Raw genomic sequence first — 57671 nt, 5'->3', positions numbered from 1 at the left:
CTGCGGTTTCTGGAACATGGCGGCGACTGCCTGGGGGCCTACCCGCGCTTTCGCAAGCTGGAGCGCGACGGCGAGGGCGACGCGACACGGCTGCGGGTCAGGCAGGCGCCCATCGCCCGCCTGCATCGCCTCAACATCGGCACGATCACCTCCGACCGGGCCGTGACGGTGCGGTTCGTGCGGGGGGCCGTGCTCGGTCATGTGGAGGAGGCCTTCATCGGCAGGCTGCGGCCAGGGGATGTGTTCTTCTTCGCCGGCCGCCAGCTGGAGTTCGTGCGCCTGCGGGAGATGGTCGCCCACGTGAAGGCCACCCGCCGCCGCAGCAGCGCCGTGCCGGCCTGGGCCGGCGGCCAGATGGCCATCTCGGATCTGCTCAGCCGGCACCTGCGCGACGAGGTGGACCGCTGCGCCCGGGCCCTTGACGGCTCCGGCGCCGGGACCGGCCGCCTCGACACGGCGGAACTGCAGGCGCTTGAACCGCTGCTGCGCCGGCAGGCCGACCTCTCCCACCTGCCCCGCAGCGACCAGTTTCTGGTGGAGGTCTGCCGCAGCCGGGAAGGAAGCCACCTGTTCGCCTATCCCTTCGAGGGGCGCTTCGTGCACGAGGGGATCGGCTTCCTCTGGGCCTGGCGGCTGGCGAGGCACCACCCCTCGACGATCACCGTGTCGGTGAACGACTACGGATTTGAGCTGCTGGCCCCGCAGAACTACCCCTTCGATGAGCTGTTCGCGTGCCATGGGGATGACCTGCTGGAGACGGGCCACCTGGAGGCCGACCTGGAGCAGGCCATCAACCTCTCCGAACTGACCCGGCGGCGCTTCCGCTCCATCGCCCAGATCAGCGGCCTGGTGCTGAACGGGTACCCCGGCCAGGCGAAGCAAGGCGCTCAGCTGCAGATCAGCGCCGCCCTGCTCTTCGACGTGTTCCAGCGGCATGAACCGGCCAACCAGCTGCTGGCCCAGGCCCGGGCCGAGGTGATGGCGGATCAGCTGGAACTGCCGAGGATCGCCACCGCCCTGGAGCGGCTGCTCAGCTGCCGCCTCCTGCTGGTGCGCACCGCCCGGCCGGGCCCCTTCGCCTTTCCCCTTCTTGCCGAGCGACTCAACAACCGGATGAGCAATGAATCGTTGCTGGAGCGACTGACGCGGCTGCGCGAGGAAGCCGAGCGGGTGGAGCACTGCTAGGACTGGACTCCATCGCAGGGAGAGGCCAGCCCATCGCCATGCTGGCAACGGGACCCCATCTCTGGCAGATCAAGCGCCTTTCCGCTGCCGTGCTGGCGACCGGGCTTGTGCTCACCACGGGGGTGGCGGAACTCACCCGCAGGTTCGGCGTGACCGAACACATCCGGATCGAGCAGGGCCTGCTCACCCAGATGACCAAGGCCGTGCGCTCGAAGCTTGATGTCAACATCGCCCTGCTCTCTGCCGTGGTAGGGCTGTTCGACGCCTCCAGCGCGGTCGATCGCCAGGAATTCAGGAGCTTCTACGGTTCCATCGCCAGCCAGGCCGCCCACAGCGGAGAGCTCGCCGGTGTTCAGGGAATCGGCTTTGCACGGCGTCTGCTGCCGCAGGACCTTCCCGGCTTCGTGGCAGAGGTGCAGGGGCAGGGTGACCCATCCTTCAGCGTGCATCCCACGGCCCAGGGTCCTCTGCATGCCGTGGTGGATTTCCTCGAGCCCTTCAACCTGCGCAACCGGCGCACCGTGGGGCTCGACCTCTATGCCGACCCCGACTCCCGGGAGGCCCTGGAACGCTCGGCCCGGACCGGCCAGGCCACCCTGACCGGGCCCGTGGAGCTGCTGGCGGAGCGGGCTCCGGGCGCCCAGAGCGGCGCGGTGCTGGTCCTGCCGGTCTTCTCCCACAGCAGCAGTCCCCCTTCCAGCCCCGCGGAGCTGGAGGGGCCCGAGGGATGGGCCTTCTCGCCGCTCCGGATGGACGAGCTGATCACCAGCGCCCTCAGCGGCATCGCCGATCCGGCCCTGCCCGGTGCCGTGATCCAGGTGCACGACACCACACCGGGACAGCCGAACAGCCTGCTGTTCAGCACGGCCGAGAGCGGCGATCCCGCACGCGCCTCAGCGAGGGGGAGCCGGCAGAACCTTCAGCTGGCCGGGAGGAGCTGGACAATCCAGCTGACGCTCCTTCCGGGTCAGTGGAGCCGGCTGGGGATCACCCCATCCTTCTGGCTGGTGCTGAGCTCCGGCCTGGGCACCACCCTGCTGGCCGCCATGGGGGCTCACCTGCTGGCCCGCAATCAGCTCACCACCCGGAAGGCGCTGGCTCTCAGTGAGGCCGCCTCGCAGGAGCGGGCCCTGGCCAGCACGGTGTTCGATGCCAGCGACCAGGGCATCGTGGTGACGGACCACCAGGGCCGGATCCTGATGGCCAACAACACCTTCACCCAGCTCACCGGCTACAGGCTCTCGGAGATCCAGGCCCAGCACCCCCGTCAGCTCCTGTCCGGGGAGCACAGCGAGGCCTTCTACCGGGACATCGGCGAAACCCTGCTGCAACGGGGTTACTGGCAGGGCGATCTCTGGAACCGGATCCGCAGCGAGGAACTGCGGCGCCTGCACCTGGCCATCTCCACGGTGCGGGATGAGGACCTCTCCCCCCGCTACTACGTGGGGTTCCTGCAGGACATCACCGAACGGCACCGTGCCGAGGAGACCGTCCGCTTCCAGGCCCTGCACGACTCCCTCACGGGCCTGGCCAACCGGGCGTTGATGATGCAGCAGCTGGAACGCGATCTGGCCCTGGCCAAGCGCCACGGACGCTCCGTCGGGCTGCTCTACCTGGATCTCGACGGCTTCAAGCTGGTCAATGACCGCTACGGCCACGCCACCGGTGACCGCGTGCTGCAGGTGATGGGCGAGCGTCTCCAGAACGTGCTGCGGGAAAGCGACCTGCTCTGCCGGCAGGGGGGAGATGAGTTCGTGGTGGTGGTCCCCGACGCCGGCACACCGGATGAACTGGTGACCCTGGCGAGCAAGCTCGTGGCCACCACCCGCGAGCCCGTGGAGGGTCTGGATCCGCGCATCCGGTTGTCGGCCTGCGTGGGGATCGCCCGCTTCCCGGACCATGGTCTCGACACCGATGGACTGATCGGTGCCGCCGACCGGGCCATGTATGCCGCCAAACGGCGGACGGGAATTCACGTTCAGCTGGCGGAGATGCGGCAGCAGGCCCCGCTCTGAACCGTCAGGCCTTTTCCAGTTTCTTCACTATGAACGCCATCAGAGCCAGGGAAGCCGCCAGGGCCACCAACAGGGCAAGGGTCATGGTCGAGGCCAGGAGTCAGCAGGATTATGGCCGCGGCCCGGGAGGCGGCGGCACGGGAGGCTGCCGTACGGGGGGGAGCTGTCGGTGAGCGGGACTGCGGTGTTCGTCTACGGCACGCTCAAGCGGGGCATGCGTGCCCACCACAGGCTCGGGGGGGCGGCGTTCCAGGGGGAGGCCAGCCTGTCGGGGGCCTGGCTCCACGATCTGGGCCCCTTTCCGATGGCCGTTCCGGCACCACCCGAGGAGCCCGAGGCGCAGGTGCACGGCGAACTGTTCAGGGTGGAGCCGGCGACCCTGGCCCAGCTCGATCGGTTCGAAGGGGTGCCGCGGCTGTACCAGCGCCACTGGCTGGAACTCAGCAACCACCAGCGCGCCTGGGTGTACCTGGGCCAGGCCCACCAGGTGCGCTTCTCACCGCGCCTGGCCGATGGCCGCTGGCGCGGAGCAGCGGCGCAGCGATGAGCCAGCCACCAAACGCGGCAGCAGCTGGCATGGGCGTCGCTCTGCTCGGGGCCCTGGCCCTGGCCAGCGCTCTGATGGTGGGCCTGGCGGGGGGTATCCCGGCGTCTGTGGTCCAGCCCTTCCGGCCTCGCGCGGCCCACGCTGCGGAGGGAAACCGGGAACAGTGTCTGCAGTGGGCCCGCAGCCGCGGCCCGGAGCGGGCGACGCTCGCCGACGAGCTCGGCCGGCGCAACGGACTCACCAAGATCCACCGGCTGGCCGAGTCCGATCCAGGCTCAGGGCGCAGCCTCTACACCACCGCGGACATCCTGCGGCTGTGCCGGCGATCGTGAAGGGGGCCTAGCCCACCACCAGCCAGCGCCCGGCGACTGCGAGCGTGAGCACCAGCCCCCCGCCGAGCAGCCGCCCGCGGAGCCCTGGCTGGAGCAGCCGCAGCAGCAGCACAGCGGAACCGAAGGCGCCCACCAGCATGGCCCCCGTCTGGCAGAAGCCCACCACGTGGGGATCGGCACTCCACTGGGCCAGGGGCAGCAGCGGCGCGGCCGGCCACGCTGGCGGCAGGCCGGCGGCACTGACGGGCAACAGCCGGCCGGCTTCGGCCATGCCCACCGGCAGATGGCGCGCCAGCAGCACCGCCCAGAGGAGGGGGAGCAGGGCATAGGTCAGCAGCCGCTGCCGCGGTGCCGGCAGCAGCAGGCCGCCCAGCAGAAAGAGCAATGAAGGCAGCGCCAGCGCCAGCGCCCCGAACGCGCATCGCGGCAGCAGCGGCCCGCTCTGGAGCGCATCCGGTGCCAGGGACCACCACCCCAGCAGCCGCTGCCAGTGGTGCAGGCAGACACCGCCGGCCAGCACCAGGATGAGGCCCAGCTCCCCGGCGGGCGGGTCCATGTCCCGCTGGAGATCCGCGGCCGGAGGCCGCAGCCGCAGCTGCACCGAGCGATGGGGACAGGCCTGGGCGCAGGTGAGACAGAGCACGCAGTTGCGGTTGTCGCTGAGGTGGGCCGGGTGGGTCCCCAGGGGACAGCCGGCCGTGGCCAGCCCTTCGCCGTCGGCGGGGCCACCCTTGAAGCAGGCATAGGTGCTGCAACTGCCGCTGCAGGTGCCGACCTGGGCCCGGAGTTCCAGCACGGAAAGCTTGGCGAACAGCCCGTTCATGCCTCCCACCGGGCAGAGGTAGCGGCACCAGAACCGCTTCTCGTAAACGAGGGAGCCGACGACGGCCCCAGCGGTGATCAGCAGCAGCAGGCAGCTGCTCAACCAGGCCGTGTCCTCGAGGTTCCAGAGCTCCTCCCAGAAAAGAATGGCCGCAAACCCTGCCGCCAGCGCGGGGGCTGCCCAGCGATCGGTGTCCCCCCGCGGCCAGGGGCGGGGTTGCCAGCCCAGCCGACCGGCCAGCCGTTGGACGATCTCACCCCAGACCATGAAGGGGCAGAAGGAACACCAGAGCCGCCCCACCAGCGGGTAGCCCAGCAGGATCAGCGGCCACCACCAGGCCCAGAACAGGTTGAGGGCACCGCTTTGGCCCCGGTCCTGGGGGCCGAGCCACAACCACAGGTTCACCAGCACGAAGAGCCAGCTCACCACACCGAACAGCAGACCGTTCCAGAGGCGGGGCGAACGCATCAGCTCCCGCAGGCGGGGCTTCCAGCGCCACAGGTCGAACCGGAGCCGCAGCCCCCGCGACGGCGTCCAGAAGACATCGTCAGGAAGCAGCCGGGGCCCACCGGCGGCCCGCATCGTCCGCTCGGTTCCCTGGCGCCGCACCTGCTGCAGGGCGCGGTACACCAGCTCATCGAGCTCGCGCAGGTTGTTGGGGAAGTCGTAGCTCTGCAACCGCTTCACCACCGTGTCGCTGACGTCGGGGAAAGGGCTCCAGCCCAGCTTGCGCGCGCGCTGGCGGACCAGATAGCGCAGCCAATCACCCAGGTCCTGGCGCCGCACCCGCAGCGGCGGCACCCGAATCAGCCGGCAGGCCGCATCAAAACGCGGCAGGGAGCACTCCGCAGTGAAGAAGACGCGGCCATGGAACTGGCGCCACGAGCCATCTGCCCCCGGGGAGCGCCAGCGGCCCGTGCTGGCCAGCTCCAGCAGCTGCTGCTGCAGCACAGCCGACACCTGATCGAGCTTGTCGATCAGCAGGGCCCCCTCCTGCAGACAGTCGAGCAGCGAACCCTCCCCATCCGAGCTGGCGCTGCCGAAAAGGGTCCCCCCATCCGCACGCAGGGTGGCGCCATCGACGCGCACCATCAGCTGCCGCCGGGCCGGAGAACCGAAGTGAATCAGGGCGGCGATGTTGTCCTTTTCCAGGCCGGGCTCGCCGCTGATCAGCACGGGCCGGGCCTCGGGGTCGGCGGCAGCGGCCCGGATCTGGTCGCGCAGCCGCTGGGCATAGCGGCTGGTGCCGACAATGCCCCGACGGGAACGCGCCACCAGATGGGGGGCCAGCTTCAGCAGGCAGGCCTGGGAATCAGGGGGCACGGCACACCCGCCACAGCACAGCCGATTCTGAAGGCTGCAGCCCGCGACAGAGCTGCAACAGACAAGCTCTGCGCCGGATCGGCCCGCCGCCAGACCAGCATGGTCTTCAGGCTTCCCAATCTCCGCCATCGGCCTGCACGATTCCCTCGCTCATGGCTCAGCATTCGGCGATGGCTCAGCATTGAGTCTCCATGTCCCGGTGCAGCCTGGGCCTGATGTGCACCGGAGCAAGATCAGCAGCGCCTGATGATCAACAGGACCGTTCTGACGCCTTGCCACTTCACTTCCAGCCGCTCGATCTGGCCGTGATCGCCTTGGGGAGTGGGCGCACCTGATCGCGAATGGCTGCAGCTCTGATCACACCATGGGCGCCTGGGACAGCCCCTCAGCCCATGGCGAAACCGATGGCAAAACCCATGGCGAAACCGCCAAAGCGCCGCGGGTTGGCACCGCAGCATGGCTTCGTGCGCCACGGATGCGCAGCCCCCGTTCAGCCATGAGCGACGCAGTCCCCTTCCAGTGGCAGGGCCATCGCCTGGAGCTGCTGGCCGGGCGGGCGATCTGGGATCCCGATCGCCGCACCCTGCTGCTGGCCGACCTGCACCTGGGCAAGGCCGAGACCTTCCAGGTCCATGGCGTTCCCCTGCCCACGGATGGGGATGCCGCCACCCTCAACGCCCTGCTCGGCCTGGCCGATCGGCTGGGCCCGCGCCAGGTGATCGTGCTCGGGGATCTGATTCACAGCCGCCTGGGATTGACCGCCACCCTGCGCGCCAAGCTGGCGGCCCTGCCGGAGCTGCTGGGCTGTCCGCTGCGGCTGGTGGGCGGCAACCACGAACGCGGCAGCTGGATCGCCGATCTGCCCCAGGAGCCCTCCCAGGCCCTCGGGCCCTGGTGGCTCAGCCACGAGCCCGAGGCCTTGCCAGGCCATCTCAACCTCTGCGGCCATCTCCATCCGGTGGCCGTCGTCGGGAACGGCGCCGACCGGCTGCGCCTGCCCTGTTTCAGTTACTGCCGCCGGCAGGAGAGGCTCGCCCTGCCGGCCTTCGGGCAGCTCACCGGCGGCCATCCGCTGCCGCCCGGGGAGGAACAGTGGCTCGTGGCCGAGGGATCCGTGCTGGCCTGGCCCTGCGCCCCCTCCCTCACCCATCGGCGGCGAGGGCGCGCACCACGTCACCGCGGGTGAGCACCCCCACGGGCCGCCGCGCCTCATCCAGCACGAACAGGCGCTGGGTGCTGGCCTCATGCAGCTGTTTCGCCGCCCCGGGCAGGGGAAGATCGCCCGCGCAGGTGTGGGGATGGCGGCCCATCACCTCCCCCACGGTGCTGCCCAGCACCTGGTGCACCTGCTTGTCCCACTGGAGGGGGTTGCGCAGGTAGATCACCGCATCGAGCAGCATCACGTAGGGGCCCGCATCGAAGCCGCTCTCCCGCACCATCAGGTCCTGCTCGGTCAGCTCCCCCACCAGGCTGCCGTCGGCATCGAGCACGGGCAGGCCGCTGACGTGGTGCTCACTCATCAGCTTCACCGCCTCCTGCAGGGGGGTGTCGACACCCACACTCAGCACCGGGCTGCTCATCACGGCGGAGACGGACTGTTGGACCACGGGCGAGGACGACGGCATGGAGGCATTCTGAGCCTGAGCCTGGGAGGCGCCGTGGGGCCGGAGAGAATGCGACGCCTGGCCGATGGCCTCACCCTGCTGCGGGCCTGGCTGGGGCTGCCCCTGCTGCTCGCCCTGCTGCTTGACCGGGGCGCCCTGGCCTGGCTGCTGCTGCTGCTGGGGGGCCTCAGCGACTGGGCCGATGGGGTGATCGCCCGCCGAGCCGGCGGTGGATCCGTGTGGGGGGCCCGCCTGGATCCCCTCACCGACAAGATCCTGATCAGTGCCCCACTCCTCTGGCTGGGAGCCCAGGGCATCCTGCCGCTGCTGGCGGTCTGGCTTCTCCTGGCCCGGGAGCTGCTGATCTCGGGCTGGCGGAGCGGGCAGGGCAGCGGAGGGCCCGCCTCCCTCGCCGGAAAACTCAAGACCGTCCTCCAGTTCGCCAGCCTGCTGCTGCTGCTCTGGCCCTGGGCGGGAAGGGAGGTGCTGATGCAGCTGGGCTGGTGGCTGTTCTGGCCGTCCCTGGCCCTGGCCCTGGCTTCGGCCTGGGGCTACCTGCGCCAGGCCTGACCAGGTGGCTCAGGCCCCCAGCAGGACCGCATCGGTGCCGAAGTCCGGCGTGGTGGGTGCGCGCAGGGCATAGTCGTGGTCATAGCTGTCCACGAGGGTGGCCTCGAGGTCGAAGGCCGGCTCCCAGGCCAGCTCGCGCCGCACCCGATGGGTGTCGGTGAGGAAATGGGCCATGCGCAGGGGGAAGGCCTTGCGTGCCTTCCGCTCCAGTCCGGCAGGATCGAAGCTGCGGATCTCCACCGCGCCGGGGTCCCGCCCGCAGGCCCGCGCCGCGGCCTCGACCAGCCCCCGGAAGGTCACGCCCTGCGTGCCGGTGCAGTTGTAGATCCGGTTGGCCGCCGCATCCACCTCGATGCAGCGGGCCATGGCCGCGGCCAGATCCCGGACATGGCCCAGCTGGGTGATGGTGGTGCCATCGCCAGGGAGGGGCACCGGTCGGCCGTGCAGGATGCGATCGAAGAACCAGCTCTCCACGGGGTTGTAGTTGCCCGGCCCCACGATGTAGGTCGGCCGGAAGCTGGTGAAGGGGATCCCCTGCTGCTGGAGCCAGGTCTCCGTCTCGGCCTTGCCGGCGTGACGGCTGGCCGGGTCGGTCGGGCTCTCCTCATCCAGGGGCCAGAGCTCGGAATCGGCGTAGACACCGGCCGAGCTCACATACACGAACCGGTGGCTCGGCGGCCCGGTGCGCTCGATCACGGCACGGGAATCCGCCAGGGTGCGGCCCGAACTGTCCACGATCACCTCGAAGGCACGCTCCGCCAGCACCTCCAGATCGGCGGAGCTGCTGCGGTCACCCACCAGGTGCTCCAGGCCGGGGGGAACGGGATGACGCCCCCGGGTGAAGAGCGTGAGGGCATGCCCCGCCGCCTGGAGCTGCTCCACCAGGGGCTTGCCGACGAAGCGGGTCCCCCCCATCACGAGAATTCGCATCGATGCCCCTGACGCCTGCGGCGCCATTCTCAGGGTTCAGGGGCAGCGGACCCGGAGCAGCCGCTGCGCATGGGCTCTCGGGTCCTGGAGCCTCAGGCCGCGCTCGGCGATGACCAGAACGCCTCCAGCTCGGTGATCGGCCGGGGACGACCGAACAGAAAGCCCTGAAGCCTGGAGTAGCCCATCGCGATCAGCAGATCGGCCTGCTCCCTGGTCTCGACCCCCTCGGCGGTGACGGTGAGGTCGCAGGCCTCACCCATCTGGAGCATCACCTGGCAGAGGGCCCGGGAGCGGGGGGCGTGCTCGATGTCGGCCACAAAGGAGCGATCCACCTTCACATGGGAGAAGGGGAAGGAGCGCAGGACCGCAAGGGAGGCATAGCCGGTGCCGAAGTCGTCCAGGGCAAGACGGAAACCACAGTCGGCCAGGTCGTGCAGCAGCCGCAGCAGGTCGGGATCCGCATCCAGCTTGTGGCTTTCGGTGAGTTCCAGGCAGATCGCGTCGCACGGCACCCCCGCCTGACGCACCACCCGGCGCAGCTGGGGCAGCAGATTGGGGGAGCGGAGCTGCAGCACCGAGAGGTTGACGTTGATCGCCAGCTCCCGCTGCCGGATCACGGGGTCGGTCAGCAAGGTGCAGGCGGCCTGGAACATGGCCAGGCCGATGCGGTCGATCCCTCCGGTCTCCTCCGCCAGGGCAATGCATTGATCCGGCCGGATGCCCGAGAGTCCGGCGATGGGGGAGACCCGGAACAGCAACTCGAGGGCGACGATCCGATCGAGCCGGAGATCGACGATCGGCTGGGCATGGGGATTGAGCAGACCCTCGCCCACGATCCCCTTGAGCCGTTGCACCGCCTGCAGGCGAGCCAGGGACGGGGGGACGGGACTGGCCCCGAGGGAGAGGGAGTCCACGCCGCGAAGATGGTCAGCTGCCATGGTGCACGACCCGTCAGGACAGCAGGGCCCAGGGCCCGGGGCCAGGCCGATGGCCTGATCGATGGCGCTCGCTCGCCATGGGGATGCCGGGAGACAAGGCCTTCCAAGCGAACAGCAGCGAAGCCGAACCGGCCACCGCAGGCCTTCCAGCTCTCCAACCGCACCCAGGCCGCAGGCCGCTCAGCCCCTCAGCAGGCGCGCCCAGAGGGGCACGGTGAGCAGGGCCAGCAGGGTGCTCCACAGGACCAGACTCGCCGCATCCGCCGCACCCGCCCCGTCGCCGCCGGTGGCTGGAACGGGGTCCTCCGCCCCGTCGCCGCCGGGCTGAACCGCCTCGGCCAGCAGCAGGACCGAGACGGCTGTGGGGGTCGCGGCCTGCAGGACCACAGCGGCCCGGGCCGGGGCAGGGAGATGGAGCAGCTGCAGAACCCCCAGGGCCAGGAGGGGGAAGAGCAGCAGCTTCACCACCACCGCCGGCCAGAGGCGCGGCGGCAGGGGCACCGTCAGCGCCGGGGCCATCCGCAGACCCACCATCACCAGCGAGAGCGCCACGATCACCCGGGCTGGCCACCACACCAGCGCAGCCAGCGGGTCCCGCCACGGGGTGAGCTGCACCAGCAGCGCCGCCGCCAGCCCCCGGATGGCGGGGCTGGAGAGCAGCGAAGCGATCAGCAGACGGGGCCGCAGGCCCTGAGCACCGATCAGCACCGGCCCCAGGCTCCAGGTGAGCAGGGTGGCGGCGAGGTCGTAGCTGACGCTGTAGCCGATCACGTCCGCGGGGAGCAGGGCCAGGGCCGCCGGGATGCCGAAGTAGGCCGTGTTGCCCACCACGGCCCCCAGCTGCTCCACCGGGGCGCGCAGCCAGCGACCCACGAGCAGCAGACCAACCGCCACCATCCCCAGGGCCAGGGCCAGCACGTCGGCGAAGCGCCAGTCGACACCGGCGCGCAGCAGCAGGCCCATCACGCTGAAGGGAACCCCGTAGCGCACCATCAGGGGGGCCAGACGGGTGGCCAGACCGGGCCAGCGGCGCGCCAGCAGCAACCCGGCCAGCAGGGCGGGCACCAGCTCGAACAGAAAGGCCACGACCCATCCAGACCCTGCCCCCAGGATGGCGGCCTTCGCTGACGACCCATGCGCCTCGGCCAGGCCTACACGGCCCAGTCCCCCGTGCTGGTGCGGTCCCAGGGCCACCGGCACTTCAGCGTGGTCGGCCAGCGGGGCAGGGGAAGGACGCGGGCCGCCGAGCTGGCCGCCGTGCTCGCGCCGGGTCTGCGGCTGGTGGTGCCCCTGGCCGAGCTGCGCGACAGGCGGCTCTGGCAGCCTGGCTGGCAGCAGCTGCGCCGTCCCATGCAGATCATCCCCGCCATCGACCTGCTGGACGGTCACTGCGTGCGGCTGCACCAGGGGGACTACGGACAGGTGACCCGGTTCTCGGATGACCCCGTCGCCCAGGCCCTGGCCTGGCAGGAGCAGGGGGCGACGCGCCTCCACCTGGTCGATCTGGATGGCGCCCGCAGCGGCGCCCCGGTGAATGATGCCGCCGTCCGGGCGATCACAGCCGCCCTGGCGATCCCGGTGCAGCTGGGCGGCGGGGTCCGCACCCTGGAGCGGGCCGACGACCTGCTGGCCTTCGGGCTGGATCGGGTCATCCTCGGCACCGTGGCCCTGGAGCAGCCCGACCTGGTGGACACCTTGGCCGCGCGGCATCCGGGCCGGATCGTGGTGGGCATCGATGCCAAGGACGGCAAGGTGGCCACCCGCGGCTGGCTGGAGGAGAGCCAGACCGAGGCCACGGCCCTGGCCCAGCGGTTCAGCGCCAGCGGAATCGCCGCCATCATCAGCACCGACATCGCCACCGATGGCACCCTGGCCGGCCCCAACCTCGAGGCCCTGCGGGCGATGGCGATGGCCAGCAGCGTGCCGGTGATCGCCTCCGGCGGCATCGGCCACCTGGAGCACCTGCTGTCGCTGCTGGCGCTGGAGCCCCTCGGGGTGAGCGGCGTGATCGTGGGGAGAGCCCTGTACGACGGCCGCATCGATCTGCCGGAAGCCATCCAGGCCATCGGCGAAGGGCGGCTCCAGGACGTCGGTCCCACCGCCAGCTCCGCCTGCATCGGTTGATCCGGGGGACGCCGCCGGGGGGCGCCGCCGCGTGGCCAGCCGCCCGACCAGCCGCCCGACCCTGGCCAGACCGTAGCCGGATCGGTTGCGGTTTCCCCTATAACAGAATGTGATCCCAACGGTGCCACGGTTGAGCGCAGCAGGCCTGCCACTCTCGGAGCTGCCGGTTCCTCCAGAGGCATCGGCCCGTGCAGCCGAGCCCGCCGCACCGGTCGCCGACGTCGAAGCCGTCTACCGGCGCTGCCGCGACCTCGGCATGCGGCTCAGCCGTCAGCGGCGCATGGTGCTCGATCTGCTCTGGGCCGAGAGGAGCCACCTCAGTGCGCGCGACATCTTTGAAAAGCTGAACAACCTGGGCCGCAACATCGGCCACACCTCCGTCTACCAGAACCTCGAGGCGCTCCAGTCAGCTGGGGTGATCGAGTGCCTCGACCGCGCCAATGGCCGCCTCTACGGGTACCGCAGCGACCCCCACAGCCACCTGACCTGTCTCGATTCCGGCGCCATCCAGGACCTCGACGTGGCCCTGCCTGCGGACCTGCTCCGCCAGATCGAGCGCAGCACCGGCTACCGGATCGAGGGGTACACCCTCCACCTCAGCGGACGCCCCGTCACATCCGAGCTGGAGAAACCCGCCTGAGCTCGTTACCTTGGGCCATCACCATGGCCTGGGTGTGTGAGTCCGCAGCTTCTGCTGTTCGCTGAACCGCTCGTGGCGAACGGGCTGAAGCGCCTGCTCGAGGATCAGCTCGAGGGGATGGGTGTGATTTCGGCCGCGTCGGCGCTGCAGGGTGCCCCCGAGCTGGTGATCTGGCGCCCGGAGATCTGGCGCCCTGAGAACGGCAGCGATGCCAGCGTGCTGCGCCGCGAGGCCCTGCTGCTGCGCGAGCGGTGGCAACCCGCTCCCCTGCTGATCCTGCTGCCGCCGGGGCACCGGTTCGCGGCCTCCGCCCTTCTGGATCTTCCGGCCCATGGCCTGCTGGAGGCCCCCAGCCCGGAGCAGATCATCGACGCCGTCACCACCCTCCGCTCCGGCGGCCGGGTGGTGCAGCTGTGCTCCCCCGGCACCCCCTCCCCGTCCCCCCCTCCCCCCGCGTCCGGCGTCGGCCTCGGCCAGTGGCTGCTGGTGGGCGGGCTGGAGCAGATCGAGACCGTCCGCGCCCAGTGCCGCCGCCTGCTCGACCCGCCGCCCGCCAATCCCCTTCACCAGTGGATGCTCGAAGGTCGGCTGCGGGAACTGGCCTGCGCCCGCCAACTGCTCCTGCTGCTCTGGGGGCCGCTCAGCCTCGCCTGGGGGCTGCCCGAGGACAGCCCTGCGCCCGCCCACGATCCTGCCGACGCGTCCCGGGGCACCCAGCTCACCCTGCAGCAGCGCAACGCCGAGGGAATCTGGCTGGCGGTCCGCGGCCGGCTGGAGAGCTCCATCGCGGCAGGGCTGGCCAACCACAGCGGACAACTGCTGGCCATCGAAGGGTTGAGCCCCGCCCGCTGCGCCGATCTGCTGCTGGCCCTGCTCGATCAGCTGGAAGGGCTGCGGGCCCAGCTGGCCGCCGAGCCGGCGTCGCCGGCGGTGCTGAGGGAGCGCTGGGTCTCCCTCCAGCCCCAGCTCCGTGAGCAGGCCCTGCGGGCCATGGCCAGCCCCTATGTCCAGCTGCCCCGACAGGGAGCCCTCCAGCCCGTGGCCAGGACGCTGATCGAATCCAGCGATCTGGCGGTCGACGATCCGGAACTTCCCGATGCCCAGCCGATGCTGGCCACGCTCGTGATGGCCCAACCCCTGCTGGTGGACGGGCAGCTGCTGGCCGCCGACGAACTGCGGGCCATCCTCCAGCTGGAGCGGCTGGTGGCGAACTGGCTGGTGCGCACCGCTGAGCTGCTGGCCGCCGAGGTCCTGGCCTGCTGCGGCCCCTGGCCCGAGCTGCGCCGCTACCTGCTCAGGGCCGACCTGCTCTCGACCCGCAATCTGGAACGGCTGCGCAACCAGTTGAACGCCCAGCAGCGCTGGAGCGACTGGTTCGAGCGGCCGATCGCGCTCTACGAGAGCCGCCGCCGGCTGCTGTGCGTCGATGCCGGAACCATCGGTGCGGTGAACCTGCTGGAACCCCGCGATGCCGAACTCCGCCGCCTGCGCCCCCTGCAGCAGCTGGTGACCCTGGCGCTGGAAACCCGAGACGCCCTGGCCCCCCAGCTGCGCCAGCTGATCCAGGGGGTGGGGAACCTGGTGGTGGTGCTGCTCACCCAGGTGGTGGGGCGGGCCATCGGCCTGATCGGGCGGGGCATCCTGCAGGGGCTGGGCCGCGGCGTGAGCCGTCCCTAGATGCCGGCACGCCAGGCCGGCGGGGCTTGGCTGCACAATGGCGCCACCAGGCAAGGGCTGAGGCGAAGGGCATGGGCTGCACCGCGAACAGGTCGCCGATCAGGGCGCCGTTGTCCCTGATCCGGCGCTGGCGGGCGCGGCTGATGCCCGTTCTGGCTCTCCTGCTGGCGCTCGGGCTGTGCAGCCAGCCCGCCGCCGCCGCCCTCACCAACAACACCTACGACGGCAACATCTACGCCCTCTATGCCGGAAACGGGTCCCTCGTCCCGCCGCGCGCGTCCCTGGCCCAGACCCTGGAGGAACACCGACCTGCCCTGCTGGTCTTCTACCTGGATGACGATGCGGGCAGCAAGCAGTTCTCCCCGGTGGTCTCGGAGCTGCAGCGCCTCTGGGGCAACAGCGTCGAGCTGATCCCCCTGGTGACCGACCCGCTGCAGAACAGGGGCGACGGGGGGGCCCGCGACCCGGCCCATTACTGGCATGGACGGGTGCCCCAGGTGGTGGTGCTCGACGGCGATGGCCAGGTGCTGCTGGATGCCGAGGGGCAGGTGGCGATCGAGCGGATCAATGACGCCGTCAGCACAGCCACGGGCATCCCCCTGCCGGAGGGGTTCAAGACCAGCGGCACCATGAGTTTCAACGAGCTCAACACGGAGGTGGTGAGCCGCTGATGACGCCCGCCGATCCTGCGCCGCCCACCCGCCGGGAGACCGACAGCCTGGGCGCGGTCGCCGTGCCGGCGGACCACTACTGGGGCGCCCAGACCCAACGCTCCCTGCACCACTTCCCGTTCGGCCAGGCCATGCCCCTGGCGGTGATCCATGCCTTCGGCCAGCTCAAGGCCGCCTGCGCCGAGGTGAACCGGGACAAGGGGCGGCTCGACCCCCAGCTGGCGGACCTGATCGTGGCGGCGGCCGAAGAGGTGGCCACGGGCCAGCTGGATGGCGAGTTCCCCCTCCGGATCTGGCAGACGGGGTCCGGCACCCAGACCAACATGAACGTCAACGAGGTGATCGCCAACCGGGCGATCGCGGCGGTCGGCGGGGTGCTGGGCAGCAAGCAGCCGGTGCATCCCAACGACCACGTCAACCTCAGCCAGTCGAGCAACGACACCTTTCCCGCTGCCCTCCACCTGGCGGTCGCCGTGGCGCTGGATGGGCAACTGATTCCCGCCGTCACGGCCCTGATCGAGGCCCTCAGCACCAAGGCCAGGGCCTTCAGCCGGATCATCAAGATCGGCCGCACCCACCTGCAGGATGCGGTTCCGCTCAGCCTGGGGCAGGAATTCGGCGGCTATGCCGCCCAGCTGCAGCTAGGTCTCGAGAGCCTGCTCGCCACCCTTCCCCAGGTGCACCAGCTGGCCATCGGGGGCACGGCGGTGGGCACGGGCCTCAATGCACCCCACGGCTACGGCGAGGCGGTGGCCGCCAGGTTGCGCGAGCGCCTCGCTCTCCCCTTCACCAGTGCCCCGAACAAGTTTCAGGCCCTGGCGGGGCATGAACCCCTGGCCGCCGCCCACGGGGCGCTCACCGTGCTGGCCGGATCCCTGCTGAAGATCGCCAACGACATCCGCTGGCTGGCCAGCGGCCCCCGCTGCGGGCTGGGCGAGCTGGTGCTCCCCGAGAACGAGCCGGGCTCCTCGATCATGCCCGGCAAGGTGAATCCCACCCAGTGCGAGAGCCTCACCATGGTGGCCGTGCAGGTGATGGGGAACAACGGTGCCGTGCAGATGGCCGCCAGCCAGGGCAACTTCGAACTGAACGTGTTCAAGCCGCTGATCGCCCACAACGTGATGGAGAGCATCGAGCTGCTCAGCGGCGCCTGTACCGGCTTCCGCACGCACTGCATCGAGGGGCTGCAGGCCAACGAGGCCCGCATCGAGACCCTGCTGGACCAGAGCCTGATGCTGGTCACCGCCCTGACCCCGGCCATCGGCTACGACCGGGCCTGTGCCATCGCCAAGCATGCCCACCACCACCAGCTCAGCCTGCGGGAGGCCGCACTGGTGCTGGGGGAACTGAGCGCCGAGGAGTTCGACCAGTGGGTGCAACCCGAGCGGATGGTGGAACCGCCGGGCGGAGCCTGAGCCTGGCCACCGCCCTGCGCCGCCCTGCCCTGCGCTTGGTGTCGTCGGCTACCGGGATGCCCCCCGGCGCTGGATACGGTCCTTGGGTCCCCCTGCCCCGATGCCCCTTCCGATGACCCCATCGCCCCACCTCCGGGCCCACACCCGGCCCCTCGCCCGTCGTCGTCCCCTGGGCCAGAGCGTCATGGTCCTGCTGGCCGCCCTGGGTCTGCTGGGCCTGCAGGCCGGTTCCGCCCTGGCCCACCCGGACCATCACCAGCCCACCCAGCAGGGCCAGAACAGCTCCCACCAAGGGCAGAACAGCGCTGAGCACGGGCACGATCACCAGCACTGAAACCCGTCAGCTGCGGAGTTGGTAGTCATCGGCACCGAGCGCCGAGCCCGCTTCGCACACACTTCACGAGCGGACAGGTTCTAGGGTTCCGGCCCGTCACCGCGGTGGTTCTCCACCCGGTGCCAGGGCGACTGGTCCAAGAGAGCCCCACCGGCCACGCCGGTGCACGGAGGGACAAAAGCCCGGGAGACCGCTCCATCTCCAGACTCTCCAGGCACCCCCCATGACCTCCTCCTCAGGCGCCGACGGCGCTTTCGAACGGCTGCATCCCACGGAGGGCATGCGTGCCCTTGAGAAGGAGCGTGCGCTCCCGCTCACCGGCTGGCAGCAGGAGGTGGATCAGGCCCACCGCTACGGCCTGGAAGCGGCCGACAGCATCGTGGATCGCCGCATCTCCACCTTCTCGCGCGGTGAGCTGCCCCACTACGCGGGCATCAACACCTTCATGAAGGCCCCGTACATCGAGGATGTGAACCGGGTCGGGGAGTTCGACGTGGCCATCCTGGGGGTGCCCCACGATTCCGGCACCACCTACAGGCCAGGCACCCGCTTCGGCCCCCAGGGCATCCGCCGCATCTCGGCGCTCTACACCCCCTACAACTACGAAATGGGCGTGGATCTGCGCGAGCAGATCAAGCTCTGCGACGTGGGCGACATCTTCACCATTCCCGCCAACAACGAGAAGAGCTTCGACCAGATCTCCAAGGGGGTCGCCCACGTGTTCAGCAGCGGCGCCTTCCCGATCATCCTCGGCGGCGACCATTCGATCGGTTTTCCCACCGTGCGGGGCGTCTGCCGCCATCTGGGTGACAAGAAGGTGGGCATCATCCATTTCGACCGTCATGTCGACACCCAGGAGATCGACCTGGACGAGCGGATGCACACCTGTCCGTGGTTCCATGCCACCAACATGGCCAACGCGCCGGCCCCCAACCTGGTGCAACTGGGCATCGGTGGCTGGCAGGTTCCCCGGGAGGGCGTCAAGGTCTGCCGGGAGCGGGGCACCAACGTGCTCACCGTCACCGACATCTGTGACATGGGCCTGGAGGCGGCGGCGAAGTTCGCGATCGAACGCGCCACCGATGGCACCGACTGTGTGTACATCTCCTTCGACATCGACTGCATCGACGCCGGCTTCGTCCCCGGCACAGGCTGGCCTGAGCCCGGCGGGCTGCTGCCGAGGGAAGCGCTGAAACTGCTGGAACTGATCGTGCGCAACGTGCCGGTCTGTGGCCTGGAAGTGGTGGAGGTCTCCCCCCCCTACGACATCAGCGACATGACCTCCCTGATGGCCACCCGGGTGATCTGCGACACCATGGCCCACCTGGTGGTGAGCGGCCAGTTGCCCCGCAAAGCGCTGCCGTCCTGGATCAGCAGCACCTGCAACATGCAGGTCGACCAGGCCTGGAGGTGAGCCATGCACGAAGTCGACATGACCAAATGTCTGCTGCTGGCGATGGAGGACTGGAAGCGTCGGCACAGCCCGGCGGTTCCCCGCGTGGGCACCGTGCATCTCCTGGTGGGTGCGTTCACCTGCGTCGAACCCGACCAGCTGGTCTTCACCTGGAAGGCCGCGGTGCAGAACACCTGGCTGGCCGGGGCCGAACTCGCCATCGAACCGGTCGCCCTGGTGGGCCGCTGCGTGGCCTGCAACGCCACCTACCAGCCCAGCGCGGAAGAGGCCTACCGCTCACCCTGCTGCCAGCACCCGATGGAAGAGATCGTGAGCGGCCGGGAACTGAAGATCCGCTCCGTCGATTACAGCCTCGAGGGTTGCAGCCTCGAACCCGCCAGTCCCTCCCTGTCCCCCTGCTGCTGATCGCCATGCACATGCCCCTGCAAGACACCCTCGGCCTCAACCTGCTGGCCGCGAACCAGCACCAGGCCGACCACAACCGCGAACACTTCGATGGCTGGGATCTGCTCTGCCTGAATGTGATGAGCAGCCCCGGTGCCGGCAAGACCTCCCTGCTGGAGCGCTCCCTGGCGCAGCTCGCCGGCAGCCACGCCATGGCGGTGCTGGAAGGTGACATGACCACCCAGCTCGATGCGGAACGGCTCGAAGCGGTGGGGGTGCCCGTGGTGCCGATCACCACCGGGCGGGCCTGCCACCTCGACGCGGCCATGGTGAGCGGGGGGCTGCGGCTGCTGCGCCAACGGCTGGATCCCGCCAGCCTCGATGTGCTCTGGGTGGAAAACGTCGGCAACCTGGTCTGTCCGGCCGAATTCGCGGTGGGCGAACACCGCAAGGTGGCCCTGCTCAGCGTCACCGAGGGCGAAGACAAGCCCCTCAAGTACCCGGTGATGTTCCGGGAGGCCGACTGCGTGCTGATCACCAAGACCGACCTGCTCCCCTACCTGCCGGTGGACGTGGAGCGGATCGAGGCCCACATCCGCCAGGTGAATCCGCGCTGTGCCGTGATCCGGGTCTCCGCCACCAGCGGCGAGGGCCTCGAGGCGTGGCATGCCTGGCTGAACCAGCAGCTGGAGATGCTCCGGAGCGCACGGCAGGCGGAGGGCGCGGTCCCCGTCCTGGTGGCGTCATGAGCGGCGGCGGCGTACCGGGCGGAGCCACGGCCCTGCCCCCCCTGCCGGCCCTGCAGCTTCGGGCCGGCCTCACCGGCGAGGAGGCCCAGGCCCAGCTGCAGGCCCAGGGCGTTCGCTATGCCCTGGCCAGCTTCGTGGACCTGCACGGGGTGTGCAAGGCCAAGGCCGTGCCGATCGACCACCTGCCCGCCATGCTGGCCGGCTCGGAACTGTTCACCGGCGCCGCCCTCGACGGGGTGCCTCAGGACGTGAGCGACGACGAAGTCGCCACCCTGCCCGATCTGAGCTCGGCCACCGTGCTGCCCTGGCGGCCTGACACGGTGTGGATGGCCAGCAACCTCCAGCTCCACGGCCAGCCCTTCGAGGCCTGCAGCCGCACGATCCTCTGCCGGGTGCGCGACCAGGCGGCACGCATGGGCCTGCGTTTCAACCTCGGCGTGGAGACGGAATTCTTCGTGCTGCGGCGCGGCCCCGACGGCGAACTGATGCCGGCCAGCGCGGCCGACACCCTCGAGAAACCCTGCTACGACCTACGCGGCCTGCTCGACAACCTCGACTGGCTCGATGAGCTGGTGCGGGCCATGAACGGCCTGGGCTGGGGCGTCTACTCCTTCGACCACGAAGACGGCAACGGCCAGTTCGAGACCGATTTCGGCTACGCCGACGGTCTGATCACCGCGGATCGGGTGACCTTCTTCCGGCTGATGGCCCGGGAGATCACCCGCCGCCATGGCCTGATCGCCAGCTTCATGCCCAAGCCCTTCGGCGACCGCACCGGCAGTGGGGCGCACTTCAACATGTCCCTGGCAGACCTGGCCAGCGGCAGCAACCTGTTCACCCCCGAGGACGGACGGGCCGGCTGGGTGAGCCCCCTGGGCCGCCAGTTCATCGCCGGCATCCTGCGCCACGCCCCGGCCATCTGTGCCGTGATCGCCCCCACGGTGAACAGCTACAAGCGCCTGGTGGTGCAGGGAAGCATGTCGGGCTTCACCTGGGCACCGGTGTTCATCTGCTACGGCAACAACAACCGCACCAACATGCTCCGCATCCCCGGTGCGGGCAGCCGGGTGGAGTGCCGGGCCACGGACAGCGCCTGCAACCCCTACCTGGCCGCCGCCCTGCTGCTGGCGGCCGGATTGGAGGGCATCCGGGAGGAGCTGGATCCGGGCGAACCCAACCTGGTGAACGCCTACCGGCTGAGCCCCGAGGAACGCGCCCGCCGGGGCCTCACCACCCTGCCTCGGACCCTGGGCGAGGCGATCGAGGCGTTCGCGGTGGATCCGCTCGCCCGCGAGGTGTTCGGCGAGGCCATGGCCGACGCCTTCATCGCCTTCAAGCGCGAGGAATGGGCCAGCTACCACGGCACCATCTCCCGCTGGGAAACCGAGCGCTACCTGGAGCTGTTCTGAGCCATGGCCCCCAGGTTCCGCCGCCCCATTCCCCCCTGAGCGCTTCCGGCCCCGCCTGCCGCGCCCCCACCTTTCCCTCTCCAACCTTTTTCCCATCCCCCTCCAATGACCCCAACCCGAAAGCCCCGAACCCGCCAACGCCTGCTCGCCACCCTGCTGCTGCTCGGCCTGGGTGCCGGTGCCCTCTCGGCCTGCAGCCAGCAGGGCGGCGGCAGCTCCGACACCCCGGTGCGGGTCGGCTACAGCGCCTGGCCCGGCTGGATTCCCTGGAAGGTCACCGAGGAGAAGGGCCTGTTCGGCATCCCGGTGACCCTGCAGTGGTTCGACGGCTACCTCGACTCGATCAACGCCCTCAACGCCGGCCAGCTGGACTGCAACAGCCAGACCCTCAACGACACGATCAGCTCGATCGCCGGCGGGGCGGATCTGCAGGTGGTGCTGACCAACGACAACTCCACCGGCAATGACCAGATCATCGCCGCCGAAGGCATCAGCACCATCGCCGATCTGAAGGGCAAGAAGGTGGCGGCCGAGGAGGGCACGGTCGACCACTACCTGCTGCTGCTCGGCCTGAAGAAGGCTGGCCTGGGCGCCGACGACATCAGCTTCGTGCCGCTGGAGACCGGAGCGGCGGCCGCCGCCTTCGTGGCGGGCCAGGTGGATGCGGTGGGGGTGTTCGCGCCGTTCACCACCCAGGCCCTGAAGCGATCCGGCAGCGCGACCCTCTTCTCCTCCAAGGAGTTCCCGGGGGCGATCAGCGACCACCTCGTCTGTCGCACCGAGTTCGTCAAGCAGAACCCGGAGAAGGTTCAGAAGCTCGTGGACGCCTGGTTCGCCACCCTGGCGGAAATCAAGGCCAATCCCGGCCCCTCGCTCACCATTCTCAGCCAGCGCGCCGGGGTGTCCGAGGAGGAATACAAGGCCTACGACGCCGGCACCACGATCTTCAGCCTCGAGGACAACCTCAAGGCCCTGGAAGCCGGGGACACGATGGCCTCGCTGCCCTACGCAGCGGATCAGATCAGCACCTTCCTCCAGAACGTGGGCCTGGCCAAGACCCCACCCAAGCTGGATGGTCTGTTCGTCGACACGTTCGTCAAAGCGGCGAAGTGAGCTGAGGGAAACCCGCCACCATGACCTCTCCCGCCAGCAACTCTGACCTGGTCGACGCCGCACCGCTCGCGCCGGCCGCGATGGAACGGCTGAAACGCCTCAGCCAGCACCCCTGGGTGCTGGGGCTGGCGGGGGTGCTCATCGTGGTGGTGATCTGGACAGCCGTCACCAGCGCCGGGCTGGTGGACCCGCTCTTCCTGCCCAGTCCGTCCGGCGTGATCGCCGCCGGGCAGAGCCAGGCCGCCCAGGGTGTGCTCTGGGCTGACCTGGTCGCCAGTGTGGGGCGGGTGTTCGGGGGCTTTGCCCTCTCGGCGGTGGTGGCGCTGCCCCTGGGCATCGCCATGGGCACCAGCACGGTGATCTGCCGACTGCTGGAGCCGCTGATGGCCCTGATCCGCTACATGCCCGCGCCGGCCTTCATCCCCCTGCTGATCATCTACTTCGGCCTGGGCGAACTGCCGAAGATCCTGCTGATCTTCATCGGCACCCTGTTCTTCAACACCCTGATGATCATGGATGCCGTGAAGTTCGTGCCCAACGAACTGGTGGAGACCGCCCTCACCCTGGGGGGACGCACCTCCCAGGTGCTGGTGCGGGTCATCACCCCCTGCATCGCCCCGCAGGTGATCGACGCCTACCGCATCAACATGGCCTCGGCGTGGAATCTGGTGATCGTGGCCGAACTGGTGGCCGCCAACGAAGGGCTGGGCAAGCGCATCAGCCTTGCCCAGCGGTTCCTGCGCACCGATGAGATCTTCCTGGGCCTGATTGTGATCGGGCTGATCGGCCTGCTGATCGATCTGGGCTTCCGCCTGCTGATGCGGCGCACCTGCCGCTGGGCCAACTGATCTGTCCCTCGGCCCACCGAACAGCACCTCCCATGCATCTCAGCGTCGACAACGTCTCCAAGACCTTCGGAGTGGGTCGCACGGCGAAGTGCGTGCTCGAGGGCATCAGCTTCGAGGTGAACACCGGGGAATTCGTCGCCCTGGTGGGCAGCTCCGGCTCCGGCAAATCGACGGTCATGCGCCTGGTGGCCGGACTGGACCGCCCCACTGCCGGGGTGATCACGGTGGACGGTCAGCCCGTGCGGGGCCCGGGCTCGGACCGGGGGATGGTCTTCCAGAAGTACAGCCTCTATCCCTGGCTCACCGCCGCCCAGAACGTGGCCTTCGGCATGGAACTGCAGGGGCTGGCCAGACGGGAGATCCGGGAGCGCACCGGCTACTACCTCGAGGTGGTGGGCCTGGGCGAGTCGGCCCGGCGGCTGCCCCGCGAGCTCTCCGGGGGCATGCAGCAGCGCGTCGCCATCGCCCGGGCCCTCGCCGCCCAGCCCAAGGTGCTGCTGCTGGATGAACCCTTCGGAGCTCTCGACCTGCAGATCCGCGAGTCGATGCAGGAATTCCTGCACAAGCTGTGGCAGCGCACCGGGCTCTCGGCGCTGCTGATCACCCACGATCTCGAGGAGGCCCTGCTGCTGGCCCAGCGGGTGCACATCATGGCGCCGCGGCCGGGACGGATCGTGCGCAGCGTGCAGGTGGACCTGGACCACCAGAACATGGCCCACCTGCGCGTCTCGCCGGAGTTTCTGAGCCTGCGGGAGGATCTGGCCCAGTGTCTGAGGGGCCTGGAGCCGGCCCTGGCCGGATGAGCGGCAACGACCCTGCCCGGCTGGGCTCCCCCGCGTTTCTGCCGGCGGATCTCTATGGCTCGGCTGCCGCGGCCCTGGCGGAACGGCAGCGCTATGCCCCCCACTTCTGGCACCCCGTGGCCGCCGTGGACGCCCTCCCGCCCGGCCACGGCCTCGCCCTCGAGCTGCTGGACCTGCCCGTGCTGCTCACCCATCCGCCGGGAGAGCAGCCCCGGGCCTACCTGAACCGCTGCCCCCACCGGGGGGTGGCGCTGCTGGAGCCGGCCGCAGCGTCCAGGGCCTGCCGGCGGCTGGTGTGCCCTTACCACGGCTGGACCTACGGCCTGGACGGTCAGCTGCTGGCGGCCGCCCGGGAATCGGACTTCCTGGAACCCTTCCAGCGGCAGGACTGGCCCCTCCAGCCCCTGGACTGCGCGGTGATGGGCCCGCTGATCTGGGTCGCCATCGGCAGCGATCCCCTCCCCCTGGAGCAGCAGCTCGATCTGGTGCTGGCGGAGGCGGGTGAGCGGTTCGGAACGCCACGGCAGCTGCTGGCCCAGACGACCCTGGAGCTGGCCTGCAACTGGAAGATCGCCCACGACAACACCCTGGACGACTACCACGTCGCCATCGCCCATCCCCAAACGCTGCACCGGTACCAGGGGCCGGTGCGCGACTACCGCCATGCGTTGAGTCCCCATGGTTCCCTGCTCGCCACCCCCATGGCGGACGGCGAATTCCTCACCTTCGGTCTGGCCCCCTGGACGCACCTGCTGCTCTGGCCCGATGGTCGGCTGGCCGTGATCAGCTTTCCGCCGCTCAGCCTGGAGCGCTGCCGGATGGATCTGTGGCTCCTGGGCGAACCCTCCCAGGCGCCGATGGCCCCAGCCTGGCTCGAGTCGATGCTGACCTTCCTGGAGGAAGACCGCCGCCTGGTGGAGTCGGCCCAGCGGGGCTACGCGAGCGGCCTGCGGCCCGGGCCTCCCCACCGCCTCGAACGGCGCCTGCTTCAGCAGCAGCAGCTCTACGACACGCTGATGGGCCTCAGGCAGCAGGATCCAGCGCACCGGCACGGATCCAGCACGCCATCGCCGCATTGATCGCCAGCAGATCCGCGACGGGGGCCCGCGTGAAGGGGATCTGGGGCAGGTACCCATCGGGCCCGAATTCCGGTGTCACCGTGGCGGGGCTGGCGCCGGGGGCGCGAGCGGCGAGGAAGAGCTGCCAGCAGCGCCGATGGGCCTCGAGGGCCTCGGCCCATTCGGGAGCGAACGGATGCCCCACCGATGGGCCCTGGGGGTGACCCACCCGGGCATGGATATGGTCCACCCGCGGCGCGATGGACGCGATCGGCTCCAGCTCAGGCGTCATCAGCCGTTCCGCCACCACGCACCAGTGGCTGATGTCCGCCGTGAGACGCAGCGAAGGGAAGGCCTCCAGATACGGATGGATCATCCAGGGGCTGTAGAAGCTGCGGGAACGGTGGGTCTCGAAGCTCACCGGCAGGCCGCTGGCCGCCGCCAGCTCGAGAGCCCGGCTCCAGAAGCCTTCCTGGAGCGGCCAGCGCCAGTGATCACAGCCGGTGATCACCGTGACCTTCAGGGGCTGGTAGGCCGCGCCGCGCTCCAGCTGGCGCTCCAGCTCAGCGAGGTGGCTCTCCGGGCTCCGCGTCGGCTCAGGCACATAGTCACCGCCTGTCACCACCTCCAGCACCAGGGCCAGGTCCGCGGCAGCAAGGGCCTCCAGCACAGCAGAAGGGGATCGGCCAAGCAGGCAGGGGTGGTTCAGATTGGCCTCCAGGCCATCGAAACCATGTCGACCAGCGCGGTCGATGACCTGCTCCAGATCCCCCTCAAACCCCCAGAGGCTGTGCAGCAGGAGCGGGGCAGCAGCAGGTTCAGGCGGGATCGATGAACTCCTGGGGCAGGATGCCGAGGTACACCCCTTCCTGGAAGAGAGCCTGCTTGGCGGCAGCGTCCTGGCGCTCCACCGCTGCGGCATACCGGGTGCGCAGCGAGGCCACCATGGCCTCATGGCGTGGATCAGATGCGGGGCGTGGATCGGCGGAACGCACCGTGCCGGCAGGCTGGTGGATCGCCTGGTCAACGCTGGCCATGGTGCGGATCACGGTTCAACCTTTTTCTCGATCTCACTTTAGTCAGGCGTGATCAAGCCTGGGGCCGGCCTGCAGCCGCAGGAGAAGGCGGCCGGTCACATCGCCTACCGCAAGGGGGGCAGACCGACTGCTGGAGTGGCGCCATGGCACCCCAATCCTCCAGCCTGATCGAACGCCAGGCCCTTGCCGAGCTGAACGGCCTCCGCGACGGGCCGGCCGTCGTCCGCCTGGCGGTGCACCTGCTCACCATCGTGCTGACGGGGCTGGTCTGGCGGCAGAGCGGCCTGCCCCTGATCTGGCGAGCGGCCGGACTGGTGCTGAACGGCATCGCCCTGGCCACCTGCTTTGCTCCCCTGCATGAGTGCTGCCACCGCACCGCCTTCCGGAACCGCTCCGTCAACGACAGCGTGGCCTGGCTGGCAGGGCTGCTGAGCTTCTACAACGCCACCTTCTACCGCCGCTATCACCAATGGCACCATCGCTTCACCCACCAGCCCGGGCGGGATCCTGAGCTGGAGGATCCCGTGCCCACAACGCTCGGGGGCTACCTGCTCGAGCTCAGCGGCTGGAACTGGTGGAGCGGCAAGCTGAGGGGGTACGGGCGGCTGCTCTGGGGAGACCTGAGCGCTCTGCCCTACCTCAGCCCCGAGGTGATCCCCGAGGTGCGCCGCTCCGTGCGCCTGCAGTTCCTGGTCTACGGGGTGGTGCTGGCGCTCTCCTGCATCCACGCGAACGGGTTTCTGTTCTGGAGCTGGCTGCTGCCCCTGGCCGTCGGCCAGCCCTTCCTTCGCTTCGTGCTGCTCGCCGAGCACAGCGGCTGCAGTTTCAGCAGCGACGGCCTGGCCAACACCCGCACCACCCTCACGGCGGCTCCGGTGCGCTGGCTGATGTGGAACATGCCCTTCCACGCCGAACACCACCTCTACCCGTCGATTCCCTTCCACGCGCTCCCTGCCGCCCACCACTGGGTCGCCCCCCAGCTGCGCCACCTGGCTCCGGGTTATCTCGCCGTGCACCGCAAGCTGTTGCGCGACCTGCCGGCCCTGGCTCTGCCCGCATGACCAGCACGGCCTCCTGGGTTGAGGCGGACTTCGCCCTGGGACCCTTTCCCCTGAGCTGTGGCCAGGTCATTCCGGAAGCAACGCTGCGCTACGCCACCACCGGCCAGCTGAATGCCGAGCGCTCCAACCTGATCCTGGTGCCCACCTCCTATGGAGCCCGGCCAGCGGACCTCACCTGGCTGGCGGGGCCGGTGCTCGATCCCACCCGCTGGTGCCTGGTGATCGCGGGCATGTTCGGCAACGGCGCCTCGACCAGCCCCAGCCATGGGGCGATGGGTCTGGCCGAGCAGGGCTGGGTGGTGGACCAGCGGGACAACGTCACCGCCCAGCGGCGGCTGCTCTTCGAGGTGTTCGGAGTCGAGCGGCCGGCCCTCGTCTACGGCTGGTCGATGGGCGCCCAGCAGGCCTACCGGTGGGCGGTGGACCACCCCGCGGCCGTGGAACGGATCTGCTGTGTCTGCGGCACGGGCCGCACTTCGCCCCACAACCGGCTGTTCTGCCTCAGCCTGCGCCAGGCGCTCACGGCCGACAGGCACTGGACCGGCAGCGGCTTCAGCGGTGATCCGGTCGAGGGGCTGCGCACCTATGCGCTGATCTATGCCAGCTGGGCCGCGAGCCAGCCGTTCTTCCAGAGCCTCGAGGAACCGGTGGAACAGCACGTGGAAAAGCAGTGGCTGCCGCATTACCGCCGCCACGATCCCCGCGACCTGATCGCCATGCTCGACACCTGGCTGGCCCACGACGTGGCCGATGGTGGGGAGCTGGAGGCGGCTCTCGGCTCGATCACCGCCCGCACGGCCGTGGTGGCGGCCGACCACGACCTCTATTTCACCGTCGCGGATATGGCCGCCGACGCCGCCCGGATTCCCGGCGCCGACCTGCATGTGATCCACTCCGAGTTGGGGCACCGCGCCGGGAATCCCCACAGCAGCCCACCGGAGCAGCACCGGTTGCGGCAGATCGTCGAGGGGCTGCTCAGCAGCTGACCCCACCGACGGCCCAGGCCCGTTCCCGGAGCCCCGCTCCACCTCCGATCACCACGGCCCCCACCATCACCCGACCCATGCCCGATCTCGCCAGCCAGGCCCGCGAGCTGCAGCTCAAGTTCCTGCTGATCTCCTTCACCGACCTGTTCGGCATCCAGCGGGCCAAGCTCGTGCCCGCCTCGGCAATTCCGGCCATGGCCCGCGACGGGGCCGGGTTCGCAGGTTTCGCGGCCTGGCTGGATCTCTCCCCCGCCGATGGCGACGTGATGGCGATTCCCGATCCCGCCAGCCTCACGCCCCTGCCGTGGCAGCCGGAGGTGGGCTGGGTGGCGGCGGAACTGGTGCTGGCCGGCACGCCGATGGCCCAGTGTCCGCGCCGCCTGCTGCGGACCCAGCTGGAGCGGGCGGCGGCCCTGGGCTACGAGCTCCGCAGCGGCGTGGAAGCGGAGTTCTTCCTGCTGGGCGCCGATGGCGCAGGCGTCGCCGATCCGGCCGATCACCAGGAGAAACCCTGCTACGACCAGCTGGCCCTGATGCGCCGCTACGGGCTGATCGGCCCATTGCTGGAAGCGATGGAGGGCCTGGGATGGGGGCCGTACCAGGCCGACCACGAGGACGCCAACGGCCAGTTCGAAGTGAACTGGACCTTCGCCCACGCCCTCACCACCGCCGACCGGCACGCCTTCTTCAAGGTGATGGTGAAGACGCTGGCGGAGCAGCAGGGGCTCAAGGCGAGCTTCATGGCCAAACCCTTCGCCGAGCGCACCGGCAACGGCTGCCACACCCATCTCTCCCTCTGGGGAGCGCCGGGCACAGCCAGCGCCGGCACGAACCTGTTCCATGATCCGGCCGGTGAACTGGGGCTTTCGGCACTGGCCTATCAGTTCCTGGCGGGACTGCTGGAGCACGCCCCGGCCCTGTGCGCCCTCACCAACCCCACGGTGAACAGCTACCGGCGGCTGGCGGCACCACCCACCACGTCCGGGGCCACCTGGAGTCCGGCGGGCATCAGCTACAGCGGCAACAACCGCACCCACATGCTGCGCATCCCCGACGACCAGCGGCTGGAGCTGCGGCTACCCGATGGCTCCACCCACCCCTACCTGCTGCAGGCGGCCATCCTGGCGGCCGGTCTGGATGGCATCGAGCGCCAGCTCGAGCCCGGGCCCCGCCGCGACAACGACAACTACGCCCGCCCGCTGGGGCCGGAGGTCTGCCCGAGCCTGCCCGCCGATCTGGGCGAAGCCCTCGATGCCTTCGATGGCGACAGCCACCTGCGCCAGGCCCTCGGGGAGGAGTTCTGCCAGGCCTACGGCAGGCTGCGCCGCCGCCAGTGGCAGCGCGAACGGGGCGACATCTCCGACGCCGAACGGCGCACGTCGCTCGACTGCTGAGGGCGGCGCACCATCGGTGGCAACGCTGAGGCATTGCCGTGGTGCAAGCCGCGATGCCCGAGCAACCCAAGCCCCCGGGGCTGATCCAGCGTTACCGGGAGGAGCTGCAGACCCGCCACTACGCCCGGCGCACGGTGGCGACCTACGAGCAGTGGCTCAGGAGGTATCTGCGTTTCCACAGCCTGCGGCACCCGAGGGAGATGGGCAGCGCCGAGGTGAACGCCTTTCTCACCCATCTGGCGGTGGATCTTCAGGTAAGTGCTTCCACACAGAACCAGGCGCTCTCAGCCCTGCTGTTTCTCTACCGGGAGCTGCTGGAGCGGGACCTGGAGCTGGAGGGCGTGGTGCGAGCCAGAACGCCGCGGCGCCTACCGGTGGTGCTGACGCTGGAGGAGGTTCGCTCAGTCCTGCAACGACTGAACGGCACGGAGGCGCTGGTGGCCGGGCTGCTGTACGGCAGTGGCCTGCGGTTGATGGAGGCACTGCGGCTGAGGGTGCACGACCTCGACTTCGGCCGACAGGAGCTGACGGTGCGCAACGGCAAGGGCGGCAAGGACCGCCGCACCCTGCTGCCGCAGAGCGTGGCCGAGCGGCTACGCCCCCATCTGCAGGAGGTGAGACAGATCCACCAGCGCGATCTGGCCGATGGCTGGGGACGGGTACACCTTCCCCATGCCCTGGCCCGCAAATACCCCAACGCGGCAGTGGAATGGGGCTGGCAGTGGGTGTTTCCGCAGCAGGGGCGCTGGCGCGATCAAGGCAGCGGTGAAGAGGGCCGCCACCACCTGGATCCCAGCCTGGTTCAGAAGGCCGTGCGCCGAGCTGTTCTGGCCGCGGGCATCAGCAAGCCGGCGACTTGCCACAGCCTGCGCCACTCTTTCGCCACTCACCTGCTCGAGCGGGGCCAGGACATCCGCACGATTCAGGAGTTACTGGGCCACAGCGATCTCAAGACGACCATGATCTACACCCATGTCCTGAATCGGGGGCCACTGGGCGTCTCCAGCCCCGCCGACCTGCTTTGACAACGTGTCAGCCTGAACATGTGGTTATCAGATCCGCATAAAATGCTCACACGAGGCGGCCTGGCCGCGACAACCTTGGCCCGGGAGGCGAAGTGGTACAAGTGGCCAGGGGCGGCCAGGTTGGATAGGCTGACCATGGGAATTGAGCAGAACTGGTTACCGGACCCGTCTATTCAGCGTTCGGTGGTCTTGCCCTGAGTTATGATGCTGGCCAAAGACAGTGGAAGTTGTGTATCAATTGCGGACGGCTTTGAAACACATTGAGTCCATAATCTGTTCGGGGCCTCAATTCAATTAGTGATGCTGTGGCCTAAGAGGAAAGGTTTGTAAAATCCGTGGCGCTATTGCTGCGCCGTTGCCATAAAGCGGTCATGGTTTCTCGCCTGAGTGGCGAATGGCATCCCCTCACCCTTCAGAGCCAAGCCAGCAAGGTCCAGCGGGCGGTAGCCCGTCGGCGCGGGCGCAAGCTGGCGGTTGGGGTGGTCAAGGTGCGTCAGATGGCGGCAACAGCCAGGTCCAATCCCAGCTGATCCAGCCCCCCAGCATCTCCCTGCCCAAGGGGGGAGGGGCGATCCGCGGAATGGGCGAGAAGTTCGCAGCCAACCCTGTTACAGGCACCGGCTCAATGTCGGTGCCGATCGCCACCAGCCACGGCCGCAGTGGCTTCGGGCCCCAACTGAGCCTCAGCTACGACTCCGGCGCCGGCAACGGGCCCTTCGGGTTCGGATGGAGCCTGGCGCTGCCGGCGATCACCCGAAAGACCGACAAGGGCCTGCCCCGCTACCGCGACTGGAGCACCGATCCGCAGGAGGCGGATGTGTTCGTGCTTTCGGGCGCAGAAGACCTGGTGCCGGTGCTGCGCCAGGGGGCCGCAGGGCTGGAGATCCACGACGACCTCATCGACGGCTACCGGGTGCGCCGCTACCGCCCCCGCATCGAGGGACTGTTCGCCCGCATCGAGCGCTGGCAGTGGATTCCCACCGCCACCGACCTTCGCCCCGAGGCCGAGCAGCGGGCCGACGTGCACTGGCGCTCGATTTCAAGGGACAACATCCTCACGATCTATGGCGCCGATGCCAACAGCCGCATCGCCGATCCCGAGGATCCGCAGCGGATCTTCTGCTGGCTGATCTGCGAAAGCCGCGATGACAAGGGCAACGGCATCCGCTATCTCTACAAAGCGGAAGACGGCACTGCCACCCTGCGGCCCGACCAGGACGATCCCTTCCGGGCCGCCCATCAACGCAACCGGGGGGCAAGAACCGCGCCGGCTCGCACCGCCCAGCGCTACCTGCAGCGCATCCTCTACGGCAACCGCACGCCACTGCTCGATGCCCAGGGCCAGCGCCCGCGGCGCCTGCGTGATCTTCCCGCTCCCCCCACCGACACCGCCGCCGATTGGCTGTTCGAGGTGCGCTTCGACTACGGCGAGCTAAACGCGGACGACCCCAGCGGAACGGCGGAGCAGCCCTGGTTCTACCGCCCGGATGCCTTCTCCAGCTACCGCAGTGGCTTCGAGGTGCGCACCTGCCGCCGCTGCGAGCGGGTGCTGATGCTGCACCACATCCCCGATCAAGCCGCCACAACCGATCGCCCCTTCCAGAAGGGGTATGAGGGTGTGGTGCGCAGCACCGAGTTCGTCTACGACGACGAGCTCGATCCCAGCATCGCCAGCAAGCCCGTCTACAGCTTCCTCAGCCAGGTGGTACATCGGGGCTGGAAGCGGGAGGGCGGCACGACCACCACCAAAGCGCTGCCACCGCTGGAGTTCCGCTACAGCCAGCCAACCCTCGGTGAAACCGTGGAGACGGTGGATCCCATCAGCCTGGAGAACCTGCCGGTCGGCCTCGATGGCAGCAGCTACCGCTGGGTTGATCTGCACGGTGAGGGGGTGCCGGGGATCCTGACGGAACAGGCGGGGGTCTGGTTCTACAAGCGCAACCTCAGCCCGTTGAGCCAGCGGCTGCGCAGCGACAACCAGGCCGATGTGGCCAATTTTGCAGCGCTGGAAACGGTGGCTAGCCGACCGAACGTGAGCCTGGCGGCCGGCGCCCAAATCCTCGATCTGGCCGGCGATGGACTGCCGGATGTGGTGTCCTTCAGCGGCCCCATGCCGGGCCTATATGAGCACGACGGTGCCGAGGGCTGGCAGCCCTTCCGCCCGTTCCGACAGCTGCCGAACGTCGACTTCAGCGACCCCAACCTGCGCTTCATCGACCTCGAGGGCGACGGCCACGCCGATCTGCTGATCAGCGAGGGCGATGTGTTCGTGTGGCACCGCTCCCTGGAGGAGCAGGGTTTTGAGGCTGCCCAGCGGCTACCGCTGCCGTGGGACGAAGAGAAAGGGCCACGGGTGGTGTTTGCCGATGGCACCGAAAGCATCCACCTGGCGGACATGAGCGGCGATGGCCAGGCGGATGTGGTGCGCATCCGCGCCGGCGTGCACGGCCGCGAGATCTGCTACTGGCCGAATCTGGGCTACGGGCACTTCGGGGCGAAGGTGTCGATGGACAACCCGCCCCTGTTCGACCATCCGGAACTGTTTGATCCCAAACGGCTACTGCTAGCCGACATCGATGGCAGTGGCACCACGGACATGATCTACCTCCACGCCGAGGGGGTACGCCTCTATTTCAACCAGGCGGGCAACGGCTGGAGCGACGCGGTGCCCCTGAGGGTGTTCCCACCGATCCACAACATGGCCCGGGTTGCCACCCTGGATCTGCTGGGCAATGGCACTGCCTGCCTGGTGTGGTCGACACCGCTGGCTTCCGATAGCGGCCGCCAGATGCGCTACGTGAAGCTGATGGCCGAGGGCAAGCCCCACCTACTCACCACCAGCCTTAACAACCTCGGCGCCGAAACGCGGGTGCAGTATTGCTCCTCGCTGCTCTTCTACCTGGAAGACAAGCTCAACGGCAAGCCCTGGATCACGCGCCTGCCGTTTCCGGTGCACGTGGTAGAGCGCGTCGAAACCTGGGACCAGATCAGCCGCAACCGCTTCGTCACCCGCTACGCCTACCACCATGGCTTTTTCGACGGCGAGGAGCGCGAGTTCCGCGGCTTCGGCATGGTGGAGCAGTTCGACACCGAGGCGTTCGAAGACTATGTCGTGGGCGTGCAGGCACTGGGAGGCGCACAAGAACTGGCGCCTGAGTTGAATCAGCCGCCGGTCACAACCCGCACCTGGTATCACACGGGGGTATTCCTCGACCGACCAAGAATCCTGCATCAGTACCGTCACGAGTACTACCGGCAAGAACAGCACATCCCCGAGCCCTTCCTGCCCGCGGGGCTGAGTGCAGGCGAACTGCGCGAATGCGTTCGTGCCTTGAAGGGTCTGCCGCTGCGGCAGGAGATCTACAGCCACGACGGCTCGGCAGAACAAGAGCACCCCTATACGGTTACCGAAAACAATTTCGAGATTCGCTGGCTGCAGGCACGTGGCAATCAGCGGCACAGCGTCTTCTTTCCGATTGGCCGGGAATCCATCTCGCTCAACTATGAGCGCAATCCGGCTGACCCTCGCATCTCACACACCTTTGGTCTGGATCTCGACGAGTACGGCAACGCCCGCAAGTCCTGCTCGGTCGTGTATGGCCGCAAGATCGCCGACGCTACCCTTCCCGCAGAAGTCACCCACGACCAAGAACACCGCTACATCACGTATGCCGAGAAGGACTACACGCAAGACATCCAGCAAGCCGCGCCGGTCGAAGCCTACCGGTTACGTGTCCCCTTCGAGTCCAGGAATTACGAAATCACCGGCATCGCGCCGGACGACGCATTCTTCCAGTTCGAGGAGATCAAGAACAAGATCGCCGCTGCCGCCCCGATCGACTATGAAGTCGTCGCGGACGGCGTCACGCCGCAGAAGCGATTGCTCTCTCACAGCCGCACGCTCTTCCTCGACAACGCACTGAACCCCTTGCCATTGGGGCAGTGGGACTCGCTGGGTCTCGGACATCAGAGCTACAAGCTCGCCTTCACGCCTGGCGTCACGGCCGCCCACTACGCCGGCAAAGTCAGCAATGCCGAATTCACTGCGGCGGGCTATGTGAACTTTGCGGGTGACACCAACTGGTGGCTACCCTCCGGCACGGCGGTCTATCCAGCGAATCCTCGCGACACTTTCTACCTCCCAATCGGCGCCAAAGACCCGTTCGGCCTGGAGACGATCGCGACCTTCGATCAGCACGTCCTGCTCATCGAAAAGGTAGAAATCAAACAGGCCGCGTGGAATGTCGTCACGGCGGTCAATGACTACCGCGTCCTCGGCCCGGTGCTGATGACCGTCCCCAACGGGAACCGCTCCGCCGTCGAACATGACGAGCTGCGCATGGTGGTCAAGACCGCTGTCATGGGCAAGGCCGGCTCGGTGGACGGCGACACGCTGGCCGACCCGACCACGCGGATGGAATACGAGTTGTTCAACTGGATGAACAACCGCAAGCCCAACTACGTTCACACCTTTGCGCGTGAGCAGCACGGTGCCGGCAATCCCCGCTGGCAGGAAAGCTACACCTATTCCAACGGCAGCGGCGGCGTAGCGATGGTCAAGGCCCAGGCGCACCCCGGCAAGGCATTCAAAGTCAATTTGGACGGCACCAAGGTGGAAGTGGATGCCGATCCGCGCTGGGTGGGCAACGGGCGCACCGTCCTCAACAACAAGGGTAAACCGGTCAAGCAGTACGAGCGGTACTTCAGCACGACGCACGAGTACGAAGACGAATTGGTGCTGCGCGAAATCGGCGTCACGCCCGTTCTCTACTACGACCCGGTTGGGCGCAACATCCGCACGCTGTTCCCGAACGGTACCTTCGCCAAGGTTGAGTTCACGCCTTGGTGGCAGAAGGTCTTTGACGCCAACGACACCGTCAAGCAAAGCCAGTGGTACGCCGACCGCGGCTGTCCCGATCCGACGGCGCAGCCCGAACCGCTGAACGTCCCGGAACGCCGCGCTGCCTGGCTCGCCGCCAAACACGCCGACACGCCGGGCCTCATCCATTTCGACAGCCTAGGCCGCCCGGTCTACGCCGTGTCGGACTACGGCGGTGGCAAGACGGCGGCGGTGCGTTCGGAAAGTGATCTGACCGGACGCTTCTCGAAGATGTTCGACCAGGCACAGCGGGAAGTGGCCAGCGGCTTCGTCGGCATGGCCGGCACAGCCATCGTCGGCGACAGCGCCGAGAAAGGCCACCGCTGGACGTTTCAAAACGTGCTCGGCGCCCTGGTCAAGACCTGGGATGAACATGGCCGCCAGTTCCGCGCCGAGTACGACAACCTGCACCGGCCGGTCAGCACTTTCGTGCAGCAAGCCGGTCAGGCCGAGATCCTCTTCAACTATGTGGTCTATGGCGACCGCCTGGGGCAAGCCACCGCCCAGCCGCTCAATCTGCTCGGCACCGCTCATCTGATCTTCGACCAGGCCGGTATGGTGCGCGTGCCGAAGCTGGACTTCAAAGGCAACCCGGCGTCCGTCGACCGCGTCCTCTCCAAGGATTACAAGAATGATCTCGACTGGAGCGCACTGCCCGGCCAGCCGGATGTCGCCGCCATCCAGGCAGCCGCCGATCCCGCGCTGGAGACCGCCGAAGTCTTCACCGCCAGCTCCCTGTACGACGCACTGAACCGCCCAACCCGGGTTACGTTGCCCGATGCCACGGTCATCGTTCCCACCTACAACGAGGCCAACTTCCTGGCCTCACTCAAGGCGGAGATCCGAGGCCAGGGAAACTTCATCGAGTTCCTGAAGGGCCAGGACTACGATGCCAAGGGCCAGCGCCAATTCGCGCATTACGGCAACGAGGTCTTCACCCGCTACTTTTACGACCCGAAGACCTTCCGCCTGACCAATCTGCTAACCCACAAATCAGGCGCCGAACCGCAGACCCAAGGGCTGCAGAACCTCAACTACTGCTACGACCCAGTCGGCAACATCACCCAGATCCGCGACGACGCGCAGCAGACGCACTACTTCAACAACGCGGTCGTCAAGCCGGAGAGCCTGTACGAATACGACGCGATCTACCAGCTCATCCGCGCCACCGGTCGGGAGCTCGCTGGCGGTGTCAACGACGCCATCCGCACTCACACTGACCTGGATTTCGTCCAACTTCCGCACCCGAACAACGTCGAGGCGGTGCGCAACTACACCGAGGAATACGAATACGACCTGCTGGGCAACATCAAGGCACTGAAGCACCGCTTTCAGTCCCAAGCCGGAGTCGGTGGCGGCTGGACGCGCCACTACCGCTATGCCTTTGACGACGCGCCGGGTAACCGTACCAACCGTTTGACGTCCACCAGCCAGCCCGGCGACCCGGAAGCAGGCCCCTACACCGGCAGCTACGGCTACGACGCCTACGGCAACATGAACCGCATGCCGCATCTGGCGACCATGGACTGGAACTTCATGGACCAGTTGCGGCGGGTGGATCTGGGTGGTGGCGGCACGGCGTATTACGTCTATGGCCTGGGCGGGCAGCGTCTTCGCAAGGTGATCGAGCGCAACGGCAATCTCAAGCTCGAATGGATATTCCTCGGCGCGGTGATGATCCACCGCCGCCGTCGGCGCAACACCAACGATCTGCGCCTGGAACGCTGGACCGTCCACATCAGCGACAACACCGGCCACATTGCGCAGGTCGATACCAAGACGCGGGACGACGACAACGATGATCCGGCGAATCCGCTCAACGTCGCGCTGACTCGCTACCAGTATGCCAATCACCTCGGCTCAGCGGTGTTGGAGACGGATGAAGACGGCAATCCGATCTCCTATGAGGAATATCACCCGTACGGCACGACGGCCTATCGCTCGGCCAAACCGGGAGTCGATCTGAGTCTGAAGCGATATCGATTTAGCGGCAAAGAGCGGGATGACGAAACCGGGTTGTATTACTTTGGCGCGAGGTATTACGCGCCTTGGTTGGGGAAATGGACTAGCAGCGATCCCGCTGGATTCAAGGACGGATTCAACGCTTTCCGCTATTGTAGCAACGCTCCCATCAACTTCCGGGATGCGCTGGGTATGGAAGGCGAGCGAATTTATCAGCTTGGACCGGATTTCGAGCAGGATATACACACCAACACACCTGAAGCGCGAGCGAGGCTCGAAGGTGCCCTAACAGGACAGATCGTTGAAGAGAACGGGACTTTGTATCAGATCGACCGGCCGACACTAGAATGGCGCAGCAATCAGGTCGGTTGGTATTTCAATGCCCGGTCATCCGACATTTCGATCGTTGGCGAATCAATCACGTTCGAAGACAAAGTCATTACTCCTTCAACGCCTTCCGAAACGCTATCTTCGCCTGAAGAGCCACCTGCTCAAGAGCGTTCTGCTCCGCCGAGTGATGATGGTAGTTCAGAAGGAATATCCGATAGCGAAAGAGAAGGAGCGCTAGACGCTGTTCAAACTGCGCTAGATGTCTTCAGCATGACGGATATTCCCATTGCCAGTCAGGTTGCGGATTTGGTCAATGCGGGCATTTCTTTGGGGCGCGGTGATTACCTTGGTGCTGCTCTTGGCGTAGCCGCAATGATTCCGGGCATTGGCTCAGCCGCGACTGCGGCGAGGATGGCTCGGCGGGCATCTCATGTCGTTGAAACGGGAGTCGATGTGGCTCGGGCCGTCGATCGAGCCACCGATATAGCTCGCTCTGCTGATCGAGGTGCGGTTACTGCGCGTGCGGCGGATCGTGCGACAGACGCTGCTCGAAGTCGGGTATTCATTGATACATCGGTTTTGGTTGAGATTGGACGGGGTACCGAACGTGGTGCGGAACTTGAGCGTCAATTGCACGCAGCGAGGTCGACAGGAATTGACTTTGCGATACCAAGGCCGGCCATTTCAGAAATAACCAATCCAGCACAGCGCAGAGTAGTAGAGGGTCTTGGATTACCAATTGATGAAGGGCTTGGTATGGCAAGCCGCATATCCGATTACGAGCGCGTAGCGGAAAGGGGAATACTTTTTGAGGGACTGACCGGGAGAGGTCGAGTGTCAGGAGATTTAGTTATCGGGGCTCACACGCGAGCTGGCGGTGGCTCGTTGTGGACAATCGACGAACGGCTATTCCGTCCACCAGGGGGGGCAGATCTCCTGTTGGGCGTTCCTAGGTGGACGCCGTAATCGCACTAGCACCTAGCAACAAATGGGAGTTTACCGCGCGCCCCTGCGTTGATTATTGGAGATAAGCAGCATGGAACTCAAACTATTCGCCGACCTGATCGACGCCCTCGGCAAAGTCGCCGGTGGCCTGAAGGCCATTGTCAACCTGCCCAAGGCCGAGCGCGAGACGATGCGCCGGACGCTGGACGAAACCTATCGCCTGATCGACACCACGCTAAACATGGTGATCATCCGGCTGGGTGACATCCAACTTCAGCAATCCGACGACGACCTCCTGCGCGAAGTCGCCCGGCTCGAGAACTACGACGAGTGGATGCAGGCCGAGCGTGAGCTTCGCCTTTGCCGCAGCCTGCGCATCGCCCTGCGCGAGACGGAAACGCTCGTCGGGCATCTAGCTGGCACGGTGAGCACCAAGGACTGGGACGCTCTGCTTCTGCAGATGCAGTCCATCCTCGCCACCGAGGGCGAAGTTGCGCTGTTCATCGGCCAAAAATTCCAGCAACTCGCCAATGACGCCCGCAGCGTCATACAGGACATGAAGCAAGCACCATCCATCCGCGACGCCTTGGCCGACTTCCGTGCCTCACTCGTTGCAGAACGACAAGCACTGATCAAACAAGAACTCGAGCTCTACGAAATCGTGTAACGACCCGGATCGAAGGAGGCCCCGACATGAACAAGATCGTATTTCCGTTGAAGCCGCAGATGCAGCGGCCAACGGTCGCGGATGCGTAAGATGGTCTGTTGTTTCTGCTCGATAAGGACCTCCTACTTCGGGAAAACGAAGGAGCGCGGCGCGATCTGGCTTCAACGCTGAAGCAGGAACGTGAGAGGCAGGCCTTCGCAGGCGCCACAGGCAAGCTGGTAGGCATAATCCAGAAGGAGCATGGCCTGCAAGCCGCCGGCGACGCGGACGAGTGCACGTCCCCGGCGCTGAACACAGACATCTTCCAGGAAGAAGTACTACCCGCGCCCGAGTTTCAGTATCTGGTTCCCGGGCAGGGATGGGTTTCGTCCTCCAGGCGGAAGACAGCATAACAATCACAACAGGCCAGATTCACCACGCTCAGGCACTCGCTGAGCCGGTCTGGATCGAGGTTTTCTGAGATTTGCCCTGGCATGCCGACGACCATTGAGACCTGACCTGATGATTGCTGAGCGCTATGACTCCCGTCCGGCTCTACTACTACTCCTACGCCACCTTCACCAATCAGCAACTTCCCTTGCTGAAGGTGACGGCCGTCTGGTTTGACGAGCTGGTGATCCTCGATCCCATCGGCGCTTGCCTCCATACCATCGGCGTGGATCCAGCCCTCAGCGAGGCGGTGCAACGGCTGCGTCAGGAGGGGATTCTGAGGGTCGTTGACCCAGCCACCGTGCTGTAGGCCTATGAAGGGCCCATGGTGGCCGCGATCCGCGCCGATCTGGCCGATCCCGCCTTCCTGCAGCTCTGCCAGGGTCATGCCGAGGCCACGGGCCACCAGCGCTGGACCCTGTCTTTGGTCAAGGTGCTGCAGGATCTTCAGGCTGATCTGGCCCTGCGCCACCTGCATTACCTGACACTTCAGGCCGCTGTTGCCATAAACGGGACATGCACCGGGTCCTCCTGGTGCCCCACCTCAGAAGCCTATGGCTGCCTCCCCAACCCCGGCTGCGGCGAGCGGCTGGCAACAGACCACTCGCAACATCGCCATCGGCAGGGGTAAGACGAACCGTTCCGTCAGCTCCTTTTCGAAGGCCAGACGGGTTCTCGGGCCGCTCAGCGTCGCCTACAGGGTCTATCCCAGCTACCCCGCGCTGCGCGATGCCGCGACCGAGGACAAGGCCTGCGTCACGACGGGCAAGGTCGTGTACTTCGCGGCGGGCGCCGTCGGCTTCGCCGTAGGTTTCGAGGCCACCGCGTTCCTGGTCGGGCTCGCCTTCTCGCACCCGATCGGCTGGGTCGCGATGGGCCCGACGCTCATCGGCAGCGCGATCTGCGCCTATCTCTTCTCCGAGGGGGGCGGGGCCGGTGTGAACGCGGCCAGGGGGCACTAGCGATGCCCGATGGCCCAGATCTTGATTGAAAGGACTTTCAGATGGAAAAGATCGTCCCCCCAATTTCGCGCAAGATGAAGAATGCCGTTGTAGCGAACCTGCACGCGGCGCTGAGGGCCCTCGGCGGGTCCCTGCCCGACACCGAGACGAGCAAGAGCTATTACGGCACCGGTACCGCGAAACGCGTCGCCGTTCTGCAGAAGGCCGCCGGGCTCGAGCAGACCGGCGAGGTGGACAACGCGACGGCGGACCATCTCAACCGGAAGCTGGCCGAAAGGGGCCTTCTCGGCGATGCGCCACCCCGCCGAGATAGTGGGGTTTCCGGCGGCGGCACGCGCCTGCCCGGTGGCGGCGGCACGACCCGCCGGCCGCCTTTCTTCGGCGGCGGCGGCGGGCGGAACGGCAACACGGGCCAGCCCGAACCGGTCCACGTCTTCGGGCGCGTGATCTCGCAGAAGGGGCGCCCGGAACAGGGGGTGGTGACGATCTTCCGCGCCGCGTTCCGGGCCGAGGAAAAACTGGTCGAGGTCGAAACGGACCAGGAGGGCCGATACGAGGCCGATCTGACCCACGATCCCGCCACCGGCCCGCTCAACATTCTTGCCCGGATCACGCTGAAGGACGGCACGACCATCGCCTCGGACCTCGTCTTCGACGCCGCGGGGAAGGTTGAACTGAATCTCAACGCCGCGGGTCGTCCGATCCCGGCCCAAAGCGCCTTCGAGGAGATCGAGGCGAATATCCGCCCGGTCATCGGTTCTGCGGCCATCGCGTCGCTGCGCGAGACCGCGACCCAGACCGACATCACCTACCTCGCGCAGGACCGCAAGCTCGACCCCGAGATTCTGTCCCGCCGCGCGATGGCCGAACGCATCGGCAAGGCGCAGAAGATCGCCCCCGAAGTGGTCTTCGCCTTCCTCGCGCAGGGCGAACCTGCTGTTCTGCCCGGCTCCACCCTGACCGCGACGCCGACTCAGGTCGCGGCTGACGACCTCGAGAGCCGGGTCTTTGCCGGGATCGTCACCCTCGACGAACAGACCCAGCGGCGGATCCTCCAGAAGGCAATCGACAAGGACCTTGTGCCCTTCGACACGACCGGGGCCGTCGACGCCGCGATCGAGATCCTGCGCGCACGTCGGGGGCCGGTGCTGGCCGACGCGCCGTTCGGGGCAGGCAAGAAGTCGATGAACGACCTGTTGGGCGCCACCTCCCTCACCCAGAACCAGCGCACGACTTTCGTGGACTACGCGATGAAGGTGCAGGACGAGGGCGGCCTGCTCTGGGAGGCGCTGGAAATGAACAAGGCGATCCCGGCCGCCAAGCTCAGGGACGCGCGCGCCACCTTCGCCTTCGGCGCGATGTCAAAGAACCACATCCCCTTCATCGAATACGCCAAGGCCGCCCTGCCCGACGAGATGACCGAGGAACCCGGACGAGCCGCCGCCCTGTCGCTGCAGGAGTGGAAGACCTTCCTGGAAAAGGGCGTCTCGGAGGGCAAGCCGGTGATCCCGGTCAATATCGACGGCCAGACCGAGGCGGATCGCGTCGGCGCCTTCGCGCAGATGCTGATGGAGCGCGCCGAGGACAATTACCCCACGATGGCAACCATCGGCCGCATCCGCGACCGCGACGACGTGAAGCTCGCCGCCGCCGGAGAGCTGGTCGCGGCCGTGTCGAAGGTTCCTGACATGAATCTGCGGACGCTGAACATCAACGCGGTGCGGCTCGGGCGCGATGCGGCGCTTGGGGAGGAGATGCTGGCCAGGACGCTGCGCGACACGGTCAAGATCGTCTCGGACCTGTCGGACGAGGCGGTCGCCGACCTCAAGCGCACGCAGCGGGCCGTGCGCCTTGCCCCGAACGCCACTGCGGCCGCGGCGCTGCTGGCCACAGGGCAGGATTCGGCCCACCTGATCCACAAGCGCGGGCGCAGCAACTTCATCGCCGACGCGGTCAAGGCGGGGATGACCGACCTGCAGGCCGGGCAGACCTTCAACCGCGCCAAGGCGAGCTATGGGTATCTCATCGCCCGCTTCCTCGAATACCGGCTCGATCTCGACAAGGCTTCGCCCGCGGCGGTGGGTGGCGCGTGGAAAGGCGACGACCTGATCGCCGAGATCGAGAACGACCCCTCGCTGCGGACGCTTTTCGGTTCCCTCGACAGTTGCAGCTGCGAATGGTGCGAGAGCGTGCACGGCCCGGCGGCCTATCTGACCGACGTGCTGCGCTGGCTCAGCGAACGGAGGGCGAGGAGCGGCAGTGGCTTCGCAAGCGCCCGGGCGGTGCTGGAAGACCGGCGGGGTGACATCCCCGACATCCTGCTGAACTGCCAGAACACCGACACGGTGATGCCCTACATCGACCTGGTGAACGAGGTGCTGGAAGAGGCCGTCTCGCCCACCGGCTCGGCGCGGCAGTCGACCTGGCGCAGCGAGGAGCTTATGGCCGAGCCCGAGCATGTCAACGATGACGCCTATGCCCTGCTAGCGGGGGCATCGCACGCGCCCGGTCTGCCCTTCGACCTGAGCGACACAGAGGCGCGGACCTATCTCGCTCATCTGCGCCTGACCAGGGCCGGGGTGATGGAGGCGTTCCGCATGCAGAGCATCAGCCTGCCCTCCGAGCGCGACATCGCCGCGGCTTTCTTCGGCATCGCTAAGGCGCAGAGCAACATCATCACCTCCGAGGCCCCCGGCGCCCAGGCCACGTTCTGGGGCTACAGCGCACCCGGCGAGATGATCCCCAGCGCCCCGGCCCAGATGCTGATGGCGCGTGCGGACATCTCTTACACCGATCTGGCGGAGCTCCTGGAAGTCGAATTCGTGAACGGCATCGCACCGCGTTCGACCTTCCAGCCGGAGTTCGAATGCGACCTGATCGACCGCCGGGTCACGCGGCTTTCGGTCGAGCGGCTCGACCGGATGAACCGCTTCATCCGTCTCTGGCGCCATCTTGGCTGGAAGATGTGGGAGCTCGACCGCGCGATCATGGCGATGGGCGGCGTGCTCAACGACGCGACGCTGGTCGGACTGATGCGGCTGCAGAAGATCCGCGACGCCTGGCGGCTTTCCGTGCAGGAGGCGCTTGCGCTGATCGCGCCGCTCGACACTCGGGTGCGCGGCTGGCTGACGGGGGACGGACGGTCGCTTTACACCGACCTCTTCGAGGATCCCGCGGTGCAGAACCCGCCCGATCCCCACCTCTCCATCGCCGCCGTGACCGCCGCGTTGCCGCCCGCGCTGATCGGCGACAAGGCGGCGATCCTCTCGGCCAGCATCGCCATCACCGCCGCCGATTTCGCGCTTCTCGTCCCCAGGGCCGCCGATCCCGTCATCGCCCTTCCCGTCGCGGGCGACCGCGCGTCGCTTGGCGCCATCTCTCAGCTCTACCGCTTCGCGAGGCTGGCCAAGGCCCTTCGGCTGCGGGTGTCCGAGCTGCTGGACTTCGCCCGCCTTGCCGGGGCGCCGCTGAATGCGGGCGGGCGGGTCGATCCCTTCCAGACGGTACAGACCCTGACCGATTTCCTGACGATGTTCAGCCGTCACTCGGCGAGCGGTCTTGCCATCGGGGAATCGCGCCACGCCACGACCTTCTGGCCCGAGTCCGCCTTCGGCGCTGGGGACAGCGTGATCTCGGCCAATGTCGAGGAAATCCGCACCGCACTTGCTGACCTTCGGGCCGAGACCATCGCGCCCGCGGAGGAGCGCGCCGCCGCGCTCGAGCGGCAATTGCCTGGGGTTGCGGGCTTCGAGGATGCAGCGATCCGCGCAACCGCCATCGCGATTATCGACGACAGCTATGCCGACTCGCTCGCCAACCGAAACGCCTTCATAACCAGCCATTTCGGCGCGCTGATGCCGATGGCCGCGGCCATCGCCGCCTTCGCGCCTTATGGCGGACCGCCCGCCGGCCGCGATGCGGCGGTCGATGCGCGCAGGCTGATCGCGTTGCAGGCGGTCTACAACGCGCTTGCCCGCACAGCGATCACCGCCGCCGTGGCAGGCCAGAACGGGGCCGAGGCCGAGGCGGCCGATTTCCTGAGCTGGACCATGCAGCGAAGCGGGCTCGACAGCCTCGCCGCGCTAATCCTGGCCGAGAGCGACTTCCTCACGCGCACCGCTGATGACAGCGCCTACCTCCTGGCCGCCGACAGCACCGACATGCCCGATATCTTCGAGGCGGCGCAGCTCGTGGACAAGCTCGCCTTCATCAAGGACGCGCTCGGGTGGAGCGATGCACGGCTGAGGTGGTTCGTCAGCAACGAAGGGAGCTTCGGGTTGCCACAGCTGACCGCGCTCCCCGTCAAGGCGGGCGACGGTCCCGCCGCCTTCGCGGAGTGGCTGACGCTGCTGCGCTGGACGCAGGTCATGAACTCCTTCCCGGACACCGACGCCCTTTCGCTGCCCGACATCCTCGGCCAGGTCGGAAGCGCGGGTTACGGCGCCACGCAACTGGCCGAAGACCTCGCCCTCTGGACCCGGCGCGCACCCGAGACCGTGTCGGGCGCCATCGTCGAGCTTGCGCTATCCAATCCCGGCGATTTCCACACGGTCGGCGCCTACGAGCGGCTCCTGACCGCGCTAGAGGTGATCAAGCTCGCCGGCGTGACTCCGGCGCAGCTCACCGCTTGGGCACAGCCTGCCGTGACCCCGGCCGTGGCACAGGGAATCAAGCTTGCCGCCAAGGCGCGCAATTCCCTCGACGAATGGCTGAAGAACGCGCCGCCGCTGCAGGACCGCCTTCGCGAGGCCAAGCGCGTGGCGCTCATCACCTACCTGACGACCCGTCCCGCCTCAGCCGGGCCGTCCTGGCCCGACGCGAACGCCCTGTTCGCGCATTTCCTGATCGACCCCGAAATGACCGCCTGCCGCAAGACCTCGCGGCTGGTGCAAGCCACGGGTTCGGTACAGCTTTTCGTGCAGCGCTGCCTGATGAACCTCGAACCCGCTGTGCTCGCCGATGGCGATGCCGACGATGGCTGGAACGATTGGGACTGGATGTATGCCTATCGCCTCTGGGAAGCCGCGCGGAAGGTCTTCCTCTGGCCGGAAAACGTGATCCGGCCCGAGCTGAACCGGATGAAATCCCCTGCGCTTCTGCAGCTCGAACAAAAGCTGTCGCAGATGGAGATGACCGAGGAGAACGCCGAGATCGCAATGGAGCAATACCTCGAGACGCTCGACGGCATCGCGAACATGGACGTCGTTGCCTTGCACGAGGAATCGACTGGGCGCGACCGCCTTATCCACACGCTTGCCCGTACGAAGGGCCAGCCTCAGACCTACTACTACCGCCAGCGGGTCTTTCCCAACAACGCTGCCTCGGCCTACTGGACCCCGTGGGAGAAGCTCGACATCGAGATCGGCGGCATCCCGATCTTCGGCTTCATCAACCGCAAGCTGCACCTCTTCTGGCTGTTCTTCACCAAGAAGGACGACCCGACCCAGCTCATGCCGCCTTCGACGGCGTCGAGCGATCCGCCGCCCGACACGATCAACATGTGGGAAATCCAGCTGTGCTGGTCGGTCCGGCGGCAAGGTATATGGCAGCCCGCGCAGATGGGCGAACGCAAGTGGTTCTACCCGCAATACCGGCCCAAGCGCAGCTTCCACCTGCGCACCGCGGCCTATGCCGGCGACCGGCTGGCGATCAACATCTTTGTCTCGACCTCACCGGAATTCAACGACTACTTGCCCCTAACCTATCTCGAAGGCCTCGGAACTCACCGCTGGCCACGGGACTGGGTCGACGTCACACCACTCTTCCTTCCGATCCCCATCCCGATCCCGCATAACGAGGACACGCGACCTTTCCATATCGCGCGCTTCGTTTTCAAGCGTGATGTGGACGAGATCCAGATGACCAATCGCGCCGGATTCCTGACCCGCATCTTAAATGGCGAGTACGGGGCCGAGGCCGCCGAGATGAAGGAGCTCACAAGTCCGCTCACCGACCTGACCATGCCGACCGACATGAAATATGTCGGCCAGACGATCCAGAACCAGTCGGACAACGCCTCCAACCTTCACGTGCTTCCCTCGACCGGCCCGGCCCTGCGGCTGGACAGTGGCAAGCTCCTCGACAATGCGCCCGCGCCGTTCGGCATTGTCACGTCGTCGCAGCGGGCTCAGTTCGATTCCACCCGGCCCTTCTTCTACACCGACCGAGAGCGCAGCTTTTTCGTGCGGCCCACGAAGGAATGGCGCGTGGATCATTCCTTTACGACCGAGGAGCCGTCGCTGTCGGGGGTTTCCGACTACAGGGTTAAATACACCTTCGACCGCAATTACCACCCGTTCACCGGCTTCTTCCTCGACGAACTGGCTACAGGCGGGCTGCGCGGATTCTTCAGGCGCTCGACCCAGCTTTCGCCCCCTTCGACCTTCGCCTTCGCCGATTACGCCCCCGAACGACTGGTCACTGCCGACCATGCGAACGACATCGTGGATTTCGGGTTCTCGGGCACCTATTCGCTTTACAACTGGGAGGTACTATTTCACGCGCCATTCCTGATCGCGAACCGGCTGTCTGAGAACCAGCGGTTTGACGAGGCGCTGAACTTCCTGCGCTACATCTTCAATCCGACCAATGCCGGCAGCGATCTCGCACCGCAGCGTTTCTGGATCACGAAGCCCTTTTACCAGATGAGCTCTGCAGCCTATAAAGGCAGCCGGATCGAGCGCCTACTGGAGCTCGTCAACGGCGGGTCTGCAACCCACATAGCGCAAGTTGAGCAATGGCGCAACGACCCTTTCGATCCCCACATGCTCGCCCGGCTGCGGCCCGTCGCCTATCAGCGTGCTGTGTTGATGGCTTATATCGGCGCCCTACTGGACTGGGGCGACAAGGAATTTCGTCGCTTCACCCCCGAGAGCCTCAACCTTGCCACGCAATACTATGTGCGGGCGCAGGACCTGCTGGGACGGCGACCCGAGACGGTTGCGGTTGAGAGGCGCACCGCGGCGAAAAGCTTTCGCGAGGTCGAGACAGATCTCGACGCGTTCGGCAACCTCCTGTCCGAGGTCGAGAACCTGCTGCCGCCTCCGCCCCCCGGTGGCCCCGGCGGGTCCGAACCGCTGCCCCCGACCACGATCTTCTATTTCTGCATCCCCGGAAACGACAAGCTCCTTGGCTACTGGGACCGAGTGGAGCGCAACCTCTTCAACCTTCGCCATTGCCGCGACATCGAGGGTGTCGCCCGGCCCCTCCCACTTTTCGCGCCGCCGATCGACCCGGCGATGCTGGTGCGCGCGGCGGCCGCGGGCATCGACCTCTCGACGCTGGCGGGCGGAGCGGCCTCGGCGATGCCGAAATATCGCTTCCGCTTCATCCTCCAGCGCGCATACAACTTCGCCACCCAAGTCGAGCGCTTGGGTGCAGCCCTGCTTTCCGCACTTGAACGCAAGGACGAGGCGGCGCTGGCAGAGCTACGTGAAAGCCACGTGGCCGAAATCCACGCGCTTCGCGAAGACATCGCGGCGCTCCGGATCGATGAGGCCGAGGCCGAGTTGGACCGGCTGAAGGAAGCCAAGAAACTCGTCGGACTGCGCGAAACATTCTACAAGAAGAAGACCGAAACACCGGTGGGTGTATTGGAAGGGATTGGCCTCGGCCTGAAGAGCACGAGCTTCGTTCTGAGCGGCATCTCCTTCGCGCTGAAGGCCGCGAGCGGCGGGCTGTACTGGATACCCGAAGTCCAGGGCGGCGCCTCTGGCGTGGGCGGCAGCCCGCATGCCACGGTCAAGGTCGGCGGCAAGCAGGCGGGCGACAGCACCAAGACGCTGTCCGACGGCTTCAAGGTGCTGGCCGATCTGGCTGACAAGGGTGCCGAACTGAGCTTCAAGATCCAGTACTTCTTCGACCGTCACAAGGAGTACGAACATCAGCTTACGCTTGCGGAACAGGAGATCGTCGAGATCGAGAAGCAGGAGGCCAAGGCTGAGATTCTCAAGCAGATCGCCGAGCGGGAGGCCGATGTCGAGAAGCTGCATTCCGAGAACGCCGAGGCGACGCTGGGTTTCCTGCGGTCGCGCTACACCAACAAGGAGCTTTACGACTGGCTGATCGCGCAGCTTTCAACGGTCTATTTCCAGACTTACCAGACCGCCTTCGACATGGCGCTCGCCGCCGCGGCCTGCGCCGAACGCGAGGTAGGGCTGATCGGCATGAACTACATCAAGTTCGGCTACTGGGACAGCTTGCGCAAGGGCCTGATGTCGGGCGAGAAGCTGAGTCAGGACCTCAGACGGCTCGAGGCGGCCTACATCGACCGCAACCAGCGGCTCTACGAGATCCAGAAGGACGTCTCTGTGGCGCTTCTGGATGCGGAGGCCCTGCTGACCCTCCGTGCGACAGGCGCCTGCGAGATTGAGGTGCCCGAGCTGATCTTCGACTGCGACTATCCTGGCCACTACAAGCGGCGCATCAAGTCGGTCGCGATCTCCATCCCAACAGTCGCGGGCCCTTACACCTCGGTCAATTGCAAACTGACGCTACTACGCGACGAGACACGCCTCAACACCAACCTCGCGCCGGGCTATCCGCGCACCTCGATGGCCGATGACGAACGCTTCGCCGACAACTGGGCGGTGACCAATGCCATTGTAACCTCGAAGGCGATCAACGACCCTGGGCTCTTCCAGCTCGATCTCGAAGACGACCGCTACCTGCCCTTCGAGGGCGCAGGGGCCGTGGGCCGCTGGCGAATCGACCTGCCGGCCGACACCAACGCCTTCGCGATCGATTCGGTTTCAGACGTTGTGCTGCACCTCCGCTATACCGCAATGGAAGGCGGCGAGACGCTGGCCGAGGCGGCGCGCGCGGTCGCCTCGCAGCGCCCGGTAGCGCAGAGCGCCAGGATCCTGCGACTCGACCAGACCTTCGCCGCGGCGTGGGAGGTTCTCGTCTCAGCCCCCGCCGCGGGGCTGGACCAGGCGATGACCTTTGCCTTCACCAAGGAGCACTTGCCCTATCTCGACAGGGTCCGCGACCTTAAGGTGACGTCTATCCTCCTCTCAGCGGTGAACGCAGTCAGTGACCTGACCGCCGAGATCACGGCGCCGGGTGGCATCGTCGCAACCGTCATGATGACGCCGGACGGCGACCTGGGCGGACGCATCTCGGGCGATACCGCGGGCATCTTCGCGGCGGGTGTGCCACTAAGCGACTTCACGCTGAAGCTGCGCAGGTCGTCTGCCACGGACAACCGCTCCTTGACCAAGGCTGATCTGTCAGGGCTGCACGCCGTCATCTTCTACGACGCAGAGCTGCCGTGATGGAACAGGACCTACAAACTACGACCGGGCCATTAGATACCGTGGCAGAGGTCGCCCGCAGCCTGACTCCGGAGCGCGCCCTTGCAATGACAAGCGCGGTTCGCGTTCTGAGGGAATTTTACGATCCACCGGCGATTTTCCTCTTCGGCTCGTCAGCCAAAGACATGGCTGGCGCGTTGAGCGATCTGGACCTTCTGATCCGCATGCCGAGCCGGGACCGGCGGGGCGCGCGGGGCACCGAGTTCAAGGAGGTGTTCCTCGGCAGCTATCCGCGGGTCGACCTCGTCGTCTTCACCGACGAGGAGGTGCGCCACCACCTCGCCAAGCCATATTCCTTCCTGTCGAGCGTGATGGCTAGCGCGCGGCCGCTTTTCCTGAAATCGCCGCGGAACGAGCCGCTCCTGCAGGGTGCCAGGGCGCGGGGGCCGGGCTGCTGAGGCGAGACCCGACGCGGTCTATCCCCGCGGCGGGCGTGGCCTGAGCTTGGCCTCCTCCAGGTCGATGACCTTGCCGCAATGCCGCTGTGTGCTGCGGTGCTGTTCCACCGCCCGGCAGGGCAGTCGTTGAGAGGCCCGGTAACGCTCCTTCAGGACCACAACGGCCCTGTGGCTACGTTCAGGGCTCAGAAGTTTCTCTCGGCAAGATCCTTGAGCATCACTTTCTCCAGCTCGGCTTTTGCCAGAAGCTTTTTGAGCAGGGCGTTCTCCTTCTGAAGCTGGGTCAGGCGCCTGGCCTCCTCGGCCTGCATTCCCCCGTACTGCTGAAGCCAACGGTGGTACGTCGGCTGCGTCACTTCGATGACGCGGCAAACGTCGGCGACGGTCTCGGACTGGGCGATCAGCTGCTCGGCGGGCTTGAGCTTGCGGATGATCTGCTCCGCCGTGTGCCTGGTGCGTTTCATGCTCGAGTCCCCGGCCTAGTCTGGTCGGCTGAGGACTCTCATTCACCGTGGTCCGATTCTTGGTCGCCACGTCACTGGAGTTGCCCACCAGCCTGCATACATTCGATAATTCCACCATCACCGATGTGGTGTTTCACGTCCACTACACAGCCCGGGATGGCGGAAGCAGTTTCCGATCTTCGGTGCAGATAAATCGGTGCACTGGACTGAACAGATGATCCTCAAGACAGGCCGGACTGGGCTATTCCTCGCGTTCGGTCTTAGGCGCGACCATCCTGAAGTTTGGCATCGGCCAACCTCAGCCAGAAGCGACTTAGTCACGCTTGTCCATAACTGGCCTCCCCATATCATCGGCCGTCAAGATGTCCGCTTAAACATCTTTTCACTTCGATTGCCGGCCAAGATTGCCGCTGGAGCCGGCACACCAACCCTGGCTTTGAACGAGGGAGCCATATCATTGACCCCAGAGGAAAGTGGTGTTAGGCTCGACTCAAGTATTGCACTATCAAGCAACTCAGTTGGCCAGCAACGAATCCGGAAACTTCTTCTGATCGTGAACTATCAGGCATAGGCTTGGTTCTTCATTCTACTGCAGTGGACTTATCCGTACTTCATTTCAGGGCCCCCGAACAACAGCATCCAGCGGACGTCGCTCGGCGCCGCCGCTGATGCTGAGCGTTAGAAGGATGTGAGGGGGGCTGAGGACCCAGTCCTTTCGGTAGACACGTCCGGGATCCAAATGGGCTGACAAGTCCTATGGAACCCTCAGCCCGGACCGATGAACGGGGAGCAATCAGCTGCCAGTGCAACAGCCCCATAGGCTTGTGATGGATTGCACCAGATGGAGAGACAGAGATGGACGATGCCATCCGAAACGATGCGCAAGATGGCTCGATCGCTCAACTCCACAAAGCGATGGCGCGGCAGGAATGCAGCGCCACAAGCCTCTGTGAAGCAGCGTTGCATCGCATCGCCAGCCTCGATCGGGCCGGCCCCACGCTGCGCTCGGTGATCGAAATCAACCCCGACGCCCCGGCAATCGCCGAGGCGCTCGACCGGGAGCGGCGGCAGAGCGGTCCCCGCGGCGCCCTGCATGGGATTCCGGTTCTGGTGAAGGACAGCCTCGACACCGCCGACCGGATGATGACCACCGCCGGATCCCTGGCGCTGGTGGGCAACATCGCCCGCCGCGACGCCTTCGTGGTGGAGCGGCTGCGGCAGGCAGGAGCCGTGCTGCTCGGCAAGACCAACATGAGCGAGTGGGGCTACATGCGCTCCACCCGGGCCTGCAGCGGCTGGAGCAGCCGCGGTGGCCAGGTGCGCAACCCCTATGTGCTGGACCGCAGTCCGCTCGGCTCCAGTTCGGGTTCGGCGGTGGCGGTGGCGGCGGGTCTCTGCGTGGCGGCCATCGGCGCCGAGGTGGATGGCTCGATCGTGCGGCCAGCCTCCAGCAACAGCATCGTGGGCCTCAAGCCCACCGTGGGCCTGATCAGCCGCACCGGCGTGATCGGGGTGGCCGATCCACAGGACACCGCCGGCCCCATGGCGCGCAGCGTCGCCGACGTGGCCGCGCTGCTCAACGTGCTCACCGGCCATGATCCCGGCGATCCGATCACCGCCGAAGGAGCCCGCCGGGCGGCTGCCGACTACCGCGTCTTCCTGGATCCGGCCGCCCTGCAGGGGGCCCGCCTGGGCGTGGCGCGGGAATGCTTTGGGCAGCATGAGGGCACCGATGCGGTGATCGAGCAGGCGATCGCGCAGCTCAGGCAGCTGGGGGCGGTGATCGTGGATCCGGTTCGCGCCAGTGCGCTGCCCTTCTTCGGCGACCTGGAGCTGGAGCTGTTCCGCTACGGCCTCAAGCACAGCGTCAACCGCTACCTGCAGAGCCATCCGCTGGCGCCGGTGCGCTCGTTGGAGGAGCTGATCCGCTTCAACCGCGACCATGCCGCCGCGGTGATGCCCTATTTCCAGCAGGAGTTCCTGGAGCAGGCTCAGACCCGGGGCGATCTGCACGACCCCGCCTGCCAACAGGTGATGGCGGAGCTGAGGCGGCTGAGCCGCGCAGGCGGCATCGACAGGGCCCTGCGCGAGCACCAGCTCGACGCGATCATCGCCCCCACCGAGGGCTCGCCTCCCTTCGTGATCGACCCGCTGGTCGGCGACCACATCCTTCCCGGCGGCTGCTCCACCCCTCCCGCGGTGGCGGGCTATCCCCACATCACGGTGCCCGCCGGCTACGTGCAAGGCCTGCCGGTGGGTCTGTCGTTCTTTGCCGGCGCCTGGCAGGAAGGGAAGCTGCTGGGCTATGCCCATGCCTTCGAGCAGGCCACCCGGCACCGGCGGCCGCCCAGCTTCCTCCCCACGCTGGGGGCTGGAACGCCTCAGCAGCGGGGATCCTTGTAGGCCACCACGGCGCTGGACGGCCCGTCCAGCGGGATGGTCTCGAAGCGGCTGAAGCCGGCGGCGGAGCACCACTGGCAGAACTGGGCCGCGGTGAAATCGAAGGCGTCGCCGAACTCGATCAGCATCATCAGCGACATGAACAGCCCAAAGGTGTTGTGGCGGCGGGCGTCGTCGATGAAGGCCTCGATCGCGATCAGCGCCCCCCCTTCCGGCAACGCGTCGTAGGCCTTGCGGATCAGGGTCTGTTTCCGCTCCAGGTTCCAGTCGTGGAGAATCATCCCCATCGTGATCAGCTGCGCCGGCGGCCAGGGATCTGCGAAGAAATCACCGGACACGGCTTGGATCCGCTCCCCCAGGCCGGCCGAGGCGATGCGGCGATCGGCAATCGGCGTGACGGGCGGCAGATCGAAGCTCACGCAGTGGATGCCGGGGTGCACGGCGGCCACCTCGCGGCACAGCAGCGCATCGGCTCCGCCGATGTCGGTGAGCGTGGCGTAGGAGCCGAAGGGGAACGCCTTCGCCAGGGCCTGGAAGTTGCGGAGCGAGGAGCCGTTCATGGCGTTCATGAAGGCCTCCAGCCGCTCCCGCTCCCGATACATCGCCTCGAAGAACGGCGTGCCGGCATGCTTCGCCTCGTTCTGCGGCTGGCCGCTGCGCAGGGCTTCGGTGAGGTCGGCCCAGAAGCGGTAGTCGCGCAGCTCCCAGATCTCCGCCAGCCCGCCGATGTACTCCGGCTGACCGCGATCCAGAAAGCGCGCGGTGGCCGGCGTGTTGCCGTACAGCGCCTCCGGGCCGTCGCCCTCGCGGGCCAGCATGTCCACCGACACCAGCAGATCGAGGAAGTCGCGGGTTGGTCTCACCTGCAGCCCGAAGGCGGCCGTAATCTGCTGGCAGGTCATCGGTCCGGCCGCCAGCCGCGTGTGCAGCCCCAGCCCCACGGCCGACAGCAACGCCTTGGACACGCCATAGCCGCTGGCGATGGCCAAGATGGCCGAAGGATCAGGTTCGCTCACGGGCACGTGGGGGGTATGTGACGCCAGGCCTGCCGCAGGTCATGCGCTTCCGCTCACCGTATCCACGTGGCGAGGCCGTGAGCACGATGGGAACGATCCACCTCCCCACCTCGACATGAGCGGAGCTGCCATCTCCGGCCCGTCCAGTCGCTCCCTCAGGCTCGCCCTGCTCGCCCTGATGGTGGTGTGCTTCGTGGATGTGATGGGGCAGGGGCTGGCCTTCCCGATCTTCGACACGCTGCTGCTCAAGGCCGGCTCGGGCTTCCTGCCGGACGCCACCTCCCGATCCCGGGCGGAGCTCCTCTACAGCGTAGCCATCGGCACCTTCTTCCTCACCTGGCTGTTCGGCTCGATCTATGTGGCCCGCCTCTCCGACAGCATCGGCCGCAAGCGGGGCATCCTGATCTGCCTGGCTGGCGCCTTCGCCGGCTATGCCCTGGCTGCCGCCGCGATTCCCTTGCGGAGCTACGGCTTGCTGGTGGCGTCCCGCGCCATTACCGGCTTCACGGCCGGCACCCAGCCGATCGCGGCGGCGGCGATGATCGACCTGGCCCGCAGCGAGGCGGAGAGCACCCGAAACCTCGGCCTGGCCAACGTGGGCGTGAGCGGCGGCCTGGTGATCGGCCCGATCATCGGCGGCGTGTTCTCCGATCCGGCACTCCTGGGGCCCTGGGCCTCCCCCACCCTGCCGTTCGTGGTGGGCGGAGGGCTCTGCGTCCTGGCGCTGGTGTTCATCGCCCTCAGCTTCCGCGACGCCAACCAGGCCCTGGTGCCGCTGCGGCTCAGCCCGCTGGAGGTGTGGCGGCTGCTGGCCCGCGGCCTGGAGCGGCGCGCCGTGCTCCGGGTCACCGCCGTGTACTTCCCCTACATGCTGTGCTTCATGGGGTTCTATGTGTTCGCCGCCGCCAGCCTCACGGCCCGGTTCGGCTACGGCACCCAGGCCACCAGCCTGGCCATGTTCCTGCTCGGCACCGGCCTCGCCCTGGCCAGCGGCCTGCTGGTGGAGCCGCTCAATGCCCGCCTGTCGTCACGCGCCCTGCTGGGCTGGGTGGCGCTGCTGCTCTGCGGGGTGATCGCCGCCTTCGTGGCGGTGCCGTCGGGTCCACTGGCCCTGGCGCTGCTGCTGCCTGCCGGTGCCCTGCACGGCATCGGCTATCCCACCCTGCTGGCGGCCTACTCCCGCTCCGCCTCGGCCGAGGAGCAGGGCTGGGTGATGGGCTTCTCCACCGCGGTGTTCACCCTGGCGGCCGCCATCGTGTCGTTTCTCGGCGGTGAGCTCACGTCCTCCGGTCCGGCGGCGCCATTCCTGTTCGCCCTGGTCTGCGGCGCCACGGCGCTGCTGGCGGCCCTGACGATCTGGCGGCCCCAGCGGCCGCCCGGGGGAGCCAATCCATGAGACCCGATCCCATGGTGACCCACGACCCCAGGGCAATCGACCTGCGCGGCCAAGGCGACGAGACCAACGAGGCCGTCTCCGCGATCGTGGAGCCCGTGGCCGCGGCGCCCAATCCGGCCCTCTCATCCCACTTCGCCTTCGAGGGGTCGTTGCTTGAGCAGGGTCCTATTTCTGAATGGAATAGAGGGGACTGGTCTTGTGGGCGCCTCGGCTGCGGTGCAGTGGAGCACGTCACCAACACTCTGGAAGGCTCGTGCTTCCGTCATCGGCTTCGTAGCCGCAATCGCCGAAGCTGATTAGCATGAACCAGTGCCCCAGTCCTCGGCTGTTCTGATCCGCCGAGATGAGCGATTCGCGAAGTCGGCTGTTGGTTGGATAGCGAGGGATCTTTCAAAGCACCACCCGGAGGCAGGCAAGCGTTTGTGGACGAGTAGCAAGCAAATATCTCGACAGATAGCAATAGACATGCGCTCAAGTACTCGCCTGAGCCAGTCCGCCGATGCTGCCTCACTAGCATGAAGGCTGGCCAACCTCAAAATGCGGTGGAAATTCCCAAACATGTCTGATCACAGCACGAAGCCACTGCTAGCCGCTGATCTTGAGCGTCAGCCAAACTTGGCATTTGTACCAATCATTGGTTTCCAAGCATGACCAAGCCAATTCTCGCTCCAGCATTCTGCCAAGTCGCCTGGGTTGTCCGAGACCTAGAGGCTGCCGAGAATTTCTTCCATGAAACGATGGGTTGCAGCCGCTTCATGCACATGGACAAACTTGCCGCAAAGGATACCGAAGGCACCTATCTCGGGAAGCCCGGCAATTGGGTTTGCAACCTTCATATCGCCTACGCAGGAGATACCCAGATCGAGCTGATCCAGCCGGTCTCGGGAGACAGCATCTACCGAGAGTCACTTGAACGACATGGAGACGCCGTTCAGCACGTGGCGTACTGGCTAGACGATGAGGACTATGACGCCGCAGCCGCTCACCTTGTGTCCTCGGGATATCCCCTGATTCAAAGCTTTCGGTTGCCCATCTTACGTGTCGGATACTTTGACACACGTCGAGTTATCGGCGTCGCCACCGAGATTGTTGGCTCCACCCAAGCAGGACATGACCTTCGGCGGAATCTGAAGTCGGGCAACTTCTGAGACAAGGGGAAGGGGGCTAACAAGCAGAAGCATAAGATGGGGACCTCAGACTCCTTTCGGCCTAGAGACTTCTTACGCAACTCTGATCTGCGGCACCAGACAACACCCTTGACTTGACCCAATAGAGCCAACTGCCCAGCCTCACTGGCTTCGAGCTCCTCAACGTAAATCATCATCATTAAGACACTAAAGAAGTCTACCTCTTCTGGTCCGCATCATGTCACATTTAAAGCCATTATCTGACCGGGACAGCATCCCATGACCAGCCTTTACGACAAGCTCGGCGGAGCGGCCTCTGTTGACCTGGCCGTAGAGAAGTTCTACGAGAAGGTCTTGGCAGATGAGCGAGTTCAACACTTCTTCGCTCATTTAGATATGTAGCAACAGAAGCGTCATCAGAAGAGTTTCATGACCTACGCATTTGGCGGCGCTCCACATTGGGATGGTCGCCCCATGAGGGACGCCCATAAGGAGCTGGTTTCTGAGCTGGGCTTAACAGACCATCATTTTGATGCGATCGCAGAGAACTTGGTTGCTTCATTGGTTGAGCTGGAGGTTCCCCAGCCCTTGATTGACGAAGTAGTTCAAGTCGTAGGCTGTCTGGGGCATCGAAATGACGTTCTCAATCGCTGATCAATCCCCTGTTGTGGACAGGCCGCGCTCAGGGCCCCCCTCAAGCGCAAGTGCATTCCGTTCATGGGCTTTTTCCGGCCTGGAAGCGACACGTCGAACACACCCCCTGGGGTCAACAGTCCACCATTCCCTCTCGACTGCACTGAATGCCCGCTTCCTGGATTTCAGGGGCAGCGTTGGACAGGTTGAGGTCCCCATCGCAACAGGACGGGACGCCAGCGCCAGCGAAGGGGGCAGAGCCGTCCATCGCCAAGCTCATGCTCAGCCAGAGGTGGCCATCGGGGCTGGGATCGCGGGGGGCCGCCCTGCTCTGCCTGGC

General features: G+C 66.9%; 44 protein-coding genes, 2 pseudogenes and 1 riboswitch (1 of these 47 cut by a window edge). Of the genes and pseudogenes, 37 read left to right on the top strand and 9 right to left on the bottom strand.

Going from position 1 to position 57671, the window contains the following annotated elements; genetic code table 11:
- The 4 genes from ACLD7X_RS00505 to ACLD7X_RS00490 all read left to right on the top strand — a co-directional run.
- Positions 1-1185: the 3' end of a ligase-associated DNA damage response DEXH box helicase gene (locus ACLD7X_RS00505; protein WP_411421479.1), read on the top strand. It extends 1392 nt beyond the left edge of the window; 1185 of the gene's 2577 nt are visible here — the last part of the coding sequence; its start codon lies off the left edge, out of view; the stop codon is at positions 1183-1185.
- 38 nt (positions 1186-1223) lie between these two features.
- Positions 1224-3200, top strand: coding sequence for a sensor domain-containing diguanylate cyclase (locus ACLD7X_RS00500; protein WP_411421478.1), 1977 nt, complete (start codon positions 1224-1226; stop codon positions 3198-3200).
- Between the two features lie 169 nt (positions 3201-3369).
- Complete coding sequence (locus tag ACLD7X_RS00495) at positions 3370-3747, top strand: gamma-glutamylcyclotransferase family protein (protein ID WP_412007009.1); 378 nt, start codon at positions 3370-3372, stop codon at positions 3745-3747.
- A gap of 29 nt (positions 3748-3776) precedes the next feature.
- The gene (locus ACLD7X_RS00490; RefSeq protein ID WP_411421476.1) at positions 3777-4079 is read left to right on the top strand and encodes a hypothetical protein; all 303 of its coding nucleotides are present in this window, start codon (positions 3777-3779) and stop codon (positions 4077-4079) included.
- A gap of 7 nt (positions 4080-4086) precedes the next feature.
- Here the strand turns inward: ACLD7X_RS00490 and ACLD7X_RS00485 are convergent, their stop codons facing one another.
- Entirely contained in the window at positions 4087-6225 is a 2139-nt protein-coding gene (locus ACLD7X_RS00485; protein WP_411421475.1) for a 4Fe-4S binding protein, read from the bottom strand.
- A 496-nt stretch (positions 6226-6721) separates the two neighbouring features.
- Here ACLD7X_RS00485 and pdeM point away from each other — a divergent pair, with 496 nt between their 5' ends.
- Positions 6722-7411: a ligase-associated DNA damage response endonuclease PdeM gene (gene pdeM / locus ACLD7X_RS00480; RefSeq protein WP_412007008.1), complete on the top strand. Its 690-nt coding sequence runs from the start codon at positions 6722-6724 to the stop codon at positions 7409-7411.
- On the opposite strand, the gene ACLD7X_RS00475 is transcribed toward pdeM, so the two are convergent.
- On the bottom strand, positions 7368-7832 hold the full coding sequence (locus ACLD7X_RS00475; protein WP_411421472.1) for a CBS domain-containing protein: 465 nt from the start codon (positions 7830-7832) through the stop codon (positions 7368-7370). The genes pdeM and ACLD7X_RS00475 overlap by 44 nt on opposite strands.
- 51 nt (positions 7833-7883) lie before the next feature.
- Here ACLD7X_RS00475 and ACLD7X_RS00470 point away from each other — a divergent pair, with 51 nt between their 5' ends.
- Positions 7884-8399, top strand: a complete 516-nt coding sequence (locus ACLD7X_RS00470) for a CDP-alcohol phosphatidyltransferase family protein (protein WP_425625011.1) — start codon at positions 7884-7886, stop codon at positions 8397-8399.
- A 9-nt stretch (positions 8400-8408) separates the two neighbouring features.
- Here the strand turns inward: ACLD7X_RS00470 and ACLD7X_RS00465 are convergent, their stop codons facing one another.
- The 3 genes from ACLD7X_RS00465 to ACLD7X_RS00455 all read right to left on the bottom strand — a co-directional run bounded on the left by ACLD7X_RS00465 (position 8409) and on the right by ACLD7X_RS00455 (position 11353).
- Positions 8409-9329: an NAD-dependent epimerase/dehydratase family protein gene (locus ACLD7X_RS00465; RefSeq protein ID WP_411421470.1), complete on the bottom strand. Its 921-nt coding sequence runs from the start codon at positions 9327-9329 to the stop codon at positions 8409-8411.
- Positions 9330-9421: 92 nt separating this feature from the next.
- A complete protein-coding gene (locus tag ACLD7X_RS00460; protein WP_411421469.1) occupies positions 9422-10267 on the bottom strand; it encodes an EAL domain-containing protein in 846 nt (281 codons plus the stop codon).
- A gap of 180 nt (positions 10268-10447) precedes the next feature.
- Entirely contained in the window at positions 10448-11353 is a 906-nt protein-coding gene (locus ACLD7X_RS00455; protein WP_411421468.1) for an AEC family transporter, read from the bottom strand.
- Positions 11354-11401: 48 nt separating this feature from the next.
- Between ACLD7X_RS00455 and ACLD7X_RS00450 the strand changes: the two are divergent.
- The 15 genes and pseudogenes from ACLD7X_RS00450 to ACLD7X_RS00380 form a co-directional block, all read left to right on the top strand.
- Positions 11402-11590: pseudogene (locus ACLD7X_RS00450) on the top strand (TIGR02450 family Trp-rich protein); the annotation flags it as partial.
- 27 nt (positions 11591-11617) lie between these two features.
- The gene (gene hisA, locus ACLD7X_RS00445) at positions 11618-12391 is read left to right on the top strand and encodes a 1-(5-phosphoribosyl)-5-[(5-phosphoribosylamino)methylideneamino]imidazole-4-carboxamide isomerase (RefSeq protein ID WP_411421497.1); all 774 of its coding nucleotides are present in this window, start codon (positions 11618-11620) and stop codon (positions 12389-12391) included.
- A 160-nt stretch (positions 12392-12551) separates the two neighbouring features.
- Positions 12552-13031: a Fur family transcriptional regulator gene (locus ACLD7X_RS00440; protein ID WP_411421496.1), complete on the top strand. Its 480-nt coding sequence runs from the start codon at positions 12552-12554 to the stop codon at positions 13029-13031.
- Positions 13032-13067: 36 nt separating this feature from the next.
- A complete protein-coding gene (locus tag ACLD7X_RS00435) occupies positions 13068-14708 on the top strand; it encodes a DUF3685 domain-containing protein (RefSeq protein ID WP_411421467.1) in 1641 nt (546 codons plus the stop codon).
- A gap of 71 nt (positions 14709-14779) precedes the next feature.
- Complete coding sequence (locus ACLD7X_RS00430; protein ID WP_412007006.1) at positions 14780-15379, top strand: thylakoid membrane photosystem I accumulation factor; 600 nt, start codon at positions 14780-14782, stop codon at positions 15377-15379.
- A complete protein-coding gene (gene fumC / locus ACLD7X_RS00425; RefSeq protein WP_411421465.1) occupies positions 15379-16794 on the top strand; it encodes a class II fumarate hydratase in 1416 nt (471 codons plus the stop codon). Before ACLD7X_RS00430 ends, fumC begins: the two co-directional genes overlap by 1 nt.
- Before the next feature lie 100 nt (positions 16795-16894).
- Positions 16895-17128, top strand: a complete 234-nt coding sequence (locus tag ACLD7X_RS00420) for a hypothetical protein (protein ID WP_425625008.1) — start codon at positions 16895-16897, stop codon at positions 17126-17128.
- 69 nt (positions 17129-17197) lie between these two features.
- A riboswitch (guanidine-I (ykkC/yxkD leader) is annotated at positions 17198-17319 on the top strand.
- A 32-nt stretch (positions 17320-17351) separates the two neighbouring features.
- The gene (speB, locus tag ACLD7X_RS00415; RefSeq protein WP_411421463.1) at positions 17352-18542 is read left to right on the top strand and encodes an agmatinase; all 1191 of its coding nucleotides are present in this window, start codon (positions 17352-17354) and stop codon (positions 18540-18542) included.
- A gap of 3 nt (positions 18543-18545) precedes the next feature.
- Entirely contained in the window at positions 18546-18947 is a 402-nt protein-coding gene (locus ACLD7X_RS00410) for a hydrogenase maturation nickel metallochaperone HypA/HybF (RefSeq protein ID WP_411421462.1), read from the top strand.
- A gap of 5 nt (positions 18948-18952) precedes the next feature.
- Complete coding sequence (hypB, locus tag ACLD7X_RS00405; protein WP_411421495.1) at positions 18953-19675, top strand: hydrogenase nickel incorporation protein HypB; 723 nt, start codon at positions 18953-18955, stop codon at positions 19673-19675.
- Entirely contained in the window at positions 19672-21084 is a 1413-nt protein-coding gene (gene glnT, locus ACLD7X_RS00400) for a type III glutamate--ammonia ligase (protein WP_412007005.1), read from the top strand. The genes hypB and glnT (ACLD7X_RS00400) overlap by 4 nt, the downstream gene beginning before the upstream one ends.
- A 105-nt stretch (positions 21085-21189) precedes the next feature.
- Positions 21190-22197, top strand: a complete 1008-nt coding sequence (locus tag ACLD7X_RS00395; RefSeq protein WP_411421460.1) for an ABC transporter substrate-binding protein — start codon at positions 21190-21192, stop codon at positions 22195-22197.
- A 20-nt stretch (positions 22198-22217) separates the two neighbouring features.
- Positions 22218-23045 (top strand): ABC transporter permease, encoded by an 828-nt coding sequence (locus ACLD7X_RS00390; protein ID WP_411421459.1) that lies wholly within the window; start codon positions 22218-22220, stop codon positions 23043-23045.
- A 32-nt stretch (positions 23046-23077) separates the two neighbouring features.
- Positions 23078-23848 carry an ABC transporter ATP-binding protein gene (locus ACLD7X_RS00385; protein WP_411421458.1) on the top strand — a complete coding sequence of 257 codons (771 nt, stop codon included), beginning with the start codon at positions 23078-23080 and terminating at the stop codon, positions 23846-23848.
- Positions 23845-24927, top strand: coding sequence for an aromatic ring-hydroxylating oxygenase subunit alpha (locus tag ACLD7X_RS00380; RefSeq protein WP_411421457.1), 1083 nt, complete (start codon positions 23845-23847; stop codon positions 24925-24927). Before ACLD7X_RS00385 ends, ACLD7X_RS00380 begins: the two co-directional genes overlap by 4 nt.
- Here the strand turns inward: ACLD7X_RS00380 and ACLD7X_RS00375 are convergent.
- Positions 24872-25576 (bottom strand): hypothetical protein, encoded by a 705-nt coding sequence (locus ACLD7X_RS00375; RefSeq protein WP_411421456.1) that lies wholly within the window; start codon positions 25574-25576, stop codon positions 24872-24874. The genes ACLD7X_RS00380 and ACLD7X_RS00375 overlap by 56 nt on opposite strands.
- A 148-nt stretch (positions 25577-25724) precedes the next feature.
- Positions 25725-25943 carry a hypothetical protein gene (locus ACLD7X_RS00370; protein ID WP_412007004.1) on the bottom strand — a complete coding sequence of 73 codons (219 nt, stop codon included), beginning with the start codon at positions 25941-25943 and terminating at the stop codon, positions 25725-25727.
- A gap of 143 nt (positions 25944-26086) precedes the next feature.
- Between ACLD7X_RS00370 and ACLD7X_RS00365 the strand changes: the two genes are divergently transcribed.
- The 12 genes from ACLD7X_RS00365 to ACLD7X_RS00310 all read left to right on the top strand — a co-directional run bounded on the left by ACLD7X_RS00365 (position 26087) and on the right by ACLD7X_RS00310 (position 50295).
- Positions 26087-27004 (top strand): fatty acid desaturase, encoded by a 918-nt coding sequence (locus ACLD7X_RS00365; RefSeq protein ID WP_411421454.1) that lies wholly within the window; start codon positions 26087-26089, stop codon positions 27002-27004.
- The gene (locus tag ACLD7X_RS00360) at positions 27001-27990 is read left to right on the top strand and encodes an alpha/beta fold hydrolase (RefSeq protein ID WP_411421453.1); all 990 of its coding nucleotides are present in this window, start codon (positions 27001-27003) and stop codon (positions 27988-27990) included. The genes ACLD7X_RS00365 and ACLD7X_RS00360 overlap by 4 nt, the downstream gene beginning before the upstream one ends.
- 77 nt (positions 27991-28067) lie before the next feature.
- Positions 28068-29384 carry a type III glutamate--ammonia ligase gene (gene glnT, locus ACLD7X_RS00355; RefSeq protein WP_411421494.1) on the top strand — a complete coding sequence of 439 codons (1317 nt, stop codon included), beginning with the start codon at positions 28068-28070 and terminating at the stop codon, positions 29382-29384.
- 53 nt (positions 29385-29437) lie between these two features.
- The gene (locus ACLD7X_RS00350; protein WP_411421493.1) at positions 29438-30409 is read left to right on the top strand and encodes an integron integrase; all 972 of its coding nucleotides are present in this window, start codon (positions 29438-29440) and stop codon (positions 30407-30409) included.
- A 580-nt stretch (positions 30410-30989) separates the two neighbouring features.
- Positions 30990-38546 carry a SpvB/TcaC N-terminal domain-containing protein gene (locus ACLD7X_RS00345; RefSeq protein WP_411421451.1) on the top strand — a complete coding sequence of 2519 codons (7557 nt, stop codon included), beginning with the start codon at positions 30990-30992 and terminating at the stop codon, positions 38544-38546.
- Between the two features lie 70 nt (positions 38547-38616).
- Positions 38617-39192, top strand: a complete 576-nt coding sequence (locus ACLD7X_RS00340) for a hypothetical protein (RefSeq protein ID WP_411421450.1) — start codon at positions 38617-38619, stop codon at positions 39190-39192.
- 98 nt (positions 39193-39290) lie between these two features.
- Positions 39291-39584, top strand: a complete 294-nt coding sequence (locus ACLD7X_RS00335) for a hypothetical protein (RefSeq protein ID WP_411421449.1) — start codon at positions 39291-39293, stop codon at positions 39582-39584.
- Positions 39585-39709: 125 nt separating this feature from the next.
- Positions 39710-39931 carry a hypothetical protein gene (locus tag ACLD7X_RS00330; protein WP_411421448.1) on the top strand — a complete coding sequence of 74 codons (222 nt, stop codon included), beginning with the start codon at positions 39710-39712 and terminating at the stop codon, positions 39929-39931.
- A 15-nt stretch (positions 39932-39946) separates the two neighbouring features.
- A complete protein-coding gene (locus tag ACLD7X_RS00325) occupies positions 39947-40252 on the top strand; it encodes a hypothetical protein (RefSeq protein WP_411421447.1) in 306 nt (101 codons plus the stop codon).
- The gene (locus ACLD7X_RS00320) at positions 40176-40583 is read left to right on the top strand and encodes a hypothetical protein (protein ID WP_411421446.1); all 408 of its coding nucleotides are present in this window, start codon (positions 40176-40178) and stop codon (positions 40581-40583) included. Before ACLD7X_RS00325 ends, ACLD7X_RS00320 begins: the two co-directional genes overlap by 77 nt.
- Positions 40584-40657: 74 nt before the next feature.
- Entirely contained in the window at positions 40658-49858 is a 9201-nt protein-coding gene (locus ACLD7X_RS00315; RefSeq protein WP_411421445.1) for a Tc toxin subunit A-related protein, read from the top strand.
- 41 nt (positions 49859-49899) lie between these two features.
- Positions 49900-50295 carry a nucleotidyltransferase domain-containing protein gene (locus ACLD7X_RS00310; protein WP_411421444.1) on the top strand — a complete coding sequence of 132 codons (396 nt, stop codon included), beginning with the start codon at positions 49900-49902 and terminating at the stop codon, positions 50293-50295.
- 185 nt (positions 50296-50480) lie between these two features.
- On the opposite strand, the gene ACLD7X_RS00305 is transcribed toward ACLD7X_RS00310, so the two are convergent.
- The gene (locus tag ACLD7X_RS00305) at positions 50481-50759 is read right to left on the bottom strand and encodes a transposase (protein WP_411421443.1); all 279 of its coding nucleotides are present in this window, start codon (positions 50757-50759) and stop codon (positions 50481-50483) included.
- Positions 50760-51614: 855 nt separating this feature from the next.
- Here ACLD7X_RS00305 and ACLD7X_RS00300 point away from each other — a divergent pair.
- Positions 51615-53162 carry an amidase gene (locus ACLD7X_RS00300; protein ID WP_411421442.1) on the top strand — a complete coding sequence of 516 codons (1548 nt, stop codon included), beginning with the start codon at positions 51615-51617 and terminating at the stop codon, positions 53160-53162.
- Here the strand turns inward: ACLD7X_RS00300 and ACLD7X_RS00295 are convergent.
- A complete protein-coding gene (locus ACLD7X_RS00295; RefSeq protein WP_411421441.1) occupies positions 53141-54148 on the bottom strand; it encodes a methyltransferase in 1008 nt (335 codons plus the stop codon). The two genes, ACLD7X_RS00300 and ACLD7X_RS00295, sit on opposite strands and share 22 nt — an antisense overlap.
- Positions 54149-54290: 142 nt before the next feature.
- Between ACLD7X_RS00295 and ACLD7X_RS00290 the strand changes: the two genes are divergently transcribed.
- The 3 genes and pseudogenes from ACLD7X_RS00290 to ACLD7X_RS00280 all read left to right on the top strand — a co-directional run bounded on the left by ACLD7X_RS00290 (position 54291) and on the right by ACLD7X_RS00280 (position 57352).
- Positions 54291-55571 carry an MFS transporter gene (locus tag ACLD7X_RS00290; protein ID WP_412007002.1) on the top strand — a complete coding sequence of 427 codons (1281 nt, stop codon included), beginning with the start codon at positions 54291-54293 and terminating at the stop codon, positions 55569-55571.
- 647 nt (positions 55572-56218) lie between these two features.
- On the top strand, positions 56219-56719 hold the full coding sequence (locus tag ACLD7X_RS00285) for a VOC family protein (RefSeq protein ID WP_411421439.1): 501 nt from the start codon (positions 56219-56221) through the stop codon (positions 56717-56719).
- A gap of 258 nt (positions 56720-56977) precedes the next feature.
- Positions 56978-57352: pseudogene (locus tag ACLD7X_RS00280) on the top strand (group I truncated hemoglobin).
- Positions 57353-57671 lie beyond the last annotated feature (319 nt).

Source organism: Aphanothece microscopica RSMan92, assembly GCF_046613545.2.
GTDB lineage: Bacteria > Cyanobacteriota > Cyanobacteriia > PCC-6307 > Cyanobiaceae > NIES-981.
This window is presented reverse-complemented; position numbering and strand designations above follow the sequence as displayed.

Excerpts from the sequence above, each read along its gene's own strand:
- ACLD7X_RS00500 (WP_411421478.1), top strand. The coding sequence starts at position 1,224 with ATGCTGGCAACGGGACCCCATCTCTGGCAGATCAAGCGCCTTTCCGCT.
- ACLD7X_RS00490 (WP_411421476.1), top strand. The coding sequence starts at position 3,777 with ATGGGCGTCGCTCTGCTCGGGGCCCTGGCCCTGGCCAGCGCTCTGATG.
- pdeM (WP_412007008.1), top strand. The coding sequence starts at position 6,722 with ATGAGCGACGCAGTCCCCTTCCAGTGGCAGGGCCATCGCCTGGAGCTG.
- ACLD7X_RS00465 (WP_411421470.1), bottom strand. The coding sequence starts at position 9,329 with ATGCGAATTCTCGTGATGGGGGGGACCCGCTTCGTCGGCAAGCCCCTG.
- ACLD7X_RS00460 (WP_411421469.1), bottom strand. The coding sequence starts at position 10,267 with ATGGCAGCTGACCATCTTCGCGGCGTGGACTCCCTCTCCCTCGGGGCC.
- hisA (WP_411421497.1), top strand. The coding sequence starts at position 11,618 with ATGCAGATCATCCCCGCCATCGACCTGCTGGACGGTCACTGCGTGCGG.
- ACLD7X_RS00430 (WP_412007006.1), top strand. The coding sequence starts at position 14,780 with ATGGGCTGCACCGCGAACAGGTCGCCGATCAGGGCGCCGTTGTCCCTG.
- fumC (WP_411421465.1), top strand. The coding sequence starts at position 15,379 with ATGACGCCCGCCGATCCTGCGCCGCCCACCCGCCGGGAGACCGACAGC.
- ACLD7X_RS00420 (WP_425625008.1), top strand. The coding sequence starts at position 16,895 with ATGCCCCTTCCGATGACCCCATCGCCCCACCTCCGGGCCCACACCCGG.
- speB (WP_411421463.1), top strand. The coding sequence starts at position 17,352 with ATGACCTCCTCCTCAGGCGCCGACGGCGCTTTCGAACGGCTGCATCCC.
- ACLD7X_RS00410 (WP_411421462.1), top strand. The coding sequence starts at position 18,546 with ATGCACGAAGTCGACATGACCAAATGTCTGCTGCTGGCGATGGAGGAC.
- hypB (WP_411421495.1), top strand. The coding sequence starts at position 18,953 with ATGCACATGCCCCTGCAAGACACCCTCGGCCTCAACCTGCTGGCCGCG.
- glnT (WP_412007005.1), top strand. The coding sequence starts at position 19,672 with ATGAGCGGCGGCGGCGTACCGGGCGGAGCCACGGCCCTGCCCCCCCTG.
- ACLD7X_RS00395 (WP_411421460.1), top strand. The coding sequence starts at position 21,190 with ATGACCCCAACCCGAAAGCCCCGAACCCGCCAACGCCTGCTCGCCACC.
- ACLD7X_RS00390 (WP_411421459.1), top strand. The coding sequence starts at position 22,218 with ATGACCTCTCCCGCCAGCAACTCTGACCTGGTCGACGCCGCACCGCTC.
- ACLD7X_RS00385 (WP_411421458.1), top strand. The coding sequence starts at position 23,078 with ATGCATCTCAGCGTCGACAACGTCTCCAAGACCTTCGGAGTGGGTCGC.
- ACLD7X_RS00380 (WP_411421457.1), top strand. The coding sequence starts at position 23,845 with ATGAGCGGCAACGACCCTGCCCGGCTGGGCTCCCCCGCGTTTCTGCCG.
- ACLD7X_RS00370 (WP_412007004.1), bottom strand. The coding sequence starts at position 25,943 with ATGGCCAGCGTTGACCAGGCGATCCACCAGCCTGCCGGCACGGTGCGT.
- ACLD7X_RS00365 (WP_411421454.1), top strand. The coding sequence starts at position 26,087 with ATGGCACCCCAATCCTCCAGCCTGATCGAACGCCAGGCCCTTGCCGAG.
- ACLD7X_RS00360 (WP_411421453.1), top strand. The coding sequence starts at position 27,001 with ATGACCAGCACGGCCTCCTGGGTTGAGGCGGACTTCGCCCTGGGACCC.
- glnT (WP_411421494.1), top strand. The coding sequence starts at position 28,068 with ATGCCCGATCTCGCCAGCCAGGCCCGCGAGCTGCAGCTCAAGTTCCTG.
- ACLD7X_RS00350 (WP_411421493.1), top strand. The coding sequence starts at position 29,438 with ATGCCCGAGCAACCCAAGCCCCCGGGGCTGATCCAGCGTTACCGGGAG.
- ACLD7X_RS00345 (WP_411421451.1), top strand. The coding sequence starts at position 30,990 with ATGGGCGAGAAGTTCGCAGCCAACCCTGTTACAGGCACCGGCTCAATG.
- ACLD7X_RS00340 (WP_411421450.1), top strand. The coding sequence starts at position 38,617 with ATGGAACTCAAACTATTCGCCGACCTGATCGACGCCCTCGGCAAAGTC.
- ACLD7X_RS00330 (WP_411421448.1), top strand. The coding sequence starts at position 39,710 with ATGACTCCCGTCCGGCTCTACTACTACTCCTACGCCACCTTCACCAAT.
- ACLD7X_RS00325 (WP_411421447.1), top strand. The coding sequence starts at position 39,947 with ATGGTGGCCGCGATCCGCGCCGATCTGGCCGATCCCGCCTTCCTGCAG.
- ACLD7X_RS00320 (WP_411421446.1), top strand. The coding sequence starts at position 40,176 with ATGGCTGCCTCCCCAACCCCGGCTGCGGCGAGCGGCTGGCAACAGACC.
- ACLD7X_RS00315 (WP_411421445.1), top strand. The coding sequence starts at position 40,658 with ATGAAGAATGCCGTTGTAGCGAACCTGCACGCGGCGCTGAGGGCCCTC.
- ACLD7X_RS00305 (WP_411421443.1), bottom strand. The coding sequence starts at position 50,759 with ATGAAACGCACCAGGCACACGGCGGAGCAGATCATCCGCAAGCTCAAG.
- ACLD7X_RS00300 (WP_411421442.1), top strand. The coding sequence starts at position 51,615 with ATGGACGATGCCATCCGAAACGATGCGCAAGATGGCTCGATCGCTCAA.
- ACLD7X_RS00290 (WP_412007002.1), top strand. The coding sequence starts at position 54,291 with ATGAGCGGAGCTGCCATCTCCGGCCCGTCCAGTCGCTCCCTCAGGCTC.
- ACLD7X_RS00285 (WP_411421439.1), top strand. The coding sequence starts at position 56,219 with ATGACCAAGCCAATTCTCGCTCCAGCATTCTGCCAAGTCGCCTGGGTT.